The sequence below is a fragment of the Achromobacter semiaridum genome, from assembly GCF_053543755.1.
In genome coordinates this window covers 1-55,121 of record NZ_JBLVOL010000007.1, presented here as the reverse complement: position 1 = coordinate 55,121, position 55,121 = coordinate 1, and the positions used below count along the sequence as shown (strand labels likewise).

45 protein-coding genes and 3 tRNA genes are annotated in these 55,121 nt (G+C 62.2%); 18 read left to right on the top strand and 30 right to left on the bottom strand.

The window, feature by feature from the left end; genetic code table 11:
• The 11 genes from tuf to ACNPP0_RS01990 all read right to left on the bottom strand — a co-directional run bounded on the left by tuf (nt 1) and on the right by ACNPP0_RS01990 (nt 10,551).
• Nucleotides 1-1,191: an elongation factor Tu gene (tuf, locus tag ACNPP0_RS02040; RefSeq protein WP_006221899.1), complete on the bottom strand. Its 1,191-nt coding sequence runs from the start codon at nt 1,189-1,191 to the stop codon at nt 1-3.
• Nucleotides 1,192-1,247: 56 nt separating this feature from the next.
• Nucleotides 1,248-1,322, bottom strand: a tRNA-Thr gene (locus ACNPP0_RS02035).
• A 12-nt stretch (nt 1,323-1,334) separates the two neighbouring features.
• Nucleotides 1,335-1,408 (bottom strand) — tRNA-Gly (locus ACNPP0_RS02030).
• Between the two features lie 149 nt (nt 1,409-1,557).
• Nucleotides 1,558-1,644, bottom strand: a tRNA-Tyr gene (locus ACNPP0_RS02025).
• A 112-nt stretch (nt 1,645-1,756) separates the two neighbouring features.
• Nucleotides 1,757-2,920, bottom strand: a complete 1,164-nt coding sequence (locus tag ACNPP0_RS02020; protein WP_448704873.1) for an iron-containing alcohol dehydrogenase — start codon at nt 2,918-2,920, stop codon at nt 1,757-1,759.
• Between the two features lie 38 nt (nt 2,921-2,958).
• Nucleotides 2,959-4,347, bottom strand: coding sequence for an aldehyde dehydrogenase family protein (locus tag ACNPP0_RS02015; protein ID WP_448704872.1), 1,389 nt, complete (start codon nt 4,345-4,347; stop codon nt 2,959-2,961).
• Nucleotides 4,348-4,384: 37 nt separating this feature from the next.
• Nucleotides 4,385-5,770 (bottom strand): glutamine synthetase family protein, encoded by a 1,386-nt coding sequence (locus ACNPP0_RS02010; RefSeq protein WP_448704871.1) that lies wholly within the window; start codon nt 5,768-5,770, stop codon nt 4,385-4,387.
• Nucleotides 5,771-5,964: 194 nt separating this feature from the next.
• On the bottom strand, nt 5,965-7,005 hold the full coding sequence (locus ACNPP0_RS02005) for a Bug family tripartite tricarboxylate transporter substrate binding protein (protein WP_442880277.1): 1,041 nt from the start codon (nt 7,003-7,005) through the stop codon (nt 5,965-5,967).
• Nucleotides 7,006-7,175: 170 nt separating this feature from the next.
• Entirely contained in the window at nt 7,176-8,771 is a 1,596-nt protein-coding gene (locus ACNPP0_RS02000) for a rhodanese-like domain-containing protein (RefSeq protein WP_448704875.1), read from the bottom strand.
• 8 nt (nt 8,772-8,779) lie between these two features.
• Nucleotides 8,780-9,961 carry a cystathionine beta-lyase gene (metC, locus tag ACNPP0_RS01995; RefSeq protein ID WP_332610241.1) on the bottom strand — a complete coding sequence of 394 codons (1,182 nt, stop codon included), beginning with the start codon at nt 9,959-9,961 and terminating at the stop codon, nt 8,780-8,782.
• A gap of 2 nt (nt 9,962-9,963) precedes the next feature.
• On the bottom strand, nt 9,964-10,551 hold the full coding sequence (locus ACNPP0_RS01990) for a cysteine dioxygenase family protein (protein ID WP_448704870.1): 588 nt from the start codon (nt 10,549-10,551) through the stop codon (nt 9,964-9,966).
• 117 nt (nt 10,552-10,668) lie between these two features.
• On the opposite strand from ACNPP0_RS01990, the gene ACNPP0_RS01985 reads away from it, so the two are divergent.
• Nucleotides 10,669-11,562 carry a LysR substrate-binding domain-containing protein gene (locus ACNPP0_RS01985; RefSeq protein ID WP_332609345.1) on the top strand — a complete coding sequence of 298 codons (894 nt, stop codon included), beginning with the start codon at nt 10,669-10,671 and terminating at the stop codon, nt 11,560-11,562.
• An 11-nt stretch (nt 11,563-11,573) separates the two neighbouring features.
• Here ACNPP0_RS01985 and ACNPP0_RS01980 read toward each other — a convergent pair whose 3' ends face one another.
• The 6 genes from ACNPP0_RS01980 to mnmG are packed head-to-tail and all read right to left on the bottom strand — an operon-like array spanning nt 11,574 to nt 17,800.
• Nucleotides 11,574-12,578, bottom strand: coding sequence for an asparaginase (locus ACNPP0_RS01980; RefSeq protein WP_448704869.1), 1,005 nt, complete (start codon nt 12,576-12,578; stop codon nt 11,574-11,576).
• Nucleotides 12,571-13,494, bottom strand: a complete 924-nt coding sequence (locus tag ACNPP0_RS01975) for a ParB/RepB/Spo0J family partition protein (protein ID WP_332609341.1) — start codon at nt 13,492-13,494, stop codon at nt 12,571-12,573. The genes ACNPP0_RS01980 and ACNPP0_RS01975 overlap by 8 nt, the downstream gene beginning before the upstream one ends.
• 44 nt (nt 13,495-13,538) lie before the next feature.
• The gene (locus ACNPP0_RS01970; RefSeq protein WP_448704868.1) at nt 13,539-14,363 is read right to left on the bottom strand and encodes a GNAT family N-acetyltransferase; all 825 of its coding nucleotides are present in this window, start codon (nt 14,361-14,363) and stop codon (nt 13,539-13,541) included.
• A 10-nt stretch (nt 14,364-14,373) separates the two neighbouring features.
• A complete protein-coding gene (locus tag ACNPP0_RS01965; RefSeq protein ID WP_046806063.1) occupies nt 14,374-15,174 on the bottom strand; it encodes a ParA family protein in 801 nt (266 codons plus the stop codon).
• Entirely contained in the window at nt 15,171-15,884 is a 714-nt protein-coding gene (gene rsmG, locus ACNPP0_RS01960) for a 16S rRNA (guanine(527)-N(7))-methyltransferase RsmG (protein WP_448704867.1), read from the bottom strand. The genes ACNPP0_RS01965 and rsmG overlap by 4 nt, the downstream gene beginning before the upstream one ends.
• The gene (gene mnmG, locus ACNPP0_RS01955; protein WP_448704866.1) at nt 15,881-17,800 is read right to left on the bottom strand and encodes a tRNA uridine-5-carboxymethylaminomethyl(34) synthesis enzyme MnmG; all 1,920 of its coding nucleotides are present in this window, start codon (nt 17,798-17,800) and stop codon (nt 15,881-15,883) included. Before mnmG ends, rsmG begins: the two co-directional genes overlap by 4 nt.
• A gap of 1,611 nt (nt 17,801-19,411) precedes the next feature.
• Between mnmG and ACNPP0_RS01950 the strand changes: the two genes are divergently transcribed.
• Nucleotides 19,412-19,846: a hypothetical protein gene (locus tag ACNPP0_RS01950; RefSeq protein ID WP_448704865.1), complete on the top strand. Its 435-nt coding sequence runs from the start codon at nt 19,412-19,414 to the stop codon at nt 19,844-19,846.
• A gap of 274 nt (nt 19,847-20,120) precedes the next feature.
• Here the strand turns inward: ACNPP0_RS01950 and ACNPP0_RS01945 are convergent, their stop codons facing one another.
• Both ACNPP0_RS01945 and ACNPP0_RS01940 read right to left on the bottom strand, forming a co-directional pair.
• The gene (locus ACNPP0_RS01945; RefSeq protein WP_094809336.1) at nt 20,121-20,327 is read right to left on the bottom strand and encodes a cold-shock protein; all 207 of its coding nucleotides are present in this window, start codon (nt 20,325-20,327) and stop codon (nt 20,121-20,123) included.
• A 246-nt stretch (nt 20,328-20,573) separates the two neighbouring features.
• Nucleotides 20,574-21,629 (bottom strand): AbrB family protein, encoded by a 1,056-nt coding sequence (locus ACNPP0_RS01940; protein ID WP_448704864.1) that lies wholly within the window; start codon nt 21,627-21,629, stop codon nt 20,574-20,576.
• A gap of 92 nt (nt 21,630-21,721) precedes the next feature.
• On the opposite strand from ACNPP0_RS01940, the gene ACNPP0_RS01935 reads away from it, so the two are divergent.
• A complete protein-coding gene (locus ACNPP0_RS01935) occupies nt 21,722-22,888 on the top strand; it encodes a pyridoxal phosphate-dependent aminotransferase (protein ID WP_448704863.1) in 1,167 nt (388 codons plus the stop codon).
• A gap of 99 nt (nt 22,889-22,987) precedes the next feature.
• On the opposite strand, the gene ACNPP0_RS01930 is transcribed toward ACNPP0_RS01935, so the two are convergent.
• From ACNPP0_RS01930 to ACNPP0_RS01910, 5 genes are all read right to left on the bottom strand, one after another.
• A complete protein-coding gene (locus ACNPP0_RS01930) occupies nt 22,988-24,514 on the bottom strand; it encodes a tripartite tricarboxylate transporter permease (RefSeq protein WP_332609319.1) in 1,527 nt (508 codons plus the stop codon).
• Nucleotides 24,511-24,948, bottom strand: coding sequence for a tripartite tricarboxylate transporter TctB family protein (locus tag ACNPP0_RS01925; RefSeq protein WP_332609317.1), 438 nt, complete (start codon nt 24,946-24,948; stop codon nt 24,511-24,513). Before ACNPP0_RS01925 ends, ACNPP0_RS01930 begins: the two co-directional genes overlap by 4 nt.
• 120 nt (nt 24,949-25,068) lie before the next feature.
• Nucleotides 25,069-26,016: a Bug family tripartite tricarboxylate transporter substrate binding protein gene (locus tag ACNPP0_RS01920; protein WP_448704874.1), complete on the bottom strand. Its 948-nt coding sequence runs from the start codon at nt 26,014-26,016 to the stop codon at nt 25,069-25,071.
• Between the two features lie 169 nt (nt 26,017-26,185).
• A complete protein-coding gene (locus tag ACNPP0_RS01915) occupies nt 26,186-27,682 on the bottom strand; it encodes a sensor histidine kinase (protein WP_448704862.1) in 1,497 nt (498 codons plus the stop codon).
• Nucleotides 27,672-28,349, bottom strand: a complete 678-nt coding sequence (locus ACNPP0_RS01910) for a response regulator (protein ID WP_332609315.1) — start codon at nt 28,347-28,349, stop codon at nt 27,672-27,674. Before ACNPP0_RS01910 ends, ACNPP0_RS01915 begins: the two co-directional genes overlap by 11 nt.
• Nucleotides 28,350-28,859: 510 nt before the next feature.
• Here ACNPP0_RS01910 and ACNPP0_RS01905 point away from each other — a divergent pair.
• Nucleotides 28,860-30,233, top strand: a complete 1,374-nt coding sequence (locus ACNPP0_RS01905) for a ClcB-like voltage-gated chloride channel protein (protein ID WP_332609313.1) — start codon at nt 28,860-28,862, stop codon at nt 30,231-30,233.
• A 500-nt stretch (nt 30,234-30,733) separates the two neighbouring features.
• On the opposite strand, the gene mnmE is transcribed toward ACNPP0_RS01905, so the two are convergent.
• Nucleotides 30,734-32,086, bottom strand: a complete 1,353-nt coding sequence (mnmE, locus tag ACNPP0_RS01900; RefSeq protein WP_332609300.1) for a tRNA uridine-5-carboxymethylaminomethyl(34) synthesis GTPase MnmE — start codon at nt 32,084-32,086, stop codon at nt 30,734-30,736.
• A 115-nt stretch (nt 32,087-32,201) separates the two neighbouring features.
• Between mnmE and ACNPP0_RS01895 the strand changes: the two genes are divergently transcribed.
• The 10 genes from ACNPP0_RS01895 (at nt 32,202) to ACNPP0_RS01850 (ending at nt 43,005) form a co-directional block, all read left to right on the top strand.
• Nucleotides 32,202-33,788 (top strand): ABC transporter substrate-binding protein, encoded by a 1,587-nt coding sequence (locus ACNPP0_RS01895; RefSeq protein WP_332609298.1) that lies wholly within the window; start codon nt 32,202-32,204, stop codon nt 33,786-33,788.
• Nucleotides 33,789-33,810: 22 nt separating this feature from the next.
• A complete protein-coding gene (locus ACNPP0_RS01890) occupies nt 33,811-34,785 on the top strand; it encodes an ABC transporter permease (protein ID WP_046806077.1) in 975 nt (324 codons plus the stop codon).
• A complete protein-coding gene (locus tag ACNPP0_RS01885) occupies nt 34,782-35,711 on the top strand; it encodes an ABC transporter permease (RefSeq protein WP_332609294.1) in 930 nt (309 codons plus the stop codon). Before ACNPP0_RS01890 ends, ACNPP0_RS01885 begins: the two co-directional genes overlap by 4 nt.
• Before the next feature lie 11 nt (nt 35,712-35,722).
• The gene (locus ACNPP0_RS01880) at nt 35,723-36,733 is read left to right on the top strand and encodes an ABC transporter ATP-binding protein (RefSeq protein ID WP_448704861.1); all 1,011 of its coding nucleotides are present in this window, start codon (nt 35,723-35,725) and stop codon (nt 36,731-36,733) included.
• Nucleotides 36,730-37,749, top strand: a complete 1,020-nt coding sequence (locus ACNPP0_RS01875; protein WP_448704860.1) for an ABC transporter ATP-binding protein — start codon at nt 36,730-36,732, stop codon at nt 37,747-37,749. The genes ACNPP0_RS01880 and ACNPP0_RS01875 overlap by 4 nt, the downstream gene beginning before the upstream one ends.
• A 138-nt stretch (nt 37,750-37,887) precedes the next feature.
• On the top strand, nt 37,888-39,087 hold the full coding sequence (locus ACNPP0_RS01870) for a M20 aminoacylase family protein (protein ID WP_448704859.1): 1,200 nt from the start codon (nt 37,888-37,890) through the stop codon (nt 39,085-39,087).
• A gap of 187 nt (nt 39,088-39,274) precedes the next feature.
• Entirely contained in the window at nt 39,275-40,183 is a 909-nt protein-coding gene (locus tag ACNPP0_RS01865; protein ID WP_046806082.1) for a TauD/TfdA dioxygenase family protein, read from the top strand.
• 51 nt (nt 40,184-40,234) lie between these two features.
• Complete coding sequence (locus ACNPP0_RS01860) at nt 40,235-41,272, top strand: ABC transporter substrate-binding protein (protein WP_442880275.1); 1,038 nt, start codon at nt 40,235-40,237, stop codon at nt 41,270-41,272.
• 1 nt (nt 41,273) lies between these two features.
• Nucleotides 41,274-42,110: an ABC transporter ATP-binding protein gene (locus ACNPP0_RS01855; protein WP_332609283.1), complete on the top strand. Its 837-nt coding sequence runs from the start codon at nt 41,274-41,276 to the stop codon at nt 42,108-42,110.
• Between the two features lie 16 nt (nt 42,111-42,126).
• A complete protein-coding gene (locus ACNPP0_RS01850) occupies nt 42,127-43,005 on the top strand; it encodes an ABC transporter permease (protein WP_332609281.1) in 879 nt (292 codons plus the stop codon).
• Between the two features lie 108 nt (nt 43,006-43,113).
• Here the strand turns inward: ACNPP0_RS01850 and ACNPP0_RS01845 are convergent, their stop codons facing one another.
• The 5 genes from ACNPP0_RS01845 to rpmH form a co-directional block, all read right to left on the bottom strand.
• Nucleotides 43,114-44,559 carry a catalase gene (locus ACNPP0_RS01845; protein ID WP_120157358.1) on the bottom strand — a complete coding sequence of 482 codons (1,446 nt, stop codon included), beginning with the start codon at nt 44,557-44,559 and terminating at the stop codon, nt 43,114-43,116.
• A 282-nt stretch (nt 44,560-44,841) separates the two neighbouring features.
• The gene (gene yidC / locus ACNPP0_RS01840; protein ID WP_448704858.1) at nt 44,842-46,521 is read right to left on the bottom strand and encodes a membrane protein insertase YidC; all 1,680 of its coding nucleotides are present in this window, start codon (nt 46,519-46,521) and stop codon (nt 44,842-44,844) included.
• A 48-nt stretch (nt 46,522-46,569) separates the two neighbouring features.
• Nucleotides 46,570-46,842: a membrane protein insertion efficiency factor YidD gene (gene yidD / locus ACNPP0_RS01835; protein WP_082134561.1), complete on the bottom strand. Its 273-nt coding sequence runs from the start codon at nt 46,840-46,842 to the stop codon at nt 46,570-46,572.
• Nucleotides 46,842-47,213, bottom strand: coding sequence for a ribonuclease P protein component (locus ACNPP0_RS01830; RefSeq protein ID WP_046806088.1), 372 nt, complete (start codon nt 47,211-47,213; stop codon nt 46,842-46,844). The genes yidD and ACNPP0_RS01830 overlap by 1 nt, the downstream gene beginning before the upstream one ends.
• Before the next feature lie 115 nt (nt 47,214-47,328).
• Nucleotides 47,329-47,463, bottom strand: a complete 135-nt coding sequence (gene rpmH / locus ACNPP0_RS01825; protein WP_003816025.1) for a 50S ribosomal protein L34 — start codon at nt 47,461-47,463, stop codon at nt 47,329-47,331.
• A 405-nt stretch (nt 47,464-47,868) separates the two neighbouring features.
• On the opposite strand from rpmH, the gene dnaA reads away from it, so the two are divergent.
• The 4 genes from dnaA to ACNPP0_RS01805 all read left to right on the top strand — a co-directional run bounded on the left by dnaA (nt 47,869) and on the right by ACNPP0_RS01805 (nt 55,074).
• Entirely contained in the window at nt 47,869-49,326 is a 1,458-nt protein-coding gene (gene dnaA / locus ACNPP0_RS01820; RefSeq protein WP_104142377.1) for a chromosomal replication initiator protein DnaA, read from the top strand.
• A 2-nt stretch (nt 49,327-49,328) separates the two neighbouring features.
• Nucleotides 49,329-50,438: a DNA polymerase III subunit beta gene (gene dnaN / locus ACNPP0_RS01815; RefSeq protein WP_006227714.1), complete on the top strand. Its 1,110-nt coding sequence runs from the start codon at nt 49,329-49,331 to the stop codon at nt 50,436-50,438.
• A 97-nt stretch (nt 50,439-50,535) separates the two neighbouring features.
• Entirely contained in the window at nt 50,536-52,983 is a 2,448-nt protein-coding gene (gene gyrB, locus ACNPP0_RS01810; RefSeq protein ID WP_332609270.1) for a DNA topoisomerase (ATP-hydrolyzing) subunit B, read from the top strand.
• A gap of 105 nt (nt 52,984-53,088) precedes the next feature.
• Complete coding sequence (locus ACNPP0_RS01805) at nt 53,089-55,074, top strand: WG repeat-containing protein (protein WP_448704857.1); 1,986 nt, start codon at nt 53,089-53,091, stop codon at nt 55,072-55,074.
• Nucleotides 55,075-55,121 lie beyond the last annotated feature (47 nt).

The window sequence follows — 55,121 nt, the reverse complement described above, 5'->3', positions numbered from 1 at the left end:
TTACTTCAGGATCTTGGCGACGACGCCGGCGCCGACGGTACGACCGCCTTCACGGATAGCGAAACGCAGGCCTTCTTCCATGGCGATGGGAGCCAACAGCTTGACCGTCATGGCCACGTTGTCGCCCGGCAGAACCATTTCCTTGTCGGCCGGCAGCTCGATCGTGCCCGTCACGTCCGTCGTGCGGAAGTAGAACTGGGGACGATAGCCCTGGAAGAACGGAGTGTGACGGCCGCCTTCTTCCTTGGACAGGATGTACACCTCGGACGTGAAGTCCGTGTGCGGGGTGATCGAGCCCGGCTTGGCCAACACTTGGCCGCGCTGGACGTCTTCACGCTTGGTGCCGCGCAGCAAAATGCCCACGTTGTCGCCGGCTTGACCTTGGTCCAGCAGCTTGCGGAACATTTCAACGCCCGTGCAAGTCGTCTTGACCGTCGGCACCAGGCCCACGATTTCGATTTCTTCGCCGACCTTGACGATGCCGCGTTCGATACGGCCCGTCACCACCGTGCCACGACCCGAGATCGAGAACACGTCTTCAACCGGCATCAGGAACGTGCCGTCCACGGCGCGCTCAGGCGTCGGGATGTACGAATCCAGTGCAGCGGCCAAAGCCATGATGGCTTGCTCGCCCAGCTCGCCCTTGTCGCCTTCCAGCGCCAGCTTGGCCGAACCCTTGACGATCGGGGTGTCATCACCCGGGAAGTCGTACTTGGACAGCAGTTCGCGAACTTCCATTTCCACCAGCTCGAGCAGCTCGGCGTCGTCAACCATGTCAGCCTTGTTCAGGAAGACGATGATGTACGGCACGCCAACCTGGCGGCTCAGCAGAATGTGTTCGCGCGTTTGCGGCATCGGGCCGTCAGCGGCCGACACAACCAGAATCGCGCCGTCCATTTGCGCCGCGCCCGTGATCATGTTCTTCACATAGTCAGCGTGGCCCGGGCAGTCAACGTGAGCGTAGTGACGCGCTTCGGTTTCGTACTCGACGTGGGCGGTGTTGATCGTGATGCCGCGAGCCTTTTCTTCAGGAGTCGCATCGATCTGGTCGTAGCCCTTGGCTTCGCCACCGAACTTGTTCGACAGAACGGTCGTGATAGCTGCCGTCAACGTCGTTTTGCCGTGGTCAACGTGACCAATCGTACCCACGTTCACGTGCGGCTTGGTACGTTCAAACTTGCCTTTTGCCATGGCTGACTCCTGACCTGGATTGCGCTTCAGACTGAAGAAAAGAACTTGGAAATTTGTGGTGCCCATGGCGCGGATCGAACGCGCGACCTCTCCCTTACCAAGGGAGTGCTCTACCACTGAGCCACATGGGCATTTAAAAATCTTGGAGCGGGTGAAGGGAATCGAACCCTCGTCGTAAGCTTGGAAGGCTTCTGCTCTACCATTGAGCTACACCCGCGGCATACCCATTCACCATCTCTTTATCCCAAACCCTCAAAATCAAGGCCCGGGGAACCTTACAACCTTCTTTGCGAAGGCCGCCCAGTTCCCTAGGCCTAATTTTAAAAATCCAGGCAGACATCGCCTGGATTTATAGAGTTGGGTCTCTGGTGGAGGAGATTGGATTCGAACCAATGTAGGCGCAAGGCCAACAGATTTACAGTCTGCCCCCTTTAACCACTCGGGCACCCCTCCAGCGGAGAACTTGAGATTATGAACACTTTCGAATCCGGTGTCAAACGCTTCGGATGAAAATATTCAAAACATTTGTTCAACCACTCGCGTTTCCGCGCAGAGGGGCCGAAGTTTACAGGTTTCCGCGAATTGCTGCTTGCAAAAGTTGCGAATAGGCGTCGGCGGTGAAATTTACGGGGTTGGTCCCCCCCGAGGGATCTTCGCTGGCCATGCGCCCTACCCGCTCGACCTGCCCCTCATCGATGCCGATCTCAGCCAGCGTGTGGGGGATGCCCACCGCCTGGCGCAGCCGCAGCACCCAGTCCAGCACCGCGCCCGGGCCATCGCCGGGCAGATCCAGGTAACGGGCAAGCGCCTCCAATCTTGGCGCGACGGCATGCTGGTTGGCTTTCAGCACATAAGGCATCAGGATCGCGTTGAGCATGCCGTGATGGGCGTCGTATAGCGCGCCCAAGGGATGCGCCAGTGCGTGCATGGCGCCCAGGCCGCGTTGGAATGCCGTGGCGCCCATCGTCGAGGCCACCAACATTTGCTGGCGCGCCTGCAAGTCGGCGCCGTCGGCCACGGCCTGCGGCAGGTATTCCTTGATGATGCGCATGCCTTCAACCGCAATGCCCGCCGCCATGGGATGAAAGAACGGCGAACAATACGCCTCAAGGCTGTGCGACAGCGCGTCCATACCGGTGGCGGCCGTGATTCTGGCAGGCAGGCCGACGGTGAGTTCGGCGTCCAGGATCACGACGGCGGGCAACATGCGCGCGTGAAAGATGATGCGCTTGACCTGCGCGGCCTCGTCGGTGATGACCGATGCACGGCCCACCTCCGAACCCGTGCCGGCCGTGGTCGGCACTGCCACCACCGGCGCCATGCCCGCCACGTTCACGCGCTGATAGTTATCGCCGATGTCTTCGAAGTCCCACAACGGGCGGTCTTGCCCCACCATCAGCGCAATCGCCTTGGCGGCGTCCAAGGCCGACCCGCCCCCGAATGCAATAACGCCGTCGTGCCCGCCCTGGTGATAGGCAATAACCCCGTCGTCCACGTTGCGCCCCGTGGGGTTGCCCTTGATCTCGTGAAATACCTCGCAGTCCAGCTTCGCCTGGCGGCAGGTTTGCACGGCGTCGGACACCATGGGCAACGGCGCCAGGCCCGGATCGGTGACAAGCAACGGTCGGCGCATGCCCAGTTCGCGGCACCATTCGGGAAGCTCTTTGACGCGACCCGGCCCGACTTTCATCGCGGTCGGGTAATTCCAGTTGACGCTGGGCACAGTCATGGTTTCATTCCTGATTACGGTCGTGTCAAAGCGCTGTCTCAGACGCTGCGCAGATGAAAGGATTTGGCTTGGGTAAGCTGCTCGTAGCCGACAACGGACAGCGATACCCCCCGCCCCGAGTGCTTCACGCCGGTCCAGGCCAGGGCCGGGTCCAGATAGTCGCAACGGTTCATGAAGAACGTCCCCGCCTGCACCTGCCGGCCAAGCGATAACGCCGCGTCTTCGTCCTGCGTGTAGACCGCGGCCGTGAGTCCGTAGGGGCTGCCATTCATCAGGGCGACCGCCTCGTCATCACCATCGACCGGCATGACGCCCACGACGGGGCCAAAACACTCGTCGCTCATCACGCGCATGCGATGATTTACTCGCGTAAGAATGGCGGGCGCTACATAACACGAGCTTTCGCTTGCATTTGTAAAATGTGAGGGATCAATCGCGTTCTGCGCGCCCGCCGATATCGCTTCTGCGATGACCTCGCGAATTTCCGCCGCCGCGCGCGTGCGAACCACCGGCCCCAATGTCGTGTCGGCATGCAACGGATTACCCAGTACATAGTCTTGAGTCAGCGCAACGGCGCGCTCGACAAATTCGTCGTACCGCGACCGCGCCACGTAGATGCGCTGGATGCCGCAGCACGATTGCCCCGAGTTGAAGAACGCTCCATCCACCAGGGATTCCACCGCCTGATCCAGCTTGGCGTCCTCGCGCACGTAGGCGGGGTCGTTGCCGCCCAGCTCAAGTCCCACGCCGATAAACCGTCCGGCCGCGCTTTCCTCGATACTGCGCCCCCCACGCACTGAACCCGTGAACGACACATAGCCGATCTCGGGCGCGCGGACCAGTCGCTGCACGGTGTCATGGTTGGCATGGAGATACTGGAACACACCAGTGGGTGCGCCGGCGTCGCGAAACGCGCGTTCGATCAATTCGGCGCACAGCGGCGTCTGGTCCGAGTGCTTGAGAATGACGGTGTTGCCCGCCATCAGCGCCGGCACGATGCTGTTCACGGCGGTCAGCAGCGGGTAGTTCCACGGAGCAATCGTCAGTGCCACGCCGATCGGCTCGCGGCTGATAAAACGGGTGAAGCCCGCCAGGTCGGGCACGGTGATCGGCGCCAGCGCTTCATCGGCAATCGCAATCATATGGCGTGCCCGCGATTCGAAGCCTGCCACTTCACCGGGCGTGTACTTCAAGGGCCGGCCCATCTGTATGGTGATTGCCCGCGCAATTTCTTCACGTGCCGCGACAAAGCTGTCGACCGCCGCCGACACGATGCGCCCCCGCTCTGCGATGCTTAGCGCGTGCCACGCGCGCTGCGCCCTTCGGGCCTGTTCAAGCGCACGCCCGATCTGCGCGTCGCTGGCGTAGGCGCGGCGCACAATCTCGCGCCCGTCGATGGGACTGATGGTGATGAGTTCCTGGGTCATGGTCGCCCTATGCAAGCGTTGGCCTTGCGATCAGATATCAGATGATCTCGAAATAACGCGCCAGCTCCCAGTCGGTGACGTGGCGCCGGAACTGCCGTTCTTCCCATTCGCGCGTTGCCGCGTAATGCTCGACGAACGCATCCCCGAACAGATGGCGCGCTGCGGCCGACCCGCGCAGGCGCTGCGCGGCCTCCCACAACGTGGTTGGCAGGTGCAGATGCGCGGGAAATTGTTGCGTATAGGCGTTGCCCTGCACCATGGGTTCCGGGGTCAAGCCTTGTTCGATGCCGTGCAGGCCGGACGCCAGCGCCGCCGACAAAGCCAGATAAGGATTGGCGTCCGCCGAGCCGATGCGCACTTCCACCCGCTGCGATTTGTCGCTGCCGGGAATAAGCCGCAGCGCGGTGGTGCGATTTTCCATGCCCCACGTCGCGTCCAGCGGCGCCCAATAGCCCGGCACCAGTCGGGAATAGCTGTTGATATTCTGCGCGTACAGCACCATGAATTCCGGCAGGTACCGTTGCACGCCCGCCATGAACGCAACTTGGGTCGCGCTCATTCCATGCGGCCGCGACTTGTCATAGAACGCAGACTGCCCGCTTTTCTTGTCGCGCAAAGACAGATGGATGTGGCCGCTTTGGCCCGGATGCTCGTGCGACCACTTGGCCATGAACGTGGCCATCAAGCCGTTCTGCTGCGCCAGGGCCTTGGCGAAGGTCTTGAACAGAAATGCCTTGTCGCCAGCCAGCGCAGCCTGGTCCACCGCCAATGCCGCCTCCAGCACGCCCGGCCCCGTCTCAGTGTGCAGGCCCTCGATCGGCATGTCCATGCATTCACACAGGTCCAGCAGCTTGCGGTAGAAGTCCCCTTCGACCGTGCTGCGCAGCACGGAATAGCCGAAGTTGCCCGGCGTCCAGTTTTCCATGTTGCGATAGTGCTTGGCACGCACCGAGTGCGGCGTTTCGCGGAACATGAAGAATTCATATTCCAGCGCGGCGTAGACATCGAACCCCATGTCCGCCGCACGGTCCAGCGTGCGGTGCAGCAAGCGACGCGGACAGATGGCGGCGGCGTCGCCCTCGAACTCCGCCAGGAACAACAACATGTCTTCGCCGTTCGGGCCTTGCTCAAGCGGCAGGCGGCGCGCGGTTTGCGGCACGATACGCAGTTGCGCGTCGGGATAGGCGGTGTGCCAGCCCGTGTACTGCGTGTTGTCGTAGAGCTGGTCGTCCAGGTCCCAGCCCAGCACCACGTCGCAGAACGCCAAACCGGACCGCAGCGCGCCAAGAAACTTGTCACGCCGCAGGTACTTGCCCAGCATGACGCCATCGACGTCGGACAAGCCCACCTTGATGTGCGAAAGCGCGCTGGCCTGCACCAGCCGCTCCGCGTCTTCCACCGATGCTACCCCTAGCGAATGCATGCTTGTTCACCTTGTGACTGAAGCCTTGCGTGGGACTGCGGGCAAACGCCGCGGCCCCCGCTTGCGGGACAAGGGAAACCTACCGGCGTGCTCTCAGGGTTTTTCCGAGTCTAGACACCTTGCCGCGAATTTGCAGCCCTGTGCGTGCAGTATTTTCCCTAGGTTGCAGGGCCGGTAGCGGCCGCGCCATGGCCTCAGTCCAGTGACACGCCGGCCGTTTTCACCATGTCGGCCCAGTACACGGTGTCTTCCTGCAAGCGCGTCTTGAAGGCGTCAGGCTGGCTGCCCACCGGCCAACTGCCGCCGCTGTTGATCTTGGCGATCACGTTGGGTGACTTCATCGCCTGCGCCACGGCCTGGGCCAGGTACGCCACGCGCTCGGGCGGCGTGCCCGCCGGTGCGAAAAGGCCATACCAGTCGTCTGCCGTAATGCCGTCCAGGCCACTTTGCTTGAGGGTCGGCGCCCCCTTGAAAATACCGATGCTGTTCTCGTGGCTCAGGGCCAGGATGCGCAGCTTGCCGGCGGCCACCATCGGTTCAGCGGACGCGGGCGATGTGATCAGCATGTCGACCGTGCCGCCCATGAGATCCGTGATGGCCGGGGCGGCCCCACGATATGGCACGTGCACCAGGTTCACGCCGGCCTTCTTGGACACCAGCGCGCCCATCAAATGGCTCATGGTGCCGTTGCCGGGGGTCGCGTACGTGATGATGCCCGGTTGCTTGCGCGCGGCGTCCAGGTAGTCGGAAAGTGTCTTGTACGGGCTTTCGGTGCGAGCCACCAAGACCAGCGGCGCGGACGTAATCTGCGAGATCGGCGTGAAGTCCTTGACCGGATCAAAGCCGACGTTCTTGTACAGGCGCGGGTTGACCGCCATGACGCTGGTTTGCGACATCACCAGCGTGTAGCCGTCGGGCTTGGCACGGGACACCTGCGCAGTCCCCACGTTGCCGCCAGCGCCCGAGCGATTTTCAACCACCACGCTCTGGCCCGTGATGGCACCCAGCTCTTGCGCGATCAGCCGGGCGACATTGTCGTTGCCGCCCCCGGGCGGAAACGGCGACACGACCGTAATGGCCTGCTTGGGATAGTCAGCCGGCGCCTTCAGCGTCTGCGCCTGGACCTGGACTTGCAATGCGCCGGCCAGCAGCAAACTGGCGGCAGTCAATGCGGCCCAGCCGCGTGCGTGTGGTACGTGTTGTTTGTGTTCTGCATGTTGTGCCTGGTGCTTCATCTGGATTTCCCCTTGTGTCGGCGGCCGGATACTCGGCCGTCCCCTGCATGTCGGTTCGCCATGAACCGTCCGCACCCCGGCGGCAAGCGCCGGGGCGTAATGATCGATCTGATGCGTGGTAGAAACCGCGCGGCCTCTGCGGACCGTCGCGGCAACGTCAGGGCGGCGGCTCAGCCCGCCGCGAAGCGATAGCCCGCCAATTCGCGGTCATCAATCTGCTTGACCAGGTTGGTCTCCCACGACAGGTATTGCCGCGCCGCTGCCTTGTTGCCGTCGTGGCGGTCGTGCACAAAGAACAGATAGTCGATGCACTCGCTATCGGCTGGCCGGTCGGGCGTGGATTCCTGCGGGATGCCAGCCGCGGACCAGCTCGCTGGCGTACCGGTGTTCACCTTGATGTCGGTGACGCCCATTGCCCGCAGGTCCTTGGCGGCCCATGCGGCCAGCGCCGCGTCCTCGGCCAGCAGGATGACGGGTTGGTCGGGGTGCAGCGCCACGCGGTCCAGACGCGGCCGAATGGACCAACGCGCCCCCGCGATGTGCCCGGCGCGATAGCGCATGCCCGGGCGGATGTCGATGGCTTGTGCACCGCCGCGCAATGCCGCCGCAAGTTCCTCGTCGGACAACATCGAAACAGCCGGCGTGTCCGCCAGCGGTGCAACGGGGTCAAGCACGGCGCGAGTGCCCTCTTTCAACACGCACGCGTCCCAACCCATCTGCCGCAACCAGCTTGCCGTCACGGGCGCGCGCACGCCTTCCGCGTCAAACACGACGATACGCGCGCCGCGCACGGCCAGGTACTGGTCGGTGGCCTGCACCAGTTGGCCGCCGGGCGCATGCTGCGCGCCGGGCAGCGACCCTTGCGCGAACTCTTCCGCGCTGCGCACGTCGCACAGGAAGGTCGTGCGCGTCTTGTCGCGCAACCATTGCTGCACGGTGGCGGCATCCACGATCGGCACGCCGTGGCGCGCGGCCAGCCGCGATGAACGTTCGGCAAGCGCAGGCAGGGCGTCGGGTTCGATTCCGTCGTCGTAGCGGCGCCGCGCGCCGTGTTCCAGTTGCAGGTCTTCCAGATACCAACCTTGCGTGCCGTTTTCCAGCGCATAGACGGGGTTGGGCACGCCCAGGTTGATCAACGTCTGTGCGCCGATGATGCTGCGGGTACGGCCCGCGCAATTGATCACGATCGTGGTTTTTGGATCCTTCACCAGCGTATGCACGCGCAGCGCCAGTTCACCGTTGGGGCAGCAGATGCCGCCCGGAATGCTCATCTTCTGGTATTCGGCATAAGGCCGACCGTCCAGCACGATCAGATCATCGCCGCGCTGTTGGCGCGCAGCCAATTCCCGCGCGCCGATACGGGGGGTGTGGAAAACTTCTTCAGCCAGCTCGCCGAAGGTTTTGCTGGGCACGTTCACGCCGGCAAAGGCGGCGTAACCGTCGCGCTGCCACTGCGCGATGCCGCCGGCAAGCCGATGCACCTGCCGATAACCCAGGTCGCCCAGCGCGCGGGCGGCGCGCCCGGCCGTCTGATCCTCGCCGCCCTCGTCGTACACCACCACCCGCGCATTGCGTCGGGGGGCCAGACGCACGATGTCCACTTCAAGCCGGCTGTATGGCACCGGTGCGGCGTAAAAAAGGTGCGATTCACCATACTGGCCGTGTTCGCGCACGTCCAGCAAGGCAATTTCCTGCCCATCGTGCAGCCATTGCTTAAGCGTGTGCGCGTCGATGTCGGCGGCGGGGGAAGCGGAAGTTGCGTGCATCATGGAATTCAAAGGGTACGAGAAATTTGGGTCATGGCGGACAGCCCTTGTTCAAGGTCGCCGATCAGGTCTACGGGGTCTTCAAGGCCGATATGCAGGCGCAACATGGCGCCGCGCGGCGTTGCGTCGGGCAGCGCACGCGTGTCCAGCCGCACGGGAATCACCAGGCTTTCAAAGCCGCCCCACGACGCGCCGATACCGAACAGGTTCAGGTTGTCGATCAGGCAGTCGGCATCCGCCGTGGTGTACGCGCCATCCAGTTCAATCGTCAGCAGCCCGTTGGCGCCGGTGCAGTCGCGGCGCCAGATCGCATGCGAGGGGTCGCCAGGCAGCGCCGGACACAGCACGCGCGTTATTTCGGGGCGGCCTTCAAGCCAGGCGGCAACCCGCGCCGCATTCGCCGCGTGTTGGGCCATGCGCAACGGCAAGGAGCGCATGCCGCGCAGTACCAGGAAGGCGTCATCCGCGCCCACGGTCTGGCCGAAGTCGATATTGGCGCGTTCCAACGCGCGCCAGGCCCGCGCATTCGTGACCACGGCGCCCATCATCACGTCGGCGTGGCCGCCCAGGTACTTGGTCGCCGCCATCACGGAAATATCCGCGCCCAAGGTCAGCGGTTTGTATATCAACCCCGACGCCCACGTGTTATCCACAGCCAGCCAGCAATCGTGTTTTTTTGCAGCTGTGGATAAGTCGCGTAGGTCCGGCATGTCGTAAGTCAGCGAGCCCGGCGCCTCGGCGTAAATCATGCGCGTGTTCGGTCGGATCAGTGTTTGGACACCCACGCCATCGGGCCGATAGAACGTGAACTCAATGCCCAGCCGGGTCAGGTGCTCGACGCAGAAGCGGCGCACGGGTTCATAGACGGCGTCGGTGACCAATACGTGATCGCCCGAGCGCAAAAACGCCAGCAGCACCATCGCAATGGCCGCCTGGCCGGTGGGATACAGCGCGGCGCGGTGGCCCTGCTCCAGTTCAACCAGTGCGTCTTCCAGCGCGTGCGTGCTGTCGGTGCCGCGCGCGCCATAGGATGGCAAGCGCTCTTGTTCGCGGCGCGTGCGCGTGTCGCGCCACGCGGCAACGCTGTCGAACACGTACGTGCTGGCGCGCGTCACGGGGGTGTTGACCCACCCCCGATGCGGGCGCCCGGCACGCAACAGCCGCGTTGCCGACTGGTAGGGCTTTTTCATGATCAGCGGCGCGTCTTCACGCCAATCGGCATGATCTTGCACGTGCCCGCTTCCAGGTCGAAGCCCAGGCGCTGGTCCAGGGTTTCCAGCGCGCGGCCGTACATGTGCAGGTGGCGGATGACGCTGTCGCCCTGGATTTCCACGGCGTGGATATCGTCGGGCATCAACGCAATGCCGGCCCCAGGCCCCACCACCACGGTGCCCGTCTTTTCCAGGCGGCCCACGCCCGGCTCGGAGCCGTCATCCAGGCGGTCATAGACGTAGTTGTATTCCACCCCTTCCACGGCCGCGATACAGGCCCAGGTGGTGTGGTTGTGCGGCACGATCTTGTTGCCCGGGCGCATGACGTTCAGGTACAGCGCGTAGCTTTTGTCGTCGTCTTCGGCGATCAGGTAGCGCGCTTGCCGTTCGCCGTCCTCGGGCGGCGCGTACCGTTCACCCGTCCACCAGTCGGTGTGGGCGGCCAGGCCGATCAACTCTTGCAGGACCGCGTCAAGGCTGTCTCGATTCAGGCCCTTATTTCCTACAGTTTTTTTAATATTTTGAATAGCGGCATCAATGCCGGCCTGATGTGGATGTGCGTTGCTCACGTTGCGTTTCCCTCTTGGTGCATGTGTTATTGCGATAACTGTATCGCCGTGAATCGGCATCAACAATTTAAATTGCCTTAACATTTCATTAGCATCGCTAATACGTAGAGGGGAGATATGCGCAATCTGGATCTGGACCTGCTTCGCACGCTGACGGCTATCGCGCAGCACAGCACTTTCTCCGAGGCGGCTAGCCGGCTGCACAAGACGCAGTCGGCCATCACGCAGCAGATGCAGCGACTGGAATCCACCATCGGGCTGCCGTTGTTTGAAAAGCAGGGGCGCAACAAGGTGCTGTCGTCCCATGGACGGCGCCTGGTGGAGTACGCACGCCACATGCTGGCCATCAACGATGAGGCCCTGCGCGCGTTGCAGGACGGGCCGCTGGAAGGCGACCTGCGCCTGGGCGCGCCGCTGGATGTGGCGGACACCATCCTGCCGACGCTGTTGACGCACATCGCGCGGTCGGCGCCGCGCGTGAAACTGGAGATCCGGGTGGATCGCAGCCCATTCCTGATGGACGCGCTGCGCGCCGGCGAAATCGACCTGACGATCTCCACGCGGTTTGACCAGGACTTTGAAGGCGTTGCGCTGCGCACGTCGCCAACGGTGTGGTTGGCGTCAGCCGACTATGTGCATGACCCGCACGCGCCCGTCCCGCTGGTGCTGGCCGACGAGCCCAGCATTTTTCGCCGTTTGGCCTTGAACGCGCTGGAACAGGCGCGCGTACGCTGGCATACCAACTATGTGGCGCCGAATCTGGTGGGGATCAAGGCGGCGTTACGTGCCGGCCTGGGCGTGACGGCACGCAGCGTAGAGCTGTTAGGGCCCGAAATGCGCGTGCTGGGCGAAAAGGAAGGCTTGCCACCCTTGCCGGACGTGACCTATTTCCTGTGGATAAGGCGCGACTTGATCAATCCGCTGACGCGGCAGGTCTACGACATGTTGCGCAGCAACCTCGGCTTGGCGCAGCAGCCCGACGCGGCGGCGCAACCGCCCCGCGCGTCGTAGCCGGCACGCGTTTAGTAGCGGTCGAAGATGGTCTGGATCTGCGCCGTGTCGCGCGTGACGGACAAGGCCAGCATCAGCAGGATGCGCGCCTTTTGCGGGTTCAGGTCGCGCGCGGCGATGAAGCCCAGCCGGCCATCGTCCAATTCGACATCGCGGGCCACGAAACCGCTGCCGGTACGGCTGGACCGCACCACCGCCACGCCGTCGGCCACGGCACGACCCAGCGCATCGATGGCCAGGTCCGTGGCATTGCCATCGCCCACGCCGGCCAGCACGATGCCATCGGCGGCTTGCGCAAGAAAGTCGATCACGTCGCCTTGCATATCGGCATGGGCGTAAACCACGTCCACGCGGGGCCAACCGGCCTTTTCCAGCAATGCGAGTGTAAACTCGCTTTGTGCGGAATGGGCGGTGGTGTTGCGAGAATAAAAGCACGGCTCGCCGCCATGCATCACGCCAGCGCGGCCACGGTTGGGCGACGCAAAGGCGCACAATCCCGCGCTGGCGGTCTTCTGGATTTCACGCGCGTAATGCACGTCTTCGTTCATGACGACCAGCGGCCCACGGCCGCGAGCATCGGGGTGACGCGCCAGCGCCACCGCGTTGTAGAGATTGGCCGGACCCTCGGCGCCCAGGGCCGTCGCCGGGCGCATCGCGCCGACCAGCACCACGGGCTTGTCATGTTGATTGACCAGGCTGAGGAAGTACGCCGTCTCTTCAAGCGTATCGGTGCCGTGCGTAATGACGATGCCGGCCACCGAGGCATCCTGGCAAAGCGTATCAACGCGCGCGGCCAAGGCATGCCAGACCCCATGCGTCATGTTCTGGCTGCCTACGTTGGCGATTTGTTCCGCGCGGATATCCGCAATGCGGGCCAGCTGCGGCACGGCGCCCAGCAGGTCATTGACCGAAAACGATCCCGCCTTGTAACCCGCCGACGTCGCGTCGGATTGAGCGCCCGCAATGGTGCCGCCCGTGGCCAATACGGCAATGACCGGCAACGCGTGCTCAGGCATCCACGACTCCGGACAAGCCCTGGCGTTCAAGCAACGAATTCAGGTGTTCCCAACCATGGAAGTCGATGACGATCTGCCCTTTTTCCTTGGCGCCCACCTTCAATGCAACGCGCGTGCCCAAATGGTCGGACAACGCTTCTTCAAGACGCGTCAGATCGCGCGAGGCGCCGTTGGCCTTTTTGCGCGGCGACGAGGCAGACTCGGCATCCTTGGCGGTCTTGGCAACCAGCTTTTCGGCTTCGCGCACCGACAGACGACGCGCGATGATCTGGTTGGCCAACTGGATCTGCGTCGCCGCATCCACCGCCAGCAGCGCACGCGCGTGGCCCATGTCTACGTCGCCGGCCAGCAGCATCGTCTGCACCGGAGCCGCCAGGTTCAACAGACGCAGCAGGTTGCTGGTGGCCGATCGCGAACGCCCAATTGCCTGCGCGGCCTGCTCGTGCGTAAGACCGAATTCGTCCAGCAGCCGGCGCACGCCGTGCGCCTCTTCAAGCGGATTCAGGTCTTCGCGCTGGATGTTTTCGATCAGCGCCATGACGGCCGCGTTCTCGTCGGCCACTTCGCGCACCAGCACGGGCACTTCCTTCAAGCCGGCCAGCTGCGCAGCGCGAAAACGGCGTTCGCCCGCGATGATCTCGTAATGGCCAGGCGCCGACTCGCCCAGCCCGCGTACCAGGATGGGCTGCATGATGCCTTGCGTGCGGATCGATTCGGCCAACTCACCCAGGGCGCCCTCGTCCATGCGCGTGCGCGGCTGATACTTGCCGGCGCGCATCTTCGAGATGGGCAAGGTGGATGGCGGACCCTCGGGCTTGGCCGCGACAGCCTTGCCGATGTTGTCGATCGCTGGCGCGTCCGCGCCAAGCAAGGCGTCCAGTCCGCGACCCAATCCCTTGGGTTTCTTGGTGGCCATAGTTAAATCCTCTTTCCTTCTGTTTTTGTATCCTGGGCCGAAGCTCAGGCGTGCCGCTGCTCGGCGGGCAAGCGGTACCAATACGCGTAACAGTCTTTGAAGCCGTAGCGGCCATACAGGGCGCGCGCGGCGGTATTTTCCGGCTCGACTTGAAGATATGCCGTGGTGGCGCCGCCGGAGGCGCCCTGGCTCAATAAGTGATCCATCAAGGCATCGGCATAGCCTTTACGCCGTTGCCCGGGATCGGTGACGATGTCGAACAGGCCCACCAACTCGTCGTCGCGGACCGCCAGGCCCGCGGCAACGCATTGCCCGGCGGCATCGAAAGCCAGCACGGGCAGCTTATCCACAGCGAGTCCTTGCAGCCGCGCCTGATGTTCGCCGATGTGCTCGGGCGTAGACCCACGCATGGCGCCGACCGCTTGCGCGAAGCGTTCGGTGTTGACGTTCCTGAAAGACAGGCCGCCCCGGGCGCTGAGTCTGGGGGCGAGCGACATGCTCATGACTCGGGTCTCACCGGTGTAGGTATAGCCTCGGGCCTCCAGCTCGGCGTCCAGCGAAAAATCGGGGCCGATGGAGGTAATGCGCAGCACCATGGGCAAGCCCTGGCGCGCATACAACGAAGAACAATACGCCAGCCGCTCGTCCAGCGGACGTGTGGATAACCCCAGCACGTTCACGCTGCGCACGCGTTTGGCGGGCGACGCTGCAAAACGCACGAGCCAGCCGTCATAGAGCAGCTGCGCACGCACCGCCGTGGCGTTCAACGCGGCCTCTTCCAGGCGCACGCGCAGGCGGTCGCGCTCGTCGGCGGGAGGCCGGCGAAACGTGGGCGATGCGGGGCAAGAAAAGAGCGCGGTGACGGACATGGCGAAAGGCTTAATCCAAGTCCTTTCTGACGCGCTCGATCATTTCGGCGCCGAACGAGATATAGGCTTGCGCGCCGCGTGACGCTCGGTCATACACCACGCCCGGCATGCCGTAACTAGGTGCTTCTGCCAGGCGGACGTTGCGAGGCACGACCGTCTTGAACACCTTGTCGCCAAAGTGCGCTTCAAGTTGCGCGGACACTTGCTGTTGCAACGTCATACGCGGATCGAACATGACGCGCAGCAATCCGATTACGCGCAGGTCATCGTTGATGTTGCGGTGAACGCGCTTGATGGTGTTGACCAGGTCGGACAAGCCTTCAAGGGCGAAGTATTCGCACTGCATCGGGATGATGACGCCGTGCGCCGCGGCCAGGCCGTTAAGCGTCAGCAGCGACAACGTGGGCGGGCAATCGATCAACACGAAATCGTACTGGCCCGAGACGGTGTCGATCGCCCTCTTCAACTGGCGTTCGCGCTCTTCCATTTGGACCAGGTCGATCTCGGCGCCGGAAAGCTCGCGATTGGCCGGCAGCACGTCATAGCCGCCAGATTCCGACTTCACGCGGGCCTGTTCAATGGTGGCCTCACCGATCAGCACCTGGTACAGATTCGATTCCAGCGCGTTCTTGTCGATGCCACTGCCCATCGTGGCATTGCCTTGCGGGTCCAGGTCCACCAGCAGCACGCGTTGGTTGTGCGTGGCAAGGCCCGCCGCCAGATTGATGGCGGTCGTCGTCTTGCCCACACCGCCCTTTTGGTTGGCGATGCAGAAGACGCGGGCGGCTGTGCTGGGGGGTAAGTTCTTCATAGGGTTCCTTGACTGCGTCCTTCGCCGCGCCCGTCATTGCGGCGCATCCAGATCAGGCAGCGTTCTGCTTGCAGCTCCGGCACGCGAAGCGGCTGAATGTGATCGACCTGCCAATCCCCGCGCGCGTGCAGCGCAAGAATTTCTTCTTCGGGGACCTTGCCCTTCATCGCGACGAGGGTACCATCGTTGCGCACGTGGCGACCTGCAAGCTGCGCAAAATCGTCCAGGGAAGCGAAGGCCCGCGAGGTCACGATGTGACACTCGGCGGGCTCCAGCGTTTCGATACGGGCGTGCAGCGCGTGCAGGTTCGGCAGGCTTAGTGCGCCGCTCATCTGACGCACGAATGCGGTTTTCTTTTCAACGGCGTCGATGCAGGTCACGGACCACGCGGGCTGCATGATGGCCAGAACGACGCCTGGCAGGCCGCCGCCGGATCCCACGTCGTAGACCTTGGCCGATATGCCCGCGTCGTCCAGCGCCTTGTGGAATGGCGCCACAGCCGACAAGCTATCGAACAGATGCTGAATCAACATCTGCTGCGGATCGCGGATGGCGGTAAGGTTGTACGTGCGGTTCCAGCGCTGCATCTGCGCCATGTAGTTCAGCAGCTTGGCTTGCTGGTCCGCATTGGCATGCAGCCCCAACTGCTCGCACGCACGAGAGAGGCGGCCGGCCATGTCAGCGCCGGCCTGATCGGTGTGGGCGGTCATGCGGCTTGCTTGCGCGAGCCGTAGTGCAGGCGCTTCAGGTGAATAAGCAGCAGCGAGATCGCGGCCGGGGTCACGCCCGAGATACGCGCGGCCTGGCCGACGGTTTCGGGGCGATGCGTCTTGAGCTTCTGGCGCACTTCGAACGACAGGCTGGTCACGGCGTCGTAGTCGACGTCCGCCGGAATGGGCTGGAGCTCGTGCGAGATCTGCTTTTGCACTTCGTCCTGCTGCCGCGCGATATAGCCGGCGTACTTCACCTGAATCTCAACCTGTTCGGCCAGAACGTCGTCGGCGACCACGCCGGGCCCGGCCAACAGCGACCCGTCAACATTCTGCACAGCCATCAATGCTTCATAGGAAACATTCGGACGCTTCAACAGGTCCGCTAGTGAGTACTCACGTTCAATCGCCTTGCCCAGCAACGGTTCGGCAATCTCGACCGGCATCACTCGCGGGTTTACCCACGAGGACTTTAACCGTTCCACTTCCGCCGCCACAGCGTCCCGCTTGCGGTTGAAGGCGTCCCAGCGCGCATCGTCAACAATACCCAGCTGACGGCCAATTTCGGTCAGGCGCAGGTCGGCGTTGTCTTCGCGCAGGCTTAAGCGGTATTCGGCACGCGAGGTGAACATGCGATAGGGCTCGGTCACGCCGCGTGTCACCAAGTCATCCACCAGCACACCCAGATAGGCTTCGTCGCGACGCGGTGTCCATTGATCACGGCCCAGGGCAAGCAGCCCGGCATTGACGCCGGCCAGCAATCCTTGCGCGGCCGCCTCTTCGTATCCGGTCGTACCGTTGATCTGTCCCGCAAAGAAAAGACCGCCAATCGCTTTGGTCTCAAGCGTGCTTTTCAATCCACGTGGATCAAAGTAGTCGTATTCGATCGCGTAGCCGGGACGCATGATGTGCGCATTTTCCAGACCGCGAAGAGAATGGATCAGGTCCAGCTGCACATCGAAAGGCAAGCTGGTGGAAACGCCATTGGGATAGACCTCGTGCGTGTCCAGCCCCTCGGGTTCCAGGAAGACCTGATGCGATTCCTTGTCGGCGAAACGATGAATCTTGTCTTCGATGGACGGGCAATACCGGGGACCCACCCCTTCGATCACGCCGCTGTACATCGGCGAACGGTCCAGGCCGCCACGGATGATGTCGTGGGTGCGGGCGTTGGTATGCGTGATCCAACACGGCAGCTGCCGGGGGTGCATGGACACATTGCCCATGTAAGAAAACACGGGGATCGGGTTCAGATCGCCCGGCTGCTCTTCCAGGATGCTGGTGTTGATGGTCCGCCCGTCGATGCGTGGAGGCGTGCCCGTCTTCAGGCGCCCCTGCGGCAGCTTCAGTTCTTTCAGGCGTTGCCCCAGGGAATTGGCGGGAGGATCACCCGCCCGACCGCCCGAATAGTTTTGCAGCCCCACGTGAATCAGGCCGTTCAGAAAGGTACCGGCCGTCAGGACAACGGTCTTTGCGCGAAACTTCAGGCCGACCTGCGTCACAGCGCCAACCACACGATCCCCTTCCACCATCAGGTCTTCTACCGCTTGCTGGAACAGCCACAGATTGGGCTGATTTTCCAGACGGCCACGGATCGCTTGACGGTATAGGACTCGGTCGGCCTGGGCGCGCGTGGCGCGCACAGCCGGCCCCTTCGAGCCGTTAAGAATGCGGAACTGGATCCCCGCCTCGTCCGTGGCCAAAGCCATCGCGCCACCGAGGGCGTCGACTTCTTTAACCAGATGGCCCTTGCCAATCCCGCCAATGGAGGGATTGCAAGACATTTGGCCTAGGGTTTCGATGTTGTGCGTCAACAGCAACGTGCGCGCGCCAGCGCGGGCAGCAGCCAGTGCCGCTTCAGTGCCGGCGTGGCCGCCACCGACGACGATGACATCGAATTCGCGGGGATAGTCCATGATGGGGAGGAAAGATAAGAAGGCGTTCGGTGCTCATTATAGAGGCAGCGATTGCATGTTTCACGTGAAACATTCGGGCACCCACGCCAAGCCGGCTATCGCGGGCCGAGCGTTGGGTAATGACGACGAGGGTCGGCCAAGATCGACGAATATGTCGGCAGGTGCCGGCGTCCCGCTCGATGTTCCACGTGGAACATTTCACAGAAACGGGCTCAGCAAGCCGGGAAGTTGGCGAAGCGTCGGCGTACCTCATGCCTGGGTAGGGACGCTGTCGAGCAGCCTTTTTTCATCGGATGTTTCACGTGAAACAACGTTGACGCGCATATTTCGAATGAAACATTACGCAATCGTGCCGTCGCCAAAAAACGCAGCGCGCCTTGCATTGTTCCACGTGAAACATAGGCGCTATACAGATATGTCCGCCAGTCGGCGGCTGAGCGATGTTTCACGTGAAACACCGACCGGCACTGGGACGCTGCTTAGCGCCACCATGGCCAATCGCAAAACTAGCAAAGTATTGTTCCACGTGAAACGGCTGCCCCGAAGGACGAGGGCACGTCATGAACAGAAAACGCAGTGTTTCACGTGGAACATTCCAAGGCCTACACCCCCGCAAACTCGCGTTCAGGACATCTCATCAACTCGATTCCGCTCCACGCGCGAAAAAATGGACGTGTATCCCGACGCACGCGCCACCGCGTTCTTCATAAAAAAAAGGGGTTTTTTCCACCCTACCCTACCCCTTACCCAAAACAACACATCTTTTTTGGCATTGGGCACCGCCCACTTCGCCAAGGGGCTGCGGGCAAGGTCGGGGCCAAACCTTGCTATACAGCAAAAATCAGGCCCAAGAAGTCTCGGTTCTAGCGCAAGCACGGCAGGGGTAAAGGTGAATGTCGTGCTGCAAGCCGAGACCGAGATCCGTTAGACACGCTAGCGCGAAACTCTCTACAGGAAGTGCCCCGCCGGACGGCCGCGAACGGCACCCAAGGTTATGCACGCGATGCTGTGGATAAGCCCCTATCCATTCTCTAAACGCGAACATCCGACTTATCAACAAATAGCCGGCCGACCATTCAATAAACGACAGCGAATTCACGTGGAACAACTCTGGGGATAACTTCGCGGAGCACAGAAAATCCCCCTCCGTCGCGCCGTCGAAATTAGCCAGTTCTCGACGTCGGCAGCCAACTTGCCGGTTGGACAATCAAGGCGGGCTTCATAGGAGAACCGGCTTCAAACCGAAGGAAATCCTCTCAACCCGCAAGAGCTGCCCGACATCCTTCTAAATCGGGACAACCGCTATTTTTCACGTGGACAACTTTGTGGATAAGGTTCCAAGGCACACACATTACCGCCCACCAGTTCTGCCAAACTTTTAATCTGAAGCGATCGCCATTAACGGGAACTAGATCCCTATCGGCAAGTCAAATTGCGACGAAAACGGATGCGCGGTTTATCCACAAACTTGTGCAGACTTAGCGTTTTTGTCACGCGTATTTTCCGCAGGCAGCGACCCGCAATTATTGATTGCACAAGTATCTTGCCCGGCGCTACCGCGCCGCGCCATCATCCATTTGGACGAGAGGCTAGCGGTTTCATGTGAACCCTGTGGAAAACTCGCAGGGTGGATCGCGCCGCTCGAGTACCTATACGCGCGATCCAATCAGCTGGGGACTGGAAACGCCGGCCGGATTCACAACCAGAATGACAATCGCGCCGGCTTCAAGCGATATCGAAAGGGCCGGTCGGGTTTCATATCCCCAAAGCTATCCACAGGCAGCGCAGTCTATTTTTGGCATTTTCGGCCAACAACCTGTGCATAACCGGGATGGGGATATCTTTGTGAACAACCGCGCCGAAATGAAAAAAAGGCCGGCAGAAACGGCCGCTAAACCGTTCGCCAGCGGCAAACCTGCTCTGCCGACAAGCACGCTGAAAAGCCGCGCTGCGGTCCTCTTCCCCTGGGAAAACGCCCTTTTCCCTTGCTCGCGTGCAAGTATCACACCGCCGTTCCCGCCGCGCTTGGCGAGGCTGATCACGTAAATGGCGAAAATACAAAATCTGTGCAAAACCCCGTATATACCAAGCCGTGTGCTTCATTAATGAGCATCCAAACCTTGATGCTCAAAAATAATTATCCACAGAGTTATCCAAGGCTTGAGAACAAGTTAGTGACCACTAACGCAGTGTGCCAAAATCCTAAACCCAGCGCGTGTAATGCGCGGCACGCCCAAATGAAACAACGCCCCAGATCCGGAGATCTTGGGGCGTTGTAGCCAGGTTTGGACCTGGCAGACGGGAAAAGGGATTTCCCGATTTAGAGCGGGCGAATTTCGGCCGCTTGAGGTCCTTTCGGACCATCCTTAACTTCGAATTCGACTTCCTGGCCTTCGTTCAGGCTGCGATAGCCGCGGCCCTGGATGGCGGAAAAGTGTGCGAAAACTTCGGTTCCGCCAGCATCCGGGGTGATGAAACCATAACCCTTGTCAGCGTTGAACCACTTAACTTTGCCCTTCTGAGCCATTTTCTCTAGCGTCCTGTAATTAACTTGAAATGCAATGAATCAAGGGGGACGCCGTGAGAACTGAACGACCGGTATAAAACCCTGCGTTGCTGCTGTGTTCTCGCTCGTCGCCAAGCAACAGAACGAGTCCGCGCGCTGCTTGAATCAACTGCGGAATCAGCATACTCATCCGGCATTGGCGACTCATATTGTTGTTTACCCCAATGTCGCTTTTTTCAGACTCGGCCGAAGAACCGCAGCGCGGAATTAGCCTTGCCGCCGAGCCAGAATCGCGTAGATCGGCCCCGTCACCATCACCACGAAAACCATGCGCGTAACGTGAAACGCCGTCACCACCGGCACGCCCAATTGCAGCACCTTGGCGGTGATGGCCATCTCGGCGATACCGCCCGGTGTCGTCCCTAATATCAGCGTCGGAGCCGGGGCCGCCGACCAATACGAGAGCAGTGCGCCCAGGCCAAAAGCCAGCGCCAGGGCGCCCAACGTGAAGGCAGCCACCACCGCGATGAAACGCGGCGCCGCGCGAAAGAAATCCGGGCGGTAACGGTCCCCCAGCGACCAGCCGATCAGCAGCTGCCCAGCCTTGGGCACGTAGTCGGGCAGCGCCGACAGCTCAATGCTGAAAACCGTCAACAGCATTGCCACCAGCATGGGTCCCAGCACCCACGGATTCGGCAAGCGCAGCTTCATGAAAGCCAGCCCGCCCATGCACGTCAACAGCACCAGTGCGGCCAGGCCCGCAACGTCCACCGTTGTGGGCCCCGGCACCGTCGGATCCAGGCCCGCCACGCCCCACCACTGGAAAATAAACGGCACCGTTATCACCACCAGCAGGACGCGCACGCTGTGGGCCGTGGCCACTCGGTCGATGCGCGCGCCGTGGCGTTCCGCCAGGCTGGCCATCTCGCTGGCTCCGCCGATGGCCGAAGAAAACCACGCGGTCTTGAAGTCGGCGTCCGTATAACGACGAAGCATCGCAGTGCCCATGAACGCCAGCGCCAGCGCGAACATCATGCCGACGATGATGGGGCCGGCATTGCCGCCGATGTGTTCCACCACCTGCGGCGTGAAATACAAACCCAACGACGTCCCGATCACCCACTGGCCGCCATTGCGTGCGGGTCGTGGGCAGGCGGTGCCCACACCCGAGATGCGCGTTGCCGCCGTCAGCAGCAAGGCGCCCAACATCCACGGCAGGGGCATATGCGCCCACACCGCCAACAGCGCGCCCATCAACGCAATCAAAAATCCGGCCGTCACCCTCAACAACATGTTTTGCCGCACCATTCCATCTACCTTCATCGCTTTCGCTCATCGCGAAAAAAACGAATTATGAGTTAGTGGGATACTTACGAAAACTCTCTTCGCCCATCGCGCATTCCTTCGCATCCACCATGATCCGATCCAAACTTCCCGACGTTGGCACCACCATCTTCACCGTCATGAGCCGCCTGGCCATCGAGCACAAGGCCATCAACCTGGGCCAGGGCTTTCCCGACTTCGATCCCGATCCGGCACTGTGCGCCCTGGTCACACAGGCCATGGCGAACGGGCATAACCAGTATCCGTACATGCCCGGCGTGGCGCAGCTGCGCGAAGCCATCGCGGCAAAGGCCCAGGCCCTGTATGGCCACGCCTACGATCCGGAAACCGAGATCACGGTGACCAGCGGCGCCACGGAAGCCTTGATGGCCACGGTGCTGGCCGCCGTTGGCAGCGGCGACGAAGTGGTGGTCATCGAACCCTGCTATGACTCGTACCTGCCCGCGATCCGCCTGGCCGGCGGCACAGCCGTCCCGGTGCCGTTGCGCGCGCCCACCGAAGCCGATCCCTACTACCGCATCGATTGGCAGCGCGTGCGTGACGCCATCACGTCCAAGACGCGCCTGTTGATGCTGAACTTCCCGCACAACCCCACAGGCGCCGTGCTGGATGACAGCGACCTGGACGCACTGGAAGCCATCGTCCGAGACACCGGCGTGCTGCTGGTCTCTGACGAGGTCTATGAACACATCGTGTTCGACGGCAAGCCGCACGCCAGCGTGGCGCGTCGTCCGCTGCTGGCCGCACACGCTTTCGTGATTTCTTCTTTCGGCAAGACGTATCACACCACCGGCTGGAAAATCGGCTACTGCTGCGCGCCCCGCCAACTCAGCGCCGAATTGCGCAAGGTGCATCAGTTCATGGTGTTCACGGTGCCCTCGCCAATGCAATTCGCGCTGGCCGAGTTCATGCGGGATGCCAAGCCTTATCTGGATCTGCCGGCGTTCTACCAAGCCAAGCGCGATCGTTTGTCGGAAGGTCTGGCCAAGACCCGGTTCCGGCCGCTGCCCAGCCCGGGCACGTTCTTTTTGCTTGCAGACTACAGCCAGATTTCCAAGCAGAACGAAGCCGACTTCGCCCGCGACCTGACCGTCAGCCACGGCGTGACCGTGATTCCCGTTTCGGCTTTCTATCGGCAACCCGACGCAGCCGAATCCAACCACCGTATCGTCCGCTTCTGCTTTGCGAAAAAGGACGCGACCTTGGATGCCGCTTTGGAACGATTGGCGCAGGTCTAGCCAGAGGCAGGACCCAGACCACAACACCTGAATATGAGTGATCGCTCATATTTATAAATCGAACAACAGGGGCGCCAGCGAGCGCCCCTGTTGCATGCATCAAGCCGCGTTCGCCGCTGCTTTTCGCGCACGCCGTACGCGGCGTAGTATCTGGGGCACCACCACGACCGCCGCCGCCGCCACCCACATCGATACCGATACGGGGCTGGCGAACAACACGCGCACATCGCCGTCGGTCATCGACAAGGCGCGGCGCAGGTTCTGTTCCATCATGTTGCCCAGCACGACGCCCAACACCAGCGGCGCCATCGGCACGCCGAACTTGCGCAGGAAATATCCCAGCGCGCCGATGCCCGCCACCAGCAGCAGGTCGAATGTGCCGGCATTGATGGCATAGACGCCGATATAGCTGATGCACAAAATGCCCGGCACCATCAGCCAGCCCGGCACCGACAGCACTTTCGAGAACAGCCGCACCAGCGGCACGTTCATGATGAACAACAGCACGTTGGCCACGAACAACGACGCGATCAAGCCCCACACCAGTTCGGGCTTGGTGTCGAACAGCACCGGCCCGGGCGTGATGTTGTAGAGCGTCAGCGCCCCCATCATGACCGCCGTCGTGCCCGAACCGGGCACGCCCAGCGTCAACATCGGCACAAAGGAACCGATCGCCGATGCCGTGGCCGCCGCTTCCGGCGCGACCAGGCCGCGCATGTCGCCCTTGCCGAACTTGGCGTCGGGGTCCTTCGCTTCGATGATGCGCTTCTCCTGCGAATACGCGACCGCCGCAGCCACGCTGGCACCCGCCCCCGGCAATACCCCCACGCCAAAGCCCACCAGTGCACTGCGCACCACGCTCCACCACGTAAATGCCAGCTCTTTCAGATTGAAAATCTTGCGCCCGCTGGGCGTGACCTCGACGCTATGCCCGGCCATCACCTTTTCCAGCATCTCCAGCATTTCGCTGACGGCAAACAGCGCGATCACGACGACCACGAAATCAATACCGTCAGCCAGGTGCACGGATTCAAACGTGTAGCGATACACACCCGAGTTCGCATCCACGCCCACCACCGAAATCGACAAGCCGATCATCGCGGCCAGCACGCCTTTGACGGGTTGCTTTCCCAACAGGCTGGTCAGGCAGCAGAAGGCGAATATCATCAACACGAAGTACTCGGCCGGCCCGAACGCCAACGCCCATCTGGCCAACAACGGCGCCAGCAGGATGATGCCCACCACCGACACGATGGCGCCAAAAAACGCCGACCATGCCGACAGCGACAACGCCACGTTGGCCATGCCCTGCCGCGCCAGCGGGTAACCATCAAGCGTGGTCATGATGGCGCTGGCCTCGCCGGGCACGTTAAGCAAAATTGCCGTGATACGGCCGCCGTACTCGGCGCCCACGTACACCGCGGCCAACAGGATCAAGGCGGTTTCCGGCGGCAGGTTCATCGCGAATGCAATGGGGATCAGCATCGCCACGCCGTTGACGGGCCCCAGGCCAGGCAGCACGCCCACCAGCGTGCCGATAAACGAACCGATCATGGCAACCAGAATGTTGGTCAGCGAAAACGCAACGCCAAAACCGATCGAAAGATGATCAAGAATGCCGTTCATAGCAGGGTCTCCAGCAAGCCGCCCGGCAGGACGACGTCCAGCACTTTGTCGAACAGCACGAAAAAGAGAAGGCTCATGACGATGCCGCCGATGGCGCACTTGATCCAGCCGCCGGCGAACAGCCGACCGACGAAGATCGTCATCAAGCTTGTCGCAACGATGAATCCCAGCCACTGGAACAGGAAGGCGTAGGCCACGGTAAACGCCATCATCAGCGCGATGCGTCCGTTGGCCCCGGGCGGGTTCGCTTCAACAGGGTGGCCACCCTTGTAGACCAGCCACAGGCCGCATAGTCCGATGATGGCCGCCACCAACAAGGGAAAGGCGCGCGGGCCGACAGGTTCGTAGGCGAATGGGGCTTCGATGCCCCATCCGGCCGATGTCATGAAGGCGGCCAGCGCCAGTGCGCCGATGCCCAGGATTCGATCGTTCATGATCCACTTTCCGTTGTGAATGAACGCGCGGACGCGGCCGCCCCCGCGCGCCAGCGAAAAAAAAGGGGTGGCGCGAGGGCGCCGGCGAGGCGCGATCGATGGGTAGGCCTTGCGGCCGGCTTACTTCTTGATCAGGCCGAACGAATCCGCCAGTTCGCCATAGACCTTGACCTGGCTCTTGACGTAGGCGTCCAGGTCGGGTCCGGTCTTGTTGAACGGAAACAGGCCCTGTTGCTGGCGCAGCTTGTCGAATTCAGGCGAGGCAATCGCCTTGTTGAAGGCGTTGACCCAGAACTGGTAGTCGCTGTCGGACACCTTTGGACCCACGTAGAAGCCGCGGATGATGGGCCAGACGATGTCGTAGCCCTGTTCCTTGGCCGTGGGCACCGTGCCCAGCTTGCCGGGCAGGCGCTGGTCGTTGAACACGGCCAGCACGCGGATCGGCGCGCCGCCTTCCAACATGGTGAACGCTTCGGCCGCATCGCCCATGTACGCCTGGATATGCCCGCCGCGCAGCGCGGTGACCGCTTCGCCGCCGCCTTCGAATGCCACGAAGCGCATTTTCTTGAAGTCCACACCCGCCGCCTTGGCGGTCAATGCCGCCTTCATCCAGTCCTGGCTGCCCACCGTACCGCCGGCGCCCAGCACGATCTTGGTGGGGTCCTGCTTGAACGCGTCCATCAAGCTTTTCAGGTCGGTATACGGGGAATCGTTGCGCACCACCGCCACGCCGTAGTCCGTGCCGATTGCCGCCAGCCAGCGCACGTCGTCGACGTTGTACTTGCCGAACTTGCCCTGCGCCAGGTTCAGCAGCGACCCACCCGAGAACGCGACGATGGTGCCGGGTTCATTAGGATGCTGCGCCACGATGTTGTTGTAGGCCACCGCGCCGATGCCGCCCGGCATGTAGACGATGCGCATCGTGTTCTTGATAGCACCGCTTTGCTTCAAGCCCTCGGTCGCCAGGCGGCAGGTCAGGTCGAAGCCGCCGCCGGGCTGAGCCGGTGCGATGCATTCGGGGCGGCGTGGCTCGTCGGCGGCGTGGGCGGCGCCCAGGGACAAGGTCATCACGCCAAGTGCCGCCACGGCGGCCAGGCGCAGCTTCAGGCTGGTCTGCATTTGTCTCTTCTCCAGGTTTTATAGGTCTAGGTATGGCTGATGCCGCCAGGCCGGCGATGCCTTGCCTGCATGGGCCCAGCGAACCCTACCGTACAAAATCGAAGCTTTCCAAACCCTTTCAATTCCGGCCGATTTCGTGACGCGGCGCAGCATCCGGATCGCCGTTGCGCGCAAGCGCCAGGGAAAACACCAGGGCCGCCCGCAAGCCGGGCGAGGGGGCGCGGTTTTCCAGCACGAGGCAGGCGCCCAGATTCCCGGCAATGGTGCCGACAATGGCCAGGCCCAGGCCGGCCCCCGAGGTGTTCTTGCCCGCCGCCCCACGGCGAAAGCGCACGCAAGCCCGCTCGATGTCTTCGGTGGACATCCCGGGGCCGTCGTCTTCAACGGCCAGATGCGCCTGGTTCCCCTCCACCCGCACCGTGACGGTGACCTCGCCCGCCGGCCGCGCGTAGCGGATGGCGTTATCGACCAGGTTCGTGATGGCCTCACGCAGCAGCCAATCCGCGCCGTTGACGCACACCGGCCGGATTTCCGCTTCCAATCCGATGTCCAGCTGGCGCGCCCGCGCGGCGGGCAACAGGCTACGGATGACGGCATCGGCAAGTTCAACCAGATCCACCGGCCCGGCCGCAAAACCGTTTTCGGCCAGGGGAGCGTCCTTAGCGCGCGCCAGCGCGAGCATTTGGTTGGTGGTGCGCACGGCCCTGTCCAAGCCCTCCTGCATCGCCAGAAGGGCTGTACGGACCTCCTGGGGGTCTGTTTCGCGCAGGGCATAGGCGGTTTGGGTGCGCAAAACCGACAAGGGCGTGCGCAATTGATGCGAGGCATCGTCCAGGAACTGGCTCTGCACCCTCGCCTGGGCCGCAAAACGGGCCATGTGGAGGTTTACAGCCGAAACCAGGGGCAGGACCTCACCTGGCATCTCGGATGCGCTGACGGGGCTTAAATCGTCTCCAGAACGCCCTTCCACCTCCTGCCTTAGTCGAACCAAGGGGCGCAGCGCCATGAAAACCCCCAGGATGATGACGAACACGCTGATCAGGATCACGGCCAGGTCTCGTTCCACCGAGCGCAACAGCACTTGGTGCATAAACGCCTGGCGGCCTTCCAGCCCCTCGGCAACCTGCACGATTACCCGTCCCCCCTTGTTTGCATACAGGGGCGGGTCCATCGGCCGCGCTAGCGCGGCGACGCGCACGGGGGCGCCCTGGTAGGTCGCGTAAAAAAAACGCGGTTCGCCCGATTCCAGCGGCTGCTCGGGCAACGGCAAGCCGGGATGCCCGATTTCGGCCAGCCCGTCCTCTGTTGCGACCCGATAGAAAACGCTGCCATTGGCCGTCAGCTCAAAAAATTCAAGCATCAGGTAGGGCTGTTCCATGGCTAATCCACCGCTGGCTGTGGATATGTTGTGGTCGATCGCGCGAAGCGCGCCAGCCAGCGACCGGTCATAGGCAATGTCGACCTGGTTGCGCAGTTGATGGTTGGACAGCCACAGCGCGCCCATCATCACCAGCACCAAGGTGGGGATAAGCCACCAGAGCAACTGCGTTTTCAGCGTGCGATTACGTTTTTTTCCCGCGAAAAAACCCGTTTTTTTCGGACTTCTAGTTGTCAACAAGGTTCTCCAGGCAGTAGCCCATGCCGCGCATGGTCACGATCTGCACACCGGTATCCGCCAATTTCTTGCGCAAGCGGTGCACCAGCACCTCGATGGCTTCCAGGTTGATGTCCGCATCGTCCGTGACGATGCGGTCAAGAATTTGCTGCTTGTTGATGGGCTCGCCACTTTTCTGAATCAACACCCGAAGTACGGCATGTTCACGTGGGGATAACTGCAAAGTCTGTCCCGAGACCATGAATTTTTGAGCCGCAGTCTCAAAAACCAGGTTTCCCAGAGACAGACGCGGATGTTCGCGTCCCCGGCTGCGCCGAATCAGTGCGATCAAACGCGCTTCCAACTCTTCCACAACAAACGGTTTCGGCAGGAAATCGTCTGCACCCAGGTGCAGCGTTCCAATTTTTTCGGCCAAGGAATCGCGCGCGGTCAAGACCAACACCGGCGTTCGATCGTCTCGCGCGCGAATTTTTGCCAACAGAACATGGCCGTCCATCCCGGGAAGACCCAGATCCAGGATGACGGCATCGAATTCTTCGATTGCCAACCGTCTTTCGGCGATCAATCCGTTGTCAGCCCATTCGACAACAAAGCCCGCGTGTCGGGCCAGGCTTCTTGACAGCCAGCGAGCAAGTTCGGCTTCGTCTTCTATCAGAAGGATGCGCATGGACGGAGTCCGGGGGGGAGTGGCTGGGCGGAATGGGAAAGCATGTTTGGCTTTTCCTTTATTTCTCTTTATATAAAGACTAATGATTAATAAGGCCTGTGGATAACTACCTTAACCTTGAAAACCTCATTCTTTTCATCAGCTTGCAGCGGTTTTTGCCTGTGCAAGAACTCTGTGTGGGAAAAAAGTTGAAGTTGGACAACATTTCGGCCACCCCCAAAAACACCACCTTGTTCAACTTGCCTCCACACAATGTGCACAACCTGGCTACTTAGGAGTTATCCACAGGGTCGGCCATGGGAAATGGGGTGGAAAGCGGCACTTTTACCCCGAAAAACCGGCCGTTGCCTACCGGGTTTTTCGCCCTTGCAGGGGGTCAAAATCGCCTTTTGAGGCACTTGGGCGACCGGGCATTCGAGGGGGCGCGCCGGCGCTTTCTTGACAGGGGACTGAACAAAAAGTGAGCAGCTTCCGCCGTAAAATCCGGCGATGGCTATAGAAAAAAGCTTCATGAAATCCAGGGCGAAACACGGCTTGGTGTACCGGTTAAGGGCCCGCTTGGTGGCCAACAATCTGCCCGCCACCTTGTGTGCGGCGGCGCTGATGGGGCTGTTCGGCGCCCTGGCAACCGTGGTGTTTCGCGAACTGCTGGGCTGGACGCAAATGTTGCTGGGCGGCGAAGAGGTTCCGCGCGGCATGGTGTCGCTGGCGCGGGGGCTGGACCCCTGGCAACGGTTTCTGTTGCCCGCTGCGGGGGGCGCCGTCGCCGGTCTCGTCCTGCAAATGGCTGCGCGGTGGCTGCCAAAGCGGGGCGCAGCCGACTATATGGAAGCCATTTCCATTGGCCGCGGCGTCATTGGCCTGCGCCAGACACTCGCGCGCAGCCTGTCTTCCATTTTTTCCATCGGCTCCGGGGCATCGATCGGGCGCGAAGGCCCGATGGTCCAGCTGGCCGCCATGTTTTCATCGCTGACCGGCCGATTCCTGCTGCTGCCGCCACGCCATCTGCGGCTATTGGTCGCCTGTGGGGCCACGGCAGGCATCACGTCGGCCTATAACGCCCCCATTGCGGGCGCCTTGTTCATATCCGAGATCGTCTTTGGCGTGATTTCGTCCGCCACGCTGGTGCCGCTTGTGGTGTCGTCGGTGGTGGCCAACATCGTCACGCGGCAGATCCTGCACTACGACGCCGTCTTCCATATGCCCCATTTTGAATTTGTGTCGGGGTGGGAAGTGATCAATTACCTGGGACTGGGCGTCGCCGCCGGGCTGTTCGCGCCCCAATTCTTGCGCTTTCTGGATTTGTCGCGCGCCGCGTTTTCGCGGTTGCCCCTCCCGCTCTGGCTCCGGATGGCATTGGGCGGACTGGTGGTCGGTGCCTTATCGGTCGTCAACCCCCAGGTCTGGGGCAATGGTTACAGCGTGGTCAACAGCATGCTGCATACGCAATGGGCCTGGCAGGCAGTGGCGGCCATCTTGCTGATGAAGATAGTGGCCACGGGCGCCAGCGTGGGGTCTGGCGCGGTCGGCGGCGTGTTCACACCGACGCTGTTTGTGGGAGCGGCCTTGGGTGCGCTGTATGCGAGCGGCCTGCAAGTGCTGTTGCCGGCGGGTGATGTGTCGGCAATTTCCAGCTATGCCGTTGTCGGCATGGGGGCGTTGCTGGCCGCCACCACGTATGCGCCGCTAATGTCGACGCTGATGATTTTTGAGATGACGCTGAGCTATGAAGTGATGCTGCCGCTGATGTTGGCCTGCATTACGGGATACGTCATTGCACATCGGATACGGCCGGAATCGGTGTATGCGAAATCACTGGCGAACAACGAACGCGCGCAGCGGGCGGCGTGGAAAGTGGCGGCAAAAACTGACGTCGAGAGGTGACGCCGAAAGGCGGAACTTAGCAAGGGGAATTGAAAGCTGAATGGATAATGTGAGCAAAAGCTCATGTTGTTAATCGTGTTGTTAAGTCAGACGTTAGATCCCCCTGTCTGTCATACGCCCAGCAGCTCGTCATAGATCAATGCGCTCCCCGTTCACGCGGATGACCGGCTTGCGCTTCTCGTCGAAGCCGCACAACTTATCGATCTCGGTGGGCTTGTAGCCTTGAACGTAGCCCTGATTAATCGCTGGATGATGGTTGCGGGCAAGTCAGATGGTGAGGGCATGGCGTGCTCTTGGGGACGACCCACTTTAGTAGTCGTCCGTGGCGTCAATTAGCGAGGACCACTTTTAGAAGCAACTGCCAAACCTGGTAAATAAGAACAGTCCGATACGCGCGCGAGATAGATCCTGTTTTCTTGACGAGACTTAGGGACGCGCATCTAGGAGCAGATCGTGAAAGCTATCTGCGATATGGCCTGGCAGATCAGGCCCGTGTCGAGTTATTTACCAATACAAAAGCTGGAGAAAATCTCGCCCAGCAAATCATCGCTGGTGAATTTTCCGGTGATGCTCGTCAGGCTTTCATGCGCCAGCCGCAGCTCTTCCGCAAACAGGTCCAGCACCCGGTCGTCCTGACCCGCGTGTTCGCCGGCCAGTTCCAAATGTTCAGCCGCTTGTTGCAAGGCATGCAGGTGACGTTCGCGCGCCAGCCAGGGCGATTCGGCGCCGGGGTTCCAGCCGGCGATGTTCAAGAGTTCGGCGCGCAGCGCGTCCAGGCCGGCCCCGCGCTTGGCGGAGATACCCAGTTCGCCCGCGCCCGGCGTGAACGCTGTGGATAACAAATCTACCTTGTTGAACACCTTCAACACCGGGGTACGGGGCGGCAGGCGCGCGGTAATTTGCGCGTCCAGTTCATCGCCCGGTTGCGTTGCATCCTGCAGATGCAAAATAACGTCGGCCCGTTCGATTTCCTGCCAGGTGCGCGCGATGCCGATGCTCTCAACCGTGTCCTCGGTTTCGCGTAATCCGGCCGTGTCCACAATGTGCAATGGCACGCCGTCGATATGGATTTCCTGCACCACTTTGTCGCGCGTTGTGCCCGCAATGGGGGTGACGATGGCGATGTCGTCGCCCGCCAGCGCATTGAGCAGACTGGATTTGCCCACGTTAGGTTGGCCGGCCAACACCACGTGCAGGCCCTCGCGCAGGATGACGCCCTGGCGGGCTTGCGCGATCAGTTTGGACAGGTCGGCCGTCAGCGCGTCCAAGGTGGGGCGCGCCTGATACTTTTCAAGGAAGTCGATTTCTTCTTCAGGGAAATCCAGCGTTGCCTCGACCAGCATGCGCAGGTGAATGATGCGGTCGGACAGGTCGTTCACGCGCGATGAAAATTCGCCTGACAGGGACGCCATGGCGCCTCGCGCCGCCGCCACGGATGACGCATCGATCAAGTCCGCCACGGCTTCGGCCTGCGCCAGATCCATGCGGTCGTTCAGAAAGGCGCGACGCGTGAATTCGCCGGGTTCGGCCAGGCGCACGCCCAGGTCGCGCCCAGCCGCCAGGCAGCTTTCCAGCACGCGCCGCAACACGGCGGGGCCACCGTGGCCTTGCAGTTCCAGCACGTCTTCACCGGTATAGGAATGCGGTGCGCGAAAGTAGAGGGCGATGCCTTCGTCCAGCAGTTCGCCGTCGATGGATTTGAACGGCAGATAGTGCGCGTGGCGCGGCCTGAGTTCGCGTTGGAAAATGCGCCGCACCAATTCGGACAGGTCCGCACCAGAAACGCGCACGACGCCAATGCCACCTCTTCCGGGGGCGGTGGCAATGGCGGCAATAGGGGCGTAAGCGGACATATCTGAGAGGCGGGGAAGCGAGAACAATAGGGGAATATAACTGTTGCGCGGCTCCTTGTTTGCTGGTTAATGTGGCCTCGAGGTTCAAAACCCGAAACAACTCTGGGAGATCACGATGGCATCTCGGTTTTCGCGTGTCTTGGCCTGCGGCTCGGCCGCGGTGATGTTGGCCTTTGGCACATTCAGTTCCGCTATGGCTCGCGATCTGGTGATCGCTTTGAAGACCGAGCCCTCATCGATGGATCCGCAGTACCACGCGTTAACGCCGAATACGCAAATCTCCCAGACCATTTTCGACACCCTGGTTGCTACCGACGCCCAGTTAAAGCCCCAACCCGCGCTGGCCGAATCGTGGACCGTTGACGGCAAGGTGTGGACGTTCAAGCTGCGTCCCAACGTCAAGTTTTCAGACGGCACGCCGTTCACCGCGGAGGACGTAGCGTTTACCTACGACCGCGTGCCCAAAGTGCCCAACAGCCCCTCGCCGTTCACGCTGTACCTGGGGTCGGTCGCCAAGACGGAAGTGGTGGATCCCATGACCGTGCGCATCACCACGAAGGAAGTTGCGCCGAACCTGCTGGTGAACTTGGCGCAGTTGCCCATCATGTCGAAAAAGGCCGCGTCGGGTGCGGCTGCCGAAGGCAAGACCACTACTGAATTGAACAGCGGCGACGGCCTGGTGGGCACGGGCCCGTACAAGTTCGTGTCGTGGAAACGCGGCGCCGAATTCGTGCTGGCGCGCAATGATAATTACTGGGGCAAGAAGCCCGAGTGGGACCGTGTGGTGTATCGCCCGATCAGCAATGCCGCCGCGCGCGTGGCCGCATTGCTTGCCGGTGACGTCGACATGATCGAAGACCCCCCAACCGACGACTTGCCCAAGCTCAAGGGCGACAAAAAGCTCTTTGTGGAAGAGACGCCGTCGGTGCGCGTCGTGTATGTGGCGCTGGACCAGTACGCCGAGCCGTCACCCGGCATCCAGGGCACCGACAAGAACCCCATGAAGGACAAGCGCGTGCGTGAAGCGCTGTCGTTGGCCATCAATCGCGATGCCCTGGTGGAACGCGTGATGGGAGGCGTGGCGCTGCCCGCCGGCAACCTGCTGCCCTACCCCATGTTCGGCTCCAGCAAAGAGCATTCGAAGGCGCCCAAGGCCGATGTGGAAAAGGCCAAGGCTCTGCTAAAGGAGGCGGGTTATCCCAACGGCTTCTCGATCACGCTGGGGGCGCCGTCGGGCCGCTACGTGAACGATTCGAAGGTGGCGCAAGCCATCGCATCGATGTGGACACGCATCGGCGTGAAGACCAGCGTGGACGCGATGGCGCCGCCGGTGTTCTTCAAGAATCGCGACAGCTATCAGTTCTCGGCCTATCTGGCGGGGTGGTCCGTGACCAGCGGTGAAATGTCCAACGCGCTGACGTCCTTGCTGGTCACGCGCAACCCGGAAGCGGGTCTGGGCACGACCAACCGCAGCCGCTATTCCAATCCCAAGATGGACGAGCTGGTCAAGCAAGCGTCTTCCACCATGGACGATGGCAAGCGGGCCGAATTGCTGTCCAAGGCCAGCAATATGGCGATGGACGATTACGCCATGCTGCCGGTTCACTTTGAACTGTCGGTATGGGCCATGAAGGGCGACATCCGCTACCAGGGCCGCCCCGACCAGGTCACGCTTGCGCAGTTCGCAACCCTGAAGAAGTAACGCGCAACGCGGGCGGTCTCCAGTGCTGGCAACAATCGTAAGAAGGCTGCTGCAAACCATCGTCGTCATGCTGGTCATGTCGGCGTTGGTCTTTGCAGGCATCTACATGGTGGGCGACCCAGTGTCGATGCTGGCCAGCCCCGAGGCGACCGAGGCGCAGCGCGCCGCCATCAGCGCATCGCTCGGTTTGGATCTGCCGCTGTGGCGGCAGTATCTGATCTTCATGGGCCAGGCGGTACGCGGTGACTTCGGCAACAGCTTCCTGACGGGCGAGCCCGCCATGCACCTCATCCTTGAGCGCATGCCGGCCACCGTGGAACTGGCCTGTGTGGCCATGCTGCTGTCCGTCTTGATCGGCGTGCCGCTGGGCATTCTTGCGGGCTTGAAGCCGCAGGCGCCCGGCTCGCGCGCCATCATGACGGGGTCGGTGCTGGGCTTTTCCTTGCCCAACTTCTGGGTCGGGCTGATGCTCATCATGGTGTTCGCCGTGATGCTGGGGTGGGTGCCCGCGGGCGGGCGCGGCAAGACTGTCAGCATCGGCTCGTTGCAGCTCAGCGTGTTGACGTTAAGTGGCTGGATGAGCCTGGCGCTGCCCGCCGCCACAATCGCCATCGCCAAGTGCGCCATGATCATCCGCGTGACGCGGGCCGCCACGCGCGAAGCACTGCCGATGGATTACATCAAGTTCGCGCGCGCCAAGGGCTTGTCGGAAAAACGCGTGCTGGGCGTGCATCTGTTGAAGAACATCCTGATCCCCGTCGTGACCGTCGCGGGCCTGGAATTTGGTCAGGTGATGGCGTTTGCCGTGGTTACCGAAACGGTTTTCTCGTGGCCCGGCATGGGCAAGCTGCTGATCGATTCCATCATCAACCTTGACCGCCCCGTGGTCGTGGCCTATCTGCTCTTGATCGTGTTCTTTCTGGTCATGTTGAATCTGGTGGTGGACATCATCTACACGGTGCTGGACCCCCGCGTACGCTTGGACAGCCGCCGATGAATAGCCCCGCCAACCCCGCCAGCGCCGCCGCTACCTTCGTCGCCCAAAAAGAACAAACGCCCTGGCGCCGCTTCGTCTCTGACTTCTTTGCCAGCAAGCTTGCCACGCTGGGCCTCGTGATGTTGCTGATCATCGTCGGCGCGGCGCTGTTGGCGCCGTGGATCGCGCCGCAGAACCCGTACGACCTGGCATCGCTGGACATCATGGATTCCAAGCTCAAGCCCGGCAGCGAAAGCAGCGACGGGTCCATGCATCACTGGCTGGGCACGGATGGCCAAGCGCGAGACTTGCTGTCGGCCATCCTGTACGGCATGCGCACCAGCTTGATGGTGGCCACGATCTCGGTGCTGGCCGCGTTTGGCATCGGCGCCACCGTGGGCCTGATCGCCGCCTATTTTGGCGGCCGCATCGATGCCTTGCTCATGCGGATTGTGGATATCCAGTTGTCCTTTCCCGCCATCCTTGTTGCGCTGATGCTGTTGGCGATTCTGGGCAAGGGTGTGGATAAGGTGATCATTGCGCTGATCGTTGTGCAGTGGGCGTACTTCGCGCGCGCCGCGCGTGGCGCGGCCTTGGTGGAACGCGGCAAGGAATATGTCGAGGCGGCGCGCTGTATGTCCTTATCGTGGGGCCGCGTGCTGTTTCGCCATGTGCTGCCCAACTGCATGCCTCCTCTGATCGTCATCGCCACCATCGACCTGGCGCACGCCATCGCGCTGGAAGCCACGTTGTCGTTCCTGGGCGTGGGCGTGCCGGTGACCGAGCCGTCGTTGGGCATGCTGATCTACAACGGCTTTGAATACCTGCTGTCCGGCCAGTACTGGATATCGTTTTTCCCCGGCATTGCGCTGGCGCTGGCCATCATCGCCATCAATCTGGTGGGCGACCACCTGCGCGACGTGCTTAATCCGCGTCACGCAAATTGAGAACGAACGCGATGCAGACAAACGCCGTGCAATCGCCCTTGGCCGTGGCCCAGCCTGTGCTTGAGGTCCGGGGACTTAAAACGCATTTCTTCACGCGCAATGGCGTGGTGAAGGCCGTGGATGGGGTGGACCTGACCTTGGCCGAGGGTGAGATCCTGGGGCTGGTCGGCGAGTCGGGATCGGGCAAGAGCATCACGGGCTTCTCATTGATGGGCCTGCTGGATGAACCCGGCCGCATCGTTGAAGGCCATCTGCGCCTGAATGGCGAAGACCTGCGCGGCGCGACACCCGCGCGCTGGCGTCAGTTGCGGGGCGAGGAAATCGCGATGATTTTCCAAGACCCGATGATGACGCTTAACCCCGTGCTGCGCGTGGATACGCAGATGATCGAAGCCGTGCGCGCGCATCACAAGGTATCGCGCGAGCAGGCGCGGGCGCGGGCCTTGCAGACGTTGACGATGGTGGGCATCCCGTCGCCACAAGAGCGCCTGCGTGCCTATCCGCATCAACTGTCGGGCGGCATGCGCCAGCGTGTCGCGATCGCCATCGCACTGCTCAATTCCCCGCGCCTGATCATCGCCGACGAGCCCACCACCGCGCTGGACGTCACCATTCAGGGGCAGATTCTTTTTGAAGTGCAGAAGCTGTGCCGCGAGACCGGCACCGGCCTGATCTGGATTACCCACGACCTGGCGGTGGTGGCGGGCCTGGCGGATCGCGTGTCGGTGATGTACGGGGGGCGTGTCGTGGAAACCGGCAGCACGCGCGACGTCATCACGCATCCCATGCATCCGTACACGCATGGCTTGATCGCATCCATCCCCACGCCGGAATCGCGCGGCAAGCCGTTGGTGCCGATTCCCGGCATGACGCCTTCGCTGTTGAACCTGCCGCAAGGCTGTGCGTTCCGGGGGCGCTGTCCGCGCGCCACCGATGCCTGTCTGACCGAACCGCGGCCCGTTGAAGTTCGCCCGGCGCAATGGGTGCGCTGCTGGCATGCCGGAGACCCAGACCCCAAATGAGCGAAGCACAACGCGACGCCGCCACCCCTATCCTGTCCCTGCGCGATGTGGCGCTGCGCTTTGTGCAGCCCGTGGACCTGGCCGGACGCATCGCCAACCTGCTGGGCGCGGGCTTGAAGACGCAAGTGGTGCACGCCGTGGCCGGCGTGGACCTGGACGTGCAGCCGGGTGAAGTCATCGGCATCGTGGGTGAATCCGGCTGTGGAAAATCCACGCTGGGGCGCGTCGTGTCCGGCATTTTGCCACCCACATCCGGCGATGTGCTCTACCAAGGCAAGCCGGTGAAATCGATGACCGGCACCCTGCGGCGCGCCTACGAGCTTGGCGTGCAGATGATCTTCCAAGACCCCTACGCATCCCTTAACCCACGCATGCGCGTGCGCGAAATCATCGGCGAGGCGCCCGTTGCGCATGGCTTGATTCGATCCCGCGACAAGGCCGACTACGTGGCGGGGTTGATGCGGCAGGTGGGGCTGGACCCGTCCTTCGCGCAGCGCTATTCGCATCAGTTTTCGGGCGGTCAACGCCAGCGCATCGGGATTGCGCGGGCGCTGGCCTTAAAGCCATCCGTGATCGTGTGCGACGAAGCCGTGGCGGCGCTGGATGTGTCCATCCAGGCGCAGGTGCTGAACCTGTTTGAACAGCTGCGCGACGATCTGGACCTGACGTATCTGTTCATCAGCCACAACCTGAGCGTCGTCAGTCATATCTCGGACCGCGTGGCCATCATGTATCTGGGGCGCGTGGTCGAGCTTGCCCCGACCGACACTGTATTTCAGCGCGCCAATCATCCGTACACGCAGGCCTTGTTGAAGGAACTGCCGACGTTGACGCCCGGGCGGCGCACATATCAGCCGATCAAGGGCGAGCTGCCATCGCCGCTGGATCCGCCCAGCGGCTGCGCGTTTCATCCGCGTTGCCCGCATGCGATGCCGCGCTGCAAAGAAGAGCGCCCCCTGTTGCGCGAGATATCGCCGGGCCAGTACAGCGCCTGTCACTTGAACGATATGGCCTAGCCCACATGCATGGCCGTACTGGACGTGAACGAGGCGAAGCGCGAGAATCCTTCAATGAAAACGCGTGTTTGCATCGCACGCCCGCGATTGAGCGATTGAAAGCCGTATCTGAATCCCCTAATTCTTCATTCAAACGCCATGAAAACCATAGACGAAATCGAACGCGCGCACGGCGAATTGACCGCCTTGCGGCGGGATATCCACGCCCATCCCGAACTGGCCTTCCAAGAGACGCGCACGTCCAGTCTGGTAGCGGAACGCTTGCGTGCGTGGGGCCTGGAAGTGCACACGGGCTTGGGCAAGACCGGTGTGGTCGGCGTATTGCGCGGCGGCAGCGGCAAGAAGACGATCGGCTTGCGCGCCGACATGGACGCGCTGCCCATGCCGGAGCACAATCGCTTCGCGCATAAGTCCACCATCAGCGGCCGCATGCACGGCTGTGGCCATGACGGACACACCGCCATGCTGCTGGGTGCGGCGCAATACCTGTCCACGCATCGCAATTTCGACGGCACCGTCGTGTTCATTTTTCAGCCGGCCGAAGAAGGCGGCAACGCCGGCGCGCGCGCCATGATGCAGGACGGGCTGTTCGACAAATTCCCGTGCGACGCCGTATTCGGCATCCACAACATGCCGGGCATGCCGGTCAACCAGTTCGGCTTCCGGGCCGGGCCCACCATGGCCTCCAGCAACCGCTGGGACATCGTCATCAAGGGGGTAGGCGGCCACGCCGCGCAACCGCACGCGTCGGTTGACCCCATCATCGTGGCGGCCGACATGGTGCACGCCTTGCAGACGGTGATCTCGCGCAGCAAGAACCCCTTGGAACAGGCGGTATTGTCGATCACGCAGATTCACGCGGGCGATGCCTATAACGTGATTCCCGGCGAAGCCGTGCTGCGCGGCACCGTGCGCACGTACTCGGTGGAAACGCTGGACAAGATCGAGTCCGACATGCGCCGCATCGCCACGACCTTGCCGCAGGTTTATGGCGGCACGGGCGAGCTGGATTTCGTGCGCGCCTATCCGCCGCTGGTGAACTGGGAAAACGAAACGGCCTTTGCGGCCAAGGTGGCCGAAGACGCGTTCGGCGCGGAAAACGTGCTGCGCGACATGCCGCCTTTCATGGGCGCGGAAGATTTTTCATTCTTCCTGGAAGCGATCCCCGGCGCGTATCTGTTCCTGGGCAACGGCGATGGCGATCACCGCATGGAAAGCTATCACGGCATGGGTCCGTGCCAGCTGCACAACCCGAACTATGACTTCAACGACGCGTTGTTGCCGGTGGGCGCGACGTATTGGGTGAAGCTGGTCGAGGCCTATTTGCCGGCCGCGTAAGGCGCGCCAATAACCGATTGGCTATTTGCTAATAGACGGCGGGCATGAAGCCGCGAGCCTTTGTCTCGCGGCTTTTTCTATATGACGTGCAGCTTTGATCAAACGCCGATAACTTCGTTTGAGATACAAGGCGCGGTTTCCATAATCGATCGTTCCAGATAGGCCGCAAGGCAACACGGAGCGATCGATGTCCCAGAGCAACGCCCTGCGGCGCGAAGTAGACGCCGCCCCCGCCCTTCGGGCGCAGTCATTTGATATCAAGCCCCTGCCCGGCCCCGTCGGCGCGGAGCTCATTGGCCTGGATCTGTCTCAGGCGCTAACCACGGCGGACTTCTCTCGCGTGCATCAGGCGCATCTGGACCACCACCTGTTGGTGTTCCGCGACCAACGCATCACCCCGCAACAGCATATCGATTTCAGCCGCCGCTTTGGCCCGTTGATGATCCATGTGCTGCATCAGTTTCATCTGCCCGGCCATCCCGAAATCCTTACCGTGTCCAACATCGTGGAAGACGGCAAGCCGATTGGCCTGGGGGACGCGGGCAAGTACTGGCATTCGGATATTTCGTACAAGGAATTGCCCAGCCTGGGCTCGTTGCTGCACGCGCAGGAATTGCCCTCCGAAGGCGGCGATACCTTGTTCGCCAACATGCACCTGGCGTATGACACGCTGCCCGCCGCGTTGCGCAATGCCATCGTCGGCAAGCGGGCCGTGCACTCGTACCTGGCGCAGTACGGGCAGCTGCAAAAAGAAGGCAACTGGCGGCCCAACCTTAGCGCGCAACAGATTGCGCAGGTGCAAGAGGTGGTGCATCCGGTCGTGCGCACGCATCCCGAAAACGGTCGTCGCGCGTTGTTCGTCAGCGAAGGATTCACGACGCGCATCGTCGGACTGCCCGAAGACGAAAGCCGCGCGTTGCTGGCGGAACTGTTTGCGCATAGCGTGCGCCCGGAACACATCTATCGCCACCGGTGGCAGCCACACGATCTGGTGTTCTGGGACAACCGTTCGCTGATCCATCTGGCGGGCGGCACGCCGGACCACCTGCGCCGAAAGCTGTACCGCACGACCATCGAAGGCGATGTGCCGTTCTGAAAACGCGCTTCCGTCGACACAAAGCACTTATCCACAGGGAACACCATGCGCATGTCATCCGCACTTCGCGATCGTCTGATCCAAACCGCTACCGGGGCGGGCTTGGCGTTGATCTTGGCGGTGTTGGCGTTGGCCTCGCCCACGCCAGCCCTGGCCGAAGGGCGCATCCGCATCGCGGAACAATACGGCATTGTGTACCTGCTGCTGAATGTCGCGCGTGACCAGCAACTGATCGAAAAGCATGGCAAGGCCGAAGGTGTGGATATCTCGGTTGAATGGGCCAAGCTGTCAGGGGGCTCGGCCGTGAACGATGCGCTGTTGTCCGGGGCTGTGGATATCGCGGGCGCAGGCGTGGGACCGTTGCTGACGATCTGGGACCGCACGCGCGGCAAGCAGAACGTGAAGGGCGTGGCGTCGCTGGGCAACTTTCCCTATTACCTGGTCACCAACAACCCCAATGTGAAAACCATTGCCGACTTTACCGACAAGGACCGCATCGCGGTGCCCGCGGTGGGCGTATCGGTGCAGTCGCGCGTGTTGCAGCTGGCGTCGGCCAAGCTGTGGGGCGACGCGCAATTCAACAAGCTGGACAAGATTTCCGTGGCGTTGCCGCACCCGGATGCCGCCGCCGCCATCATTGCAGGGGGCACCGAAATCACCGGGCATTTCGGCAACCCGCCGTTCCAGGAACAAGAGCTGGCTGAAAATCCCAAGGCGCGCATCGTGCTCAATTCCTACGACGTGCTGGGCGGACCCAGTTCGTCCACCGTGTTGTTCGCCACCGAGAAATTCCGTCGCGACAACCCCAAGACGTACAAGGCGTTCCAGGCAGCATTGAAAGAAGCGGCCGAGTTCGCCGCCGCCAATCCCGAGAAGGCCGCCGACACGTACTTGCGTGTGACGGGCGCCAAACAGGACCGCGAGTTTCTGATCAAGGTCATCAAGAACCCCGACGTGCAATTCAAGCTGGAACCGCAGAACACGTACGCACTGGCGCAATTCATGCATCAGGTGGGAGCCATCAAGAACGCGCCGGCCAGCTGGCGCGACTACTTCTTCGACGACGCGGTGACCGCGCAAGGAAGCTGACATGTCATTGATCGCGCCCGGCCCTGTGGATAACGTTCAAAAAGCGTCGCCCTTGCTGGCTGTGGATAAGGTGACGATCGAATATAAGACGCGTGAAAGGCGCGTGCGCGCCACGCACGAAGTGAGTTTTGACGTGCATGCGGCGGATCGCTTCATTCTGCTGGGGCCGTCGGGTTGCGGCAAATCTACGCTGCTCAAGGCCATAGCCGGCTTCATCCCGCCCACCGAAGGCCGCATCGCGATAGACGGGCATACCGTGTCGGGGCCGGGTCCTGACCGCATCGTCGTGTTCCAGGAATTTGATCAGTTGCCGCCTTGGAAAACCCTGCGTCAGAACGTGGCGTTCCCGTTGGTGGCGTCGCGCAGGCTGGGTCGGCGGGAAGCGGACGAACGGGCCATGCACTACCTGGACAAGGTGGGCCTGGCCGGCTTTGCCGACGCCTATCCGCACACACTATCCGGAGGCATGAAGCAACGCGTGGCGATTGCGCGGGCGTTGGCCATGCAACCGCGCGTATTGCTGATGGACGAGCCCTTTGCTGCGCTGGATGCCCTGACGCGGCGACGCATGCAGGAAGAGTTGATGGCGCTGTGGGAAGACGTGCGCTTCACGCTGCTGTTCGTCACGCATTCAATCGAAGAGGCGCTGGTATTGGGTAGCCGTGTGCTGCTGCTGTCACCCCACCCCGGCCGGGTGCGGGCGGAACTGAATGCGCACGCCTATGGCTTGCAGACGCAGGGCTCTGCCGGCTTCCAGTCCGCCGCGCGCCGTATCCACGACCTCTTGTTCGAATCACCGGTGTCGACTCCGGCGGTGGCCGAGCGCGCGGCGGCTTAAGGCAAGGGCACAATCGATGAATACGCTACACGCCGCCACACCCCCGATTCGCCCTGAAGTGGAATACGACCTGCCGCCCTTGCCTGCGCAGACAGCCGAGACGCCCCTGCCCTGGCAAGAGCGGCTGTGGCAGCACGCCGCCTTGCGCAAGACGTTCATCCTGGCGTTGCTGGCGTGCGTGTGGGAACTGGCTGCGCGCTACACCGACAACGACCTGTTGCTGCCCGGCGCCTGGCAAACGGCGCAGGCTTTTGTACAGGGCATTGCCAATGGCGAACTACTGGCGCGCGCCGGTCAGTCGTTGCGCGTCTTGGTGCAGGGCTATCTGGCAGGCGTGGTGCTGGCCTTTGTGTTGACCACGCTGGCGGTATCCACCCGCTTCGGCCGCGACCTGCTGTCCACGTTGACGGCCATGTTCAACCCGCTGCCGGCTATTGCGCTGCTGCCGCTGGCGCTGCTGTGGTTCGGCCTGGGCGAAGGCAGCCTGGTGTTCGTGCTGATCCACTCGGTGCTGTGGGCGCTGGCGCTGAACATGTATGCGGGCTTTCTGGGCGTGTCTGAAACGCTGCGCATGGCCGGTCGCAATTACGGGTTGACGGGGTTGCGGTATGTGTTGCAGATTTTGGTGCCGGCCGCGCTGCCAGCGATTCTGGCCGGGCTGAAGATCGGCTGGGCATTCGCGTGGCGCACCTTGATTGCCGCGGAACTGGTCTTTGGCGCGTCCAGCGGCAAGGGCGGCTTGGGCTGGTACATCTTTCAGAACCGCAACGAGTTATACACAGATCGCGTGTTCGCCGGGCTGGCCGCGGTGGTGGTTATCGGCCTGCTTGTGGAAAACCTGGCGTTCGACACGTTGGAGCGTTTGACGGTGCGGCGCTGGGGCATGCAACGTTGAAACAAAAAGGGCGGCTCCGTGTGGAACCGCCCTTTTTTCTTGTGCCACGGAATGGCAGCTTTCCAGGCTTGTCGCCTTGTCGCCTTGTCGCCTTGTCGCCTTGTCGCGTTACAGCGTCAGACCCAGCGCCTTGGCCACGCCCGCCGCGTAGGCCGGATCGGCCTTCTTGAAGTGTTCCAGCTGACGGCGCTGGATTTCTTCCGGCACGCCCGCCATATGGCGGCCGATGTTGCCGAACAGCAGCTCTTGCTTTTCCGGCGTCATCAGGCGGAACAGGTTGCCCGGTTGCGAGTAATAGTCGTCATCCACGCGATGGTTCCAACGTGCCGCGGCCTGACCGTCCAGTGCCAGCGGCGGTTCGCCGGCGGACGGCGTTTCCTTCCACTCGCCGGCGCTGTTGGGCTCGTAGTTCAGCGTACCGCCCACGTTGCCGTCGACACGGCCGGCGCCGTCGCGGTGAAAGCTGTGGAACGGGCAGCGCGGCGCGTTCACCGGGATCTGATGGTGATTGATTCCCAAGCGGTAGCGGTGCGTGTCGCCGTATGAGAACAAGCGGCCCTGCAACATCTTGTCCGGCGAAAAATCGATGCCCGGCACGATATTGGCCGGCGTGAAGGCGGCTTGCTCGACTTCGGCGAAGTAGTTTTCGGGATTCTTGTTCAGTTCCAGGACGCCCACTTCAATTAGCGGGTAGTCGCCATGCGGCCAAACCTTGGTCAGGTCGAACGGGTTGATGTGATACGTCGCGGCTTCGGCCTCGGGCATGATCTGCACCTTCAGCGTCCACTTCGGGAAGTTCTTGTTTTCGATGTTCTCGAACAGGTCGCGCTGCGAGCTTTCGCGGTCATGCGCGACGACCTGGGCGGCTTCTTCGTCGCTCATACAGACCACGCCCTGCTGCGACTTGAAGTGGAACTTCACGTAGAAGCGTTCGCCGTCCTTGTTGACGAAGCTGAACGTGTGCGAGCCAAAGCCGTGCTGCTGGCGCAGGTTGGCGGGAATGCCGCGGTCGCTCATCAGGATGGTGACCTGGTGCAGCGATTCAGGGCTGAGCGACCAGAAATCCCAGGCGGCGGTGGCGCTGCGCAGGTTGGTCTTGGGATCGCGCTTTTGCGTGTGGATAAAGTCGGGAAACTTCAGCGGGTCGCGGATGAAGAAGACCGGGGTGTTGTTGCCGACCAGGTCCCAGTTGCCTTCATCCGTGTAGAACTTGATGGCAAAGCCGCGCACATCGCGTTCGGCGTCCGCCGCGCCGCGTTCCCCGGCCACGGTGGAAAAGCGCAGGAACAGCGGAGTTTGCTTGCCGACCTGCGAAAAGATGCTGGCGCGCGTGTAGCGCGAGATGTCATGCGTGACGGTGAAGGTGCCGTAGGCGCCGGAGCCCTTGGCGTGAACCACGCGTTCGGGGATGCGTTCGCGGTCGAAGTGGGCCAGTTTTTCAATCAGCCAGAAGTCCTGCAACAGCGCGGGGCCGCGCGGGCCGGCGGTGAGCGTGTTGTTGTTGTCTGCCACCGGGGCGCCTGAGGCGGTGGTCAGATTCTTCTTGTCGGTCATAGCACACTCCGTACGTAATTCTGGAAGGCGCGAGCCGCTGCGGGCCCGTGCTGTGTTGTGGATACTGCCCGGCACGGGACGCTGGGCAGTATGTGGGACACATCATAGGGGCCAAGGTTGCATTTGTGAAGTTGATTGAAACAGCATTGTCGATTACTAAAACCTATCGACTATGGACTCATCTCCAGGAACAGGTTCGGGCGTCGGGCGCCTGGCGCGCATAAAAAAACCGGCCGCAAGGGGCCGGTTTTTTTCAGACGTCAAAGCTCGGGCAGATCGGTTTTACCGGTTTGCCGCCGCTTCGGTCTTACGTTGCATGGCGCGGGTGATGGACCACTGCTGCGCAATCGACAGGGTGTTGTTCACGCACCAGTACAGCACCAGACCGGCCGGGAAGAAGAACATCATCCCGCCGAACACCAGCGGCATGATCATCATGACCTTGGCCTGGATGGGATCCGGGGGCGTCGGGTTCAGTTTGATCTGCAGGAACATGGTGGCCATCATGATGGCGGGCAGAATGAAGTACGGGTCACGGATCGACAGGTCATGGACCCACAGAATCCACGGCGCGCCGCGCATTTCAACGCTGGCCAGCAGCACCCAGTACAGCGAGATAAACACCGGGATCTGCACCACCATCGGCAAGCAGCCGCCCAGCGGGTTGATCTTTTCGGTGCGGTACATCTCCATCATGGCGGCGTTCAGCTTCTGCTTGTCGTCGCCGAACTTTTCCTTCAGGGCCTGCAGGCGCGGGGCCACTTGCTTCATGCGGGCCATCGAGCGGTAGCTTGCGGCGGCCAGCGGGTAGAAGATGGCCTTGATCAGCACGGTCAGCGCAACGATCGTCCAGCCCCAGTTGCCCAGCAACGAGTGCAGCCAGGTCATCAGCGTGAACAGCGGCTTGGCGATGATGGTCAGCCAACCGTAGTCCACCACCAGTTCCAGGCCGGGGGCGAGCGCCGCCATGGCCTTTTGGTCTTGCGGGCCGACCCACAGGTGCGAGTCCACGCGCGAGGCGGAACCGGGGGCGATTTCGCCAACGGCTTCAATGCTGCGGGCGGCGTACAGGTTCTTCTGCACTTCCAGCAGTTCGTTCGTGCGCGGCTTGCCTTGCGGCGGCACCCAGGCAGTGGCGAAGTAGTGCTGCACCACGGCGATCCAGCCGTTGTCCGCCTGCTTGATGTAGTTAGCCTTCTTCTTCTCGATGTCGCTGAACGTGCTCTTCTGGAACTTGTCCTGCTCGGAGTAGACGGCGAAACCGGTGAACGTGTGATAGAAGCTGGACGTGTCGGCCGGGTCGTTGCCGTCGCGTTCCAGCTGCAGGTACAGCGAGGGCGTAACGGGGGCGGAACCGACGTTGGCCAGGTCGTGGCGCACGTCGATGTCGTAGCGGCCCTTGTGCAGGGTGAACGTCTTGGTGACCTTCACGCCGCCCGATTCCCCTTCGAACGACACAACCAGGTTGTCGCCGGTCATCTGGCGTTCGGTGGACGTGACGCGGAAAGGCGTCTGGTGCGTGGGGAAGCTCTGGCCATTGGGCGCGCCGACCACGCCGGACTGCACGACGTAGTTCAGGCCGGCCGAACGGTCCAGCAGCACGGTGGGCTTGTCGGCCTGGCCGGTTGCCGGGTACTTCAGAAGCTCGGCGCGCACCAATTGGGCGCCCATGGTGTCGAACGTCAGGCGCAGCACGTCCGTAGTGATGACGACTTCTTCCGAACGCGCGGCAGCGGGTGCGGCGGCGCCGGGCACGGCCGACGGCGCGGTGGCCGTGGAGGTGGGGGCGCTGGGCACCGAAGGCGTGGCGTTATTGGCGCCGGCCTGCGGTTCAGCCGTGCTGGCCGCGGGCGTCGGGCCCCCGAACAGGGACGGCTTGCCGTTATGGATTTGCCAGTTGTTCCAGAGGAGCAACAGCGAAAAGGAAAAAATCATCCAGAGGACGGTTCGTCGGATATCCATGGTGCCTACTGAAGTGAATACGGGCCAGCAAAGCCCGCCAGTTTAGCGTCAATCGTGCTCGGTGCGGTGGCTGTGGGAACAGCACGGGGGGCCATTGGTTCCCTTAGATTGCGGAACCGGATCCCAGCCGCCGGGCGACCATGGATGGCAACGGCCTATACGCCGGACCGCCAACCAAAAGCCGCGCCAGGCGCCATGGCGTTCGATTGCTTCAATCGCGTACGCCGAGCAAGTGGGGGTAAAACGGCACTGCCTGCCGATCCAGGGGCTCAGGAAGAACCTGTAGAACCGAATCGGAAGAATAAGCAGTGCTTTGAAAATCATCGCAAGATCCGCTCAAAGTGAGCGTCCACTTCTGCTCTGACCAAGCGTTTTAGCGAGGTCAGCGATGTGGGCGCGACTTTGCTATGCAAACGCACGACGTAGTCCTTCGCCGGCAACGCCAGACGCCGGTGGCGGAACGCTTCGCGGATGACCCGCTTGATGGCGTTGCGCGTACTGGCGTGGGCGGCGAAGCGCTTGGCGATGATCAGCCCCAGTCGGGCACAGGCATCCTGGCCGGGGGGCAGATCATTGGGAGCCGAAGTCACAATGAATAACGCCCCTCGAGCAAGACGCCGGCCTTTGAGGGCAGCGGCGAACTCGGAGGGGCGATGCAGCCGCGCCTCCGGGGGAAGCGTGGAGCGCGGCATGGACTGCGGGTCAGGCGTTTGCGCGGAACCAGAACGAGATTGCGAGAGGTCTTGCAATATGGCCGGTCCGTGCAAATAGTCAGGTTTTTCCGGAAAGGAACCGGAAAACCAGAACTTAGACAGCCAGACGCTTGCGGCCCTTGGCGCGGCGGGCGTTCAGGATGGCGCGGCCAGCGCGGGTTTTCATGCGCACGCGAAAGCCATGGGTGCGCTTGCGGCGGGTGACGGAAGGTTGGTAGGTACGTTTCATGGACGATCCACAAAAAGAACAAAAGTCAGAAGGGACCTGCCCGGAGGGTTCCAGGTCGCGGATTCAGAAGCGGGTATCTAGTGAGCATTTTTGCAACAGGTGCAAAAAACAACGCATAGACGGGGCTCTGGACAAGGGATTTCTCCCCAGGCGACCTATTCAGCAAAGCTAAAAACCGGACAGTGCAGTAAGCGCCCAAACCTATGAAAGGAGGGTACTTGCCACAACTCCGGCTAAGCTCTCTGTGAAACCTTCTGACAGACAGAATTCGGAAAAGCCCACCATTTCAGCAAGTTTTCCCTGTCTTGTCAAACAGTTAAGCCTGGGCAGTGTAGACGCTTATGTCCTACCCTGTGGATAACCCCAGCCCAGGCAAGGTAGAATCGAGGTTTGAATAAGAGCGACATGAAAGAATTCTGGCAGACCTGCGTCAGTCGTCTTGAGCAGGAACTCCCCCCCCAACAAATCAGCGCGTGGATACGACCGCTGGTCCCGCTTGCGTACGACGAAACGCAGGCGGTGCTGCGCGTTGCCGCGCCCAACCGCTTCAAGCTGGATTGGGTGCGCAAGAACTTTTCCCACCAGATCGAAGCGTTGGCCGCGGAGTGGTTCAAGCGACCGGTACAGGTCTTGTTCGAGTTGCCTTCTCATGGAGCCGCCCCGCGCATGCCGGTCGCGCCCGTGCGTGCACCGCAGCCCGATCAATCACACCTGTCCGCTGCACAGCCCGCGGGCGGCGCGCCGCCCATGCAGGCCCCGGCTACGGCCGCCCCTCCCCCGCCCGCCACCACGGTGGCTGCGCAGGCGGTCAACGCCGACGCAGCCAACATCGTGTACGAGCGTTCGCGCCTGAATACGGATCTCACGTTCGAGAATTTCGTGACGGGTAAGGCGAACCAGCTCGCGCGCGCCGCGGCGTTGCAGGTGGCCGAGAACCCCGGCACGTCCTATAACCCGCTGTTCCTGTATGGCGGCGTGGGCCTGGGCAAGACCCACTTGATCCACGCCATCGGTAACGCGATGGTCGCTGCCGGCACCGGCGTGCGGGTGCGCTATGTGCATGCCGATCAATACGTGTCCGACGTGGTGAAGGCGTACCAGCGCAAGGCGTTCGACGACTTCAAGCGCTACTACCATTCGCTGGACTTGCTGCTGATCGATGACATCCAGTTCTTCTCCGGCAAGAACCGCACGCAGGAAGAATTCTTCTACGCGTTCGAAGCGATGGTCGCGCAGCGCAAGCAGATCATCATCACCAGCGATACGTACCCCAAGGAACTGTCGGGCATCGACAGCCGCCTGATCTCGCGCTTTGACTCCGGCCTGACGGTGGCGATCGAGCCGCCCGAGCTCGAAATGCGCGTGGCGATTCTGCTGCGCAAGGCCGAGTCCGAAGGCGTGCCCATGCCCGAGGAAGTGGCCTTCTTCATTGCCAAGCATCTGCGCAGCAACGTGCGCGAGCTGGAAGGCGCGCTGCGCAAGGTCCTGGCCTACGCCCGCTTCCACGGTCGCGACGTGCTGACGGTGGATGTCTGCAAGGAAGCCCTGAAAGACCTGCTGTCCGTGTCCAACGGCCAGATCACTGTGGAAAACATCCAGAAGACGGTGGCGGATTTCTACAAGATCAAGGTCGCGGACATGTACTCGAAACGCCGGCCCGCCAATATCGCCTTGCCGCGTCAGGTTGCGATGTACCTGGCCAAAGAGCTGACGCAGAAAAGCCTGCCGGAAATCGGTGATCTGTTCGGGGGGCGCGATCACACCACCGTACTGCATGCCGTACGCAAGATTTCCGACGCCCGCGCAAAACAAGCGGAGCTCAACCATACCCTGCACGTGTTGGAACAAACTCTAAAAGGATGAACATGCAACTCGTACAAACCACACGCGATGCATTGCTGAAACCGCTGTCGACTGTGGCGGGCATCGTCGAAAGACGCCATACCCTGCCCATTCTTGCGAACATCCTGATGCGCAAGGAAGGCAACAAGGTTGCCTTCATTGCGACCGACCTGGAAGTACAGATCACCACGCACGCCGACTTCGGCGTGGGCCAGGACAACGAGTCCACCACGGTTGCCGCGCGCAAGCTGCTCGACATCCTGAAAGCGCTGCCGGACACCGGCGACGTGCGCCTGGCGCTGGCCAGCAACAAGCTGTCGGTGCAGTCGGCCAAGAGCCGCTTCGCGTTGCAGACGCTGGCCGCCAGCGAGTTCCCCACCGTGGCTCAGCCCGAGCAGTGGGACGTCTCGCTGACCATGCCGCAACGCACGCTGCGCCATCTGTTCAACATGGTGCACTTCGCCATGGCGCAACAAGACATCCGTTACTACCTGAACGGCATGCTGCTGGTGTTTGAACCGGGTCGTGTGCGCGCCGTCGCCACCGATGGTCACCGCCTGGCGCATTGCTCGACGGAAGCCGACGGCATCGCCGAACGCCACGAAGTGATCGTGCCGCGCAAGACCGTGCTGGAAATGCAGCGCCTGCTGGAAGACTCCGACGAAGTGGTCTCCATTGATGTGGCGCCGGGCCAGATCCGCTTCCGTTTCGGCGACGTGGAATTGGTGTCCAAGCTGGTCGAAGGCAAGTTCCCCGATTTCACGCGTGTAATTCCCACGAACTACACGCGCCACTTCATGGTGGGCCGCGAAGCGCTTCAGGGCAGCCTGCAGCGCGCCGCCATCCTGACCACCGACAAGTTCAAGGGCGTGCGCCTGCAACTTGCGCAGAACCAGATGAAGATCTCGTCTTCCAACGCCGAGCAGGAAGAGGCGCAGGAAGAAATCGACATCGACTACGGCCATGAAGCATTGGACGTGGGCTTTAACGTGGGCTATTTGCTTGATGTGCTGGCCAACGTGAAAGTCGACAATATCCAGTGGTCGGTCATGCCCGATGCCAATGCATCGGCGCTCATCACCCTGCCCGAAGACGACCAGTTCAAGTACGTCGTCATGCCCATGCGGATTTGATCCGCACCCCTCTTGTGGGTTTGTGCCGCTTGCGGGCCTGAGGGCTCGCGGGCGGTCCGGCCGCCAGGCCGTTCTTTAAAGCGTTATCGAACCAGACATGTCAGATCAGCAGAACACCACTCCCGAGACCAGCGGCTACGGCGCTGACTCGATCAAGATGCTCAAGGGGCTGGAGGCCGTGCGCAAGCGCCCCGGCATGTATATCGGCGACACGTCCGACGGCACCGGCTTGCACCATATGGTGTTCGAAGTGGTGGACAACGCCATCGACGAAGCCCTGGCCGGCCATTGCGACGACATCGTCGTCACGATCCACACCGACAACTCGATCTCGGTCACGGACAACGGCCGCGGCATCCCCACGGACATCCACAAGGACGACGAATTTCACCGCAGCGCGGCCGAAATCGTCATGACCGAGCTGCACGCCGGCGGCAAGTTCGACCAGAACTCGTACAAGGTGTCCGGCGGCCTGCACGGCGTGGGTGTGTCTTGCGTGAACGCCCTGTCCGAGTGGCTGCGCCTGACCATTCGCCGCAACGGCCAGGTCCACCAGATGGAATTCCGCCAGGGCGCGCGCGTGGCGCCGCTGGCCGTGACGGGCACGACGGACATGCGGGGCACGGAAGTGCGCTTCCTGGCCGACCCGATCATCTTCAACAACATCGAATACCACTACGAGATTCTCTCCAAGCGCTTGCGCGAGCTCTCGTTCTTGAACAACGGCGTGAAGATCCGCCTGGTGGACCAACGCCACGGCAAGGAAGAGAACTTTGCGTTCTCGGGCGGCGTGAAGGGCTTTGTTGAATACATCAACCGTGCCAAGACCGTGCTGCACCCGAACGTGTTTTCGGTCAGCACCGAATCGGCCGCCGGTGGCGTGTCGGTGGGCGTGGAAGTGGCGATGCAGTGGAACGACAGCTACAGCGAAAGCGTGCTGTGCTTCACCAACAACATCCCGCAGCGCGACGGCGGCTCGCACTTGACCGGCCTGCGCGCGGCGATGACCCGCATCATCAACAAGTACATCGCCGACAACGAACTGGCCAAGAAGGCCAAGGTGGAAACGTCCGGCGACGACATGCGCGAAGGCCTGGCCTGCGTGCTGTCGGTGAAGGTGCCCGAGCCCAAGTTCAGCAGCCAGACCAAGGACAAGCTGGTCTCCAGCGAAGTGCGCCCGGCCGTTGAAGAAGCCGTGGCCCGCACGCTGGAAACGTGGCTACTTGAAAACCCGAACGACGCCAAGGCGCTGTGCAACAAGATCGTGGAAGCCGCCCGCGCGCGTGAAGCCGCACGCAAGGCGCGCGAAATGACGCGTCGCAAGAGCGTGCTGGAAGGCGCGGGCCTGCCCGGCAAACTGGCCGACTGCCAGGAAAAAGATCCGGCGCTGTGCGAGCTGTACATCGTCGAGGGTGACTCCGCGGGCGGCTCGGCCAAGCAAGGCCGCGACCGCAAGTTCCAGGCCATCCTGCCGCTGCGCGGCAAGGTGCTGAACGTGGAAAAGGCGCGTTTCGACCGCCTGATCGCCAGCGAACAGATCGCCACGCTGATCACGGCGCTGGGCACCAGCATCGGCCCTGATTTCAACGTGGAAAAACTGCGTTATCACCGCCTCATCATCATGACTGACGCGGACGTGGACGGCGCGCACATCCGCACCCTGCTGCTGACGCTGCTGTATCGCCAGATGCCCGAGCTGGTGCAGCGCGGCTACGTGTATATCGCCCAACCGCCGCTGTACAAGGTGAAGGTTGGCCGCGAAGAACGCTATCTGAAGGACGACCAGGAAGAAGCGCAGTTCATGCTGCAACTGGCGTTGAAGGATGCCGAGATCATCTCGGGCGGCAACATCATCCGTGGCGACGAGCTCACCGATCTGGCCAGCCAGTACGTGGCGGCCGACGGCGTCATCGCGCGCTTGTCGAAGGTGTTCGATGTGGGCGCGCTGTCGGCCATGGCCGAAGGCGTGGAGATCAACCTGGAAACGGCCGAATCCACCGCCGATTCCGCCAAGCGCCTGGCCGACGCCATGCGCGACCCGGTCAGCGGCAACGGCGTGGAAGTGGTGCCGCAATTTGACGAAGCCACCGAACGCCATCGCCTGTCGGTGCAGCGCATGCACCACGGCAACGTGCGCGTCAGCATCATCGACGCCGACTTCATCAACGGCTCGGACTACGCCATCCTGTCCAAGGCCGCCAAGAGCTTCCTGGGCAAGGTCGGTTCGCGTTCGCTGGCCGCGCGCGGTGAAGGCGACAAGCGCAAGGAACAGACCGTGTCCGACTTCCGCGAAGCCATGCAATGGCTGCGCAGCGAAGCCGACCGCAGCATCTCGAAGCAGCGCTATAAGGGTCTGGGCGAAATGAACCCGGAACAGCTGTGGGAAACCACGATGGACCCGAAGGTGCGCCGCCTGTTGCGCGTGCAGATCGAAGACGCCATCGCCGCGGACGAAGTCTTCACAACCCTGATGGGCGACGACGTGGAACCGCGCCGCGCGTTCATCGAACGCAACGCGCTGTCGGCGGGCAACATCGACGCGTAAGCGTTTGCCTGCGCCAGTTCAAGGCCAGCCTGAAAGGGCTGGCCTTTCTTTTTTGACGGGTCACGCGCGGACGGCGCGCGGCCAGCGTGCTTCAAGGATGCAGTGATGGGTAATCGCGCGTGGTTGTCGTTGCAGGCGGAACGGGATGGTCGCAAGGTGTCATCGGAAGAAATCGCCGCCGCCAACGGCAATCTGCCCACGTTATGGCAGGTGTTGCTGGCCGACGGAACCTTGCGGGATGCTGATGCGTCCCAGCGCGTGTTTGGCGATGCGGGTACGGCGGCGCTAGCCGCCCCCGCGCAAGCCGGGCTTGATCGATTGCGGCAGGTGGCGGACTTCGTGCGGGGCCGCGCGGCAAGCGGCGATGCGCCGCATTGTGTGCAGCTGGATGCGGCGGTGGCATACCTGGACGAACGGATCGATGTGCGAACTGGCAGGAGAGTCGGGGCTGGGCCGACCGGGCCGGGCGGCGCGGCCTGCCTGTGGATAAGCGCCGAGCTAGATGAACTGGCATGGCTGCATGCGGATGGCGCGGACGCGTATTTGCCTCCTCACGCGCGGACGCTGTGCGCGGATCGTTGGCAGGCTTTGCAGGACGGCATGCGGGCGGACGATATCGCGGCAGTGTTGCGCTTGCTGGGCGTACAAGATGCCGACGATGAATCCGGATGGGCTTGGCGTGTCGGCTTGGGCGGTTTGGCGCATCCGTACTTCGATCAGCAGGAGCCCGCGCGGCGAGAGCGCTATGAAGATTTCGACGGGTATGAGGAAGAGGACGACGTCGAGGGCGGCGCCGATGCCCAAGACGACTCCGACGACAACAACCCCGACAACCCCGACAACGACGACAACAACGCCTCCAACGGCTCCCACGCCGTCATGCGCCACGACACGCACCTTGGCGATGGCCTGCATCGCTTTGCTGTGGACAACTTGTGGGGCGTGCGCGAAGGACGCGGCGAGGACGGGCGCGTGGTGCTGCCCCCGCAATTCGATTCCATCTGGCGTTTTGAAGACGGCGTTGCCGCCGTTCTTAAAGACGACAAGCTGGGTCTGATCGACACAAGCGGCCGCCAACTGATGCTGTGCCAGCTGGACGAGGTATGGAGTTATTCACAGGGCTTGGCGATGGCGCGGGTAGGCGACCAGATCGGCTTTGTGGATAGGTCGGGGGCGTGGGCGATACCCGCCGCTTTCGAGTCAGCCGGCGACTTTTCCCCAGGGGGTCTGGCGCCCGCGTTTCAAGCCGAATGCTGGGGCCTGATCGACCGGCGCGGCGCCTGGGCCAGCGCGCCCGTGTGGGACGACATCAACTGGGACGACGCGCTGCACGCCTATGTGACGCAACGCGGCGACCTGTGCGGCCTGATCGACGCCCAGGGCAGCCTGGTGCTGGACGCCCTGTACGCCGGGCTGGCGCCCGTGGATACGGAGTCCGATCCCGCCAGCTTGTGGATAAGCGGCACGATGCGAATACGCGTCCTGACCGATGACGATCGTCGCGGCATCGTGGACGGCAAGGGCGATGTCGTCGTTCCCGTGGCGTATGGCGATCTGGCTGACATCATCTGGCTGCCCGCGCCCGACCCCGCCGACATCACGCCACCTCCCGCAGGCCAGGCCGGCCGCTATGTACGCGTGCTGCGGTGCGTGGATCATGGCGAATGGAACCAGTGGTTCCAAGGCGTTTACGACATGGTCGAGCGCCGCGAGACACTACCCTGCACGCAGCAGATGCTGTTCGGCCTGATGTGGAACGACACCTACGGCTGGCTGGGCGCGGTAGCGCCGGAACACGCCTGCGAACCACCCCGCGAACCACCCCGCGAACCAGCCAGGGAACCAGCCAGCGAGCACAGCCCGGATGGCCTGCACATCGGCATCGCCGATGCGAACGGCGCGTGGCTGCATGAACCGATCTATGCGTGGATCGGCGTGCCGGCGGCCCTGCATACGGCGGACGGTGTGCATGGCGTGCCCTGCGCAATCGCGAAATGCTGGAGCCAGGGACAGGCCGTGCCGGCCATGCATGCCGACGGTGCGATGCGTTATCTGCACGCGGACGGGCGAGTGCAGGCAGCGCCGCGGTAGCACCCAGCCGCGCCCCCGCGAGCCCCCCCGCACGCCCCCCCGCACGC

Coding starts and splice junctions, on each gene's coding strand:
- mnmE (WP_332609300.1), bottom strand. CDS start 32,086: ATGTCCGCTTACGCCCCTATTGCCGCCATTGCCACCGCCCCCGGAAGA.
- ACNPP0_RS01895 (WP_332609298.1), top strand. CDS start 32,202: ATGGCATCTCGGTTTTCGCGTGTCTTGGCCTGCGGCTCGGCCGCGGTG.
- ACNPP0_RS02005 (WP_442880277.1), bottom strand. CDS start 7,005: ATGAAGCACCAGGCACAACATGCAGAACACAAACAACACGTACCACAC.
- rsmG (WP_448704867.1), bottom strand. CDS start 15,884: ATGACCGCCCACACCGATCAGGCCGGCGCTGACATGGCCGGCCGCCTC.
- ACNPP0_RS01965 (WP_046806063.1), bottom strand. CDS start 15,174: ATGAAGAACTTACCCCCCAGCACAGCCGCCCGCGTCTTCTGCATCGCC.
- ACNPP0_RS01860 (WP_442880275.1), top strand. CDS start 40,235: ATGTCATCCGCACTTCGCGATCGTCTGATCCAAACCGCTACCGGGGCG.
- ACNPP0_RS01905 (WP_332609313.1), top strand. CDS start 28,860: ATGAAATCCAGGGCGAAACACGGCTTGGTGTACCGGTTAAGGGCCCGC.
- ACNPP0_RS01805 (WP_448704857.1), top strand. CDS start 53,089: ATGGGTAATCGCGCGTGGTTGTCGTTGCAGGCGGAACGGGATGGTCGC.
- ACNPP0_RS01870 (WP_448704859.1), top strand. CDS start 37,888: ATGAAAACCATAGACGAAATCGAACGCGCGCACGGCGAATTGACCGCC.
- ACNPP0_RS02010 (WP_448704871.1), bottom strand. CDS start 5,770: ATGCATTCGCTAGGGGTAGCATCGGTGGAAGACGCGGAGCGGCTGGTG.
- ACNPP0_RS01850 (WP_332609281.1), top strand. CDS start 42,127: ATGAATACGCTACACGCCGCCACACCCCCGATTCGCCCTGAAGTGGAA.
- ACNPP0_RS01855 (WP_332609283.1), top strand. CDS start 41,274: ATGTCATTGATCGCGCCCGGCCCTGTGGATAACGTTCAAAAAGCGTCG.
- ACNPP0_RS01975 (WP_332609341.1), bottom strand. CDS start 13,494: ATGGCCACCAAGAAACCCAAGGGATTGGGTCGCGGACTGGACGCCTTG.
- ACNPP0_RS01880 (WP_448704861.1), top strand. CDS start 35,723: ATGCAGACAAACGCCGTGCAATCGCCCTTGGCCGTGGCCCAGCCTGTG.
- rpmH (WP_003816025.1), bottom strand. CDS start 47,463: ATGAAACGTACCTACCAACCTTCCGTCACCCGCCGCAAGCGCACCCAT.
- ACNPP0_RS02020 (WP_448704873.1), bottom strand. CDS start 2,920: ATGACTGTGCCCAGCGTCAACTGGAATTACCCGACCGCGATGAAAGTC.
- ACNPP0_RS01910 (WP_332609315.1), bottom strand. CDS start 28,349: ATGCGCATCCTTCTGATAGAAGACGAAGCCGAACTTGCTCGCTGGCTG.
- ACNPP0_RS01930 (WP_332609319.1), bottom strand. CDS start 24,514: ATGAACGGCATTCTTGATCATCTTTCGATCGGTTTTGGCGTTGCGTTT.
- yidC (WP_448704858.1), bottom strand. CDS start 46,521: ATGGATATCCGACGAACCGTCCTCTGGATGATTTTTTCCTTTTCGCTG.
- ACNPP0_RS01935 (WP_448704863.1), top strand. CDS start 21,722: ATGATCCGATCCAAACTTCCCGACGTTGGCACCACCATCTTCACCGTC.
- ACNPP0_RS01920 (WP_448704874.1), bottom strand. CDS start 26,016: ATGACCTTGTCCCTGGGCGCCGCCCACGCCGCCGACGAGCCACGCCGC.
- ACNPP0_RS01865 (WP_046806082.1), top strand. CDS start 39,275: ATGTCCCAGAGCAACGCCCTGCGGCGCGAAGTAGACGCCGCCCCCGCC.
- metC (WP_332610241.1), bottom strand. CDS start 9,961: ATGAAAAAGCCCTACCAGTCGGCAACGCGGCTGTTGCGTGCCGGGCGC.
- dnaN (WP_006227714.1), top strand. CDS start 49,329: ATGCAACTCGTACAAACCACACGCGATGCATTGCTGAAACCGCTGTCG.
- ACNPP0_RS01845 (WP_120157358.1), bottom strand. CDS start 44,559: ATGACCGACAAGAAGAATCTGACCACCGCCTCAGGCGCCCCGGTGGCA.
- ACNPP0_RS01940 (WP_448704864.1), bottom strand. CDS start 21,629: ATGAAGGTAGATGGAATGGTGCGGCAAAACATGTTGTTGAGGGTGACG.
- ACNPP0_RS01830 (WP_046806088.1), bottom strand. CDS start 47,213: ATGCCGCGCTCCACGCTTCCCCCGGAGGCGCGGCTGCATCGCCCCTCC.
- mnmG (WP_448704866.1), bottom strand. CDS start 17,800: ATGGACTATCCCCGCGAATTCGATGTCATCGTCGTCGGTGGCGGCCAC.
- ACNPP0_RS01970 (WP_448704868.1), bottom strand. CDS start 14,363: ATGTCCGTCACCGCGCTCTTTTCTTGCCCCGCATCGCCCACGTTTCGC.
- ACNPP0_RS01885 (WP_332609294.1), top strand. CDS start 34,782: ATGAATAGCCCCGCCAACCCCGCCAGCGCCGCCGCTACCTTCGTCGCC.
- tuf (WP_006221899.1), bottom strand. CDS start 1,191: ATGGCAAAAGGCAAGTTTGAACGTACCAAGCCGCACGTGAACGTGGGT.
- ACNPP0_RS02000 (WP_448704875.1), bottom strand. CDS start 8,771: ATGCACGCAACTTCCGCTTCCCCCGCCGCCGACATCGACGCGCACACG.
- ACNPP0_RS01985 (WP_332609345.1), top strand. CDS start 10,669: ATGCGCAATCTGGATCTGGACCTGCTTCGCACGCTGACGGCTATCGCG.
- ACNPP0_RS01875 (WP_448704860.1), top strand. CDS start 36,730: ATGAGCGAAGCACAACGCGACGCCGCCACCCCTATCCTGTCCCTGCGC.
- dnaA (WP_104142377.1), top strand. CDS start 47,869: ATGAAAGAATTCTGGCAGACCTGCGTCAGTCGTCTTGAGCAGGAACTC.
- ACNPP0_RS01925 (WP_332609317.1), bottom strand. CDS start 24,948: ATGAACGATCGAATCCTGGGCATCGGCGCACTGGCGCTGGCCGCCTTC.
- ACNPP0_RS02015 (WP_448704872.1), bottom strand. CDS start 4,347: ATGACCCAGGAACTCATCACCATCAGTCCCATCGACGGGCGCGAGATT.
- ACNPP0_RS01980 (WP_448704869.1), bottom strand. CDS start 12,578: ATGCCTGAGCACGCGTTGCCGGTCATTGCCGTATTGGCCACGGGCGGC.
- gyrB (WP_332609270.1), top strand. CDS start 50,536: ATGTCAGATCAGCAGAACACCACTCCCGAGACCAGCGGCTACGGCGCT.
- ACNPP0_RS01945 (WP_094809336.1), bottom strand. CDS start 20,327: ATGGCTCAGAAGGGCAAAGTTAAGTGGTTCAACGCTGACAAGGGTTAT.